This window comes from Vibrio sp. Vb2880 (assembly GCF_033337975.1).
Lineage (GTDB): Bacteria > Pseudomonadota > Gammaproteobacteria > Enterobacterales > Vibrionaceae > Vibrio > Vibrio alginolyticus.
Genome location: NZ_JAWORT010000011.1, coordinates 1 through 57,671 on the forward strand (window position 1 = coordinate 1; position 57,671 = coordinate 57,671).

Below are 57,671 nucleotides of genomic sequence, written 5' to 3' on the forward strand. Positions count from 1 at the left end.
GAATTGGTAGACGCACCAGATTTAGGTTCTGGCGCCGCAAGGTGTGAGAGTTCAAGTCTCTCCTTCCGCACCATTATCGGAAAACCCAGCATGACTTTGCTGGGTTTTTTCTTTTTTTGGTTCTGGACTCGGGAAATCATTAGATTTGCCGAATTAAAAAAGCGAGCTCATGGCTCGCTTTTTTTCTATCTGTGATTTGAGTAGCTTACTACATACCTAACGCGTATTTCAGTACTTGAGCCTTAATTGGCCCTGAGTTTTCAGCAAGCTTCAATGCAGCATTACGTACGAACTTCAATGGCCCAAGATCGTTGCTAAAACCTTTATAGAAAAAGTCCATGCCCGTCTGCATGAGTAAGTTGTCAGGTTGACGTGCGCGTTCGTATTTCGCGAGTAAGGTATCTTCCAGCTTTTCTTGGTGTTCTGTTACCGAAAGGAGAACGTCTACATCTTTGAAGCCTAAGTTTACCCCTTGCCCTGCAAGCGGGTTGATCGTATGAGCAGAGTCACCCACTAACACGCAATTTTTGCTTGAGTAGCTTTGCGCATGACGACGAGTGAGTGGGAATGAGCCAAACTGTAAAACTTCAATATCGCCTAATTCAGCAGGGAAATGACGTAAGATTTCTTCCCTTAGTTGAGGTTTACCCATCGCACACAGTTGTTTAATACGTATAGGCGAGTCATACCAAACCAAAGAACCTTGGCCTACTACTTGACCATCGTCGTTACTCAAAGAGCACAGAGGTAAAAATGAACGTGGGCCTGAAGGTGTAAATTGTTGCCAAGTAATATCTTGCTGAGGCAATTCTGTTTTCACGTTAATCAACATGCAGTGTTGTCGGTAATCCCACGCAGTTACACCAATTCCAGCCAATTGACGAACTTTAGAGTTTGCACCATCAGCACCAATCACCCAGTTAGCTTCAAACTGCTCCCCACTTTCGAGTGTCACAAGATTTACATCTGCAAACTCAATGGCTTTTAATCGCTCAGGACACATCACGGTTAGATTTTCATACTGAGAGAAGACTTGCCAAAGACCTAATTGGATTAGGCGATTTTCAACGATGTAACCTAGCTGATCCAATGACAATTCATCAGAGTGAAAACGAGTACGGCACTCTGGGTGCTCCCAAGTTTCTAACCGCCGATAAGGACAAACTCGCATGCTCTTGATCTCTGACCATGCTCCGAGTGAATCAAGTAACTCCACCGACTGGTGCGAGATTGCAGATACACGAATATCCATCGCCTGAGCGGCATCAAAAACTTTAGGTTTTGTACCTTCAACCAAGACAACGCTTCTGCCCTGCTTGGCAAATCCAACAGCGACGGCTGCCCCGACCATACCGCCACCGATCACGGCGATGTCATACTTGTTCATTTTTCACTCTTCATCGTGCTGATTAATTGGCGTTTTTTATTGTACTTTCCATGGCTATTTTTACAAAATTGTTTAACAAAAAACCTTGTTCTGCATAGGGCGAAAAACTAGATTTCATCAGGCTTTGCAGAGAATTAGCTAGATCACTAGTCAGGTGCTTTTTAAAGCAGTACAATACGCCGCTTACCGCCGTGATGGCGGCTATAATTTGAGCAATAGCTCTCCGATTTAAGTACAACTGAACGAGCGAAAGTGAGATGAGTAAGAAACTGCTAATTAAAACCTGGGGCTGCCAGATGAACGAATACGATTCATCAAAAATGGCCGACCTGCTTAATGCTGCAAACGGCTACGAGCTGACGGAAGAGCCAGAGGAAGCAGACGTACTTCTACTTAACACCTGTTCGATCCGTGAAAAAGCGCAAGAGAAAGTTTTCCACCAGCTAGGCCGCTGGAAAACACTAAAAGATAAAAAACCTGGCGTAGTTATCGGTGTAGGTGGTTGTGTAGCAACGCAAGAAGGTGACCATATTCGTGAACGTGCACCATACGTTGACGTTATTTTTGGCCCACAAACTTTGCACCGCCTACCTGAGATGATCAAACAATCTCAGTCCGATGATGCACCAGTTATGGACATTTCGTTCCCAGAGATCGAAAAATTCGACCGCCTACCTGAACCTCGCGCTGAAGGTGCGACAGCATTCGTTTCTATTATGGAAGGCTGCTCTAAGTACTGTACTTACTGTGTCGTACCGTACACTCGTGGTGAAGAAGTAAGCCGTCCAATGGATGACGTACTGTTCGAAATCGCCCAACTTGCTGAACAAGGCGTACGTGAAGTAAACCTTCTGGGTCAAAACGTAAACGCGTACCGTGGTCCTATGCACGATGGTGAGATCTGTTCATTTGCAGAACTGCTTCGTTTGGTTGCGTCTATCGATGGTATCGACCGTATTCGTTTCACGACGAGCCACCCGTTAGAATTCACAGACGACATCATCGCAGTATACGAAGATACGCCAGAACTTGTGAGCTTCCTGCACTTACCTGTGCAAAGTGGTAGTGACCGTATCCTAACGATGATGAAACGCCCTCACACCGCTATCGAATACAAATCGATCATCCGTAAACTGCGTAAAGCTCGTCCTGATATCCAAATCAGTTCAGACTTTATTGTTGGTTTCCCTGGTGAGACAGACAAAGACTTCCAAGACACCATGAAGCTAATCAAAGATGTAGACTTTGACATGAGCTTCAGCTTTATTTTCTCTCCACGTCCAGGTACGCCAGCAGCGGATTACCCTTGTGATGTGTCAGAACAAGTGAAGAAAGAGCGCCTTTACGAACTACAGCAAACTATCAATGCTCAAGCGATGCGTTACTCTCGCTTAATGCTTGGCACAGAACAACGTGTTCTAGTTGAAGGTCCTTCGAAGAAAAACCTAATGGAACTACGCGCTCGTACAGAAAACAACCGTGTAGTAAACTTTGAAGGTAGTGCAGACCTAATTGGTCAGTTCGTTGATGTGAAGATCGTAGACGTATTTGCAAACTCACTGCGTGGTGAGCTAGTACGTACTGAAAAAGACATGGATCTTCGTAGTGTGATTTCCCCAACGCAGATGATGGCGAAAACACGTCGCGAAGATGAGCTGGGTGTAGCTACTTTTACGCCGTAAGCTCGTATAAATAGCCATAGAGAGCCTGGTCGTTATCAGGCTCTCACTAAGTGGCAAAAAATGAGAGGCAACATTGAGCAATAAAATCGTAACTCTAGAAATTAACCTAGAACCTTCAGACAACCGCCGACTAGCTAGCCTGTGCGGTCCATTCGATGACAACATCAAGCATTTAGAACGTCGTCTAGGCGTTGAAATTAACCACCGTAGTGACCACTTTACGATTGTCGGTAAACCTCATACCGCATCAGCTGCGCTGGATATCCTGAAAACTCTATATGTTGATACCGCACCTGTACGAGGTGAGATCCCAGATATTGAGCCTGAGCAAATCCATCTAGCGATCAAAGAGTCTGGTGTTCTTGAGCAGAATACTGAGTCTAACATCGAGCATGGTAAAGAAGTCTTCGTCAAAACCAAGAAAGGTGTGATCAAACCACGTACGCCAAACCAAGCGCAGTACTTGGTTAACATGGTCACGCATGATATTTCTTTTGGTATTGGCCCGGCTGGTACAGGTAAAACCTACCTTGCTGTAGCAGCAGCTGTTGACGCACTAGAGCGCCAAGAGATCCGCCGTATTCTACTTACTCGTCCAGCGGTTGAAGCTGGTGAGAAATTGGGCTTCCTGCCTGGTGATTTAAGCCAGAAAGTCGACCCATACCTACGTCCGCTATACGACGCCCTATTTGAAATGCTGGGCTTTGAGCGCGTAGAGAAGCTGATTGAACGTAACGTGATTGAGGTTGCTCCTCTTGCTTACATGCGTGGTCGTACTCTAAACGACGCCTTCATCATTCTTGATGAGAGTCAGAACACCACTGTTGAGCAGATGAAGATGTTCCTAACGCGTATTGGTTTTAACTCTCGCGCGGTTATCACTGGTGATGTCACGCAGATTGACTTACCTCGTGGTGCGAAATCGGGTCTTCGTCATGCTATTGAAGTACTAAGCGAAGTTGACGACATCAGCTTTAACTTCTTCTTAGCCGACGACGTTGTACGTCACCCTGTGGTTGCTCGTATCGTTAACGCGTACGAGAAGTGGGAAGCACAAGACCAGAAAGAGCGTAAAGAGTTCGAGAAACGCCGTCGTGAAGAACGCGATGCGAAGTTACTAGAAGCAGCAAAAGCCGAACTGAATGCACAAGTTGCTTCAACTAAGGAATAATCATGGCGATTGAACTTGATCTGCAACTGGCAGTCGAAAATGAAGAAGGTCTGCCTTCGCAGCAAGATTTCCAATTGTGGCTAGATAAGACAATTCCTCTCTTCCAGCCACAAGCCGAAGTCACCATTCGTATTGTTGATGAACAAGAAAGTCATACGCTCAACCATGAGTATCGCGGCAAAGATAAACCAACTAATGTGTTGTCGTTTCCATTTGAAGCACCTCCTGGTATGGAAATAGATTTACTTGGTGATTTGATTATTTGCCGCCAAGTTGTTGAAAAAGAGGCGGTTGAACAGAGCAAGCCTCTGCTAGCACATTGGGCGCATATGGTTGTACATGGCAGCTTGCATCTGCTAGGTTATGATCATATAGAGGATGACGAAGCCGAAGAGATGGAGTCCCTCGAAACCGAAATCATGCAAGGTATGGGTTATGAAGATCCTTACATTGCTGAAAAAGAGTAGCTATTGGCCACTCGACAGGGAAAGGCGAACCACCTAAATGACTCTCGTGTTCGCCTCTCTATGTGTGCTATCACACTTCTGATAGCGTTACTTAATTGAGAAACAATGAACGAAGATAATTCTCCCTCTTCTAACGAAGATAAGAAAGAAAAGGCAGAAGGTCCGAGTAGAAAGTCCTTCTTTGAACGTCTAGGTCAACTATTTCAGGGCGAACCAAAAGATCGCCAAGAGCTTGTGGATGTTATCCGCGACTCTGAAGTTAACGACCTGATTGACCATGACACTCGCGATATGCTTGAAGGTGTTATGGAAATCTCCGAAATGCGTGTGCGTGACATTATGATCCCGCGTTCGCAAATGGTTACCGTTGAGCGTACTCACGACCTTGATACCTTGGTTGCTTTGATTACCGATGCTCAACACTCTCGCTACCCTGTGATCAGCGAAGATAAAGACCATGTGGAAGGCATACTTCTAGCGAAGGACTTACTTAAATACTTAGGCTCAGGCAGTAATCCATTTGATATCGAAGAAGTCATTCGACCAGCGGTTGTGGTACCGGAAAGTAAACGCGTTGATCGACTGCTGAAAGAATTCCGTGAAGAACGTTATCATATGGCCATTGTTGTCGATGAATTCGGTGGTGTTTCTGGTCTTGTGACCATTGAAGATATCCTTGAGGAAATCGTCGGGGATATTGAAGATGAATTCGATGAAAGTGAAGAGACGGACATTCGTAAGCTGAGCAAGCATACGTTTGCTGTCAGAGCGCTGACAACCATCGAAGAGTTTAATGAGACATTCGGAACCAACTTCAGCGATGAGGAAGTTGATACCGTTGGTGGTATGGTCATGACTGCCTTTGGTCACTTACCTTCTCGTGGTGAACTGGTTGAAATTGAAGGCTACAACTTCAAAGTCACCGCTGCCGATAACCGTCGTGTCATTCAACTCCAAGTGACGATCCCAGACGAAGAAACCCTGGTTGAAGCCACTCAAGAGTAACGCGATACCCATTGGGAATCTCAGAAATTACAATGATGAATGAACTCTTTCATCGCCTTAAGCGGCCCTTAGTGGCCGCTTTTGTTGGCGCCTCTACTACACTCGCTTTCGCTCCTTACAAGCTGTGGCCTATTGCCATTCTTAGCCCAGCAATTCTACTGATTCTTCTTGCTAACCAAACTCCGAAACGCGCACTATGGATTGGTTATGCTTGGGGGTTAGGTCAATTTGCAACTGGCGTTAGCTGGGTTTACGTCAGTATCTCCGGTTTTGGCGGTATGCCGCTCATTGCCAATTTATTTTTAATGGGCTTGCTTGTTGCCTACTTGGCTGTTTATTCAGGCTTATTTGCTTGGCTCAACAACAAGCTGTTTCCTCAATTTACGCTCACAAAAGCACTTCTCGCTGCACCTGCTTTATGGCTGATCAGTGATTGGTTACGTGGTTGGGTGATGACTGGCTTCCCTTGGTTATGGCTAGGCTATAGCCAGATAGATGCTCCACTCGCAAGCTTTGCACCAGTTGGCGGCGTAGAACTGCTTACTCTATTTATCCTTATCAGCGCAGGGGCGTTAGCCTATGCATGGATTCATAAGCAGTGGCTGATGGTGATTATCCCTGCGGTGCTACTCAGTACTGGCTTTGGGATTCGCAACTACGATTGGGTAACACCCCGACCAGAAGACACGACTAAGCTCGCGCTGATTCAAGGTAACGTAGACCAAAACCTAAAGTGGCTACCAAGTCAACGCTGGCCAACCATCATGAAGTACGCTGACTTAACTCGTGAAAACTGGGACGCTGACATTATCGTTTGGCCAGAAGCAGCAATTCCCGCTTTTGAAATTGAAGTGCCTTCATTTTTGAGCAATATCGACAGCGCTGCAAAAATGAATAACAGCGCAATCATCACCGGTGTCGTCAACCAAGCTGAAGATCGACAGTTCTACAACAGTATTCTGTCCCTCGGCATCACACCATACGGTGACTACAGCTTCGATTTAAGCGAACGTTACCATAAGCATCACCTACTACCGTTTGGTGAGTTTGTACCATTTGAAGATATTTTGCGCCCATTAGCGCCATTCTTTAACCTACCGATGTCGTCGTTTAGCCGTGGGGCTTTTGTGCAGCCAAACATCGTTGCGAATGGCATGCACATGGCACCAGCGCTTTGCTATGAGATCATCTTTAATGAGCAAGTGCGTCAAAATGTGACTGACGAAACAGACTTCATTCTAACGCTTTCAAATGATGCATGGTTTGGTCACTCTATCGGTCCTCTTCAGCATATGGAGATCGCCCGTATGCGTGCCTTAGAGTTAGGTAAACCGCTCATCCGCTCGACTAACAACGGATTAACAGCGGTAACCGATCACAAAGGTAAAATCGTTGAGCAAGTACCGCAGTTTGAAACTGCAGTACTGCGCGCAGAGCTCACCCCAACCAATGGACAAACGCCATATCGAATCGTTGGTACTTGGCCATTGTATATTTGGGTTGGGTTAAGTTTAGCGCTGGCGCTCGGCTTAAGAAGAAAACAGAGCTGATAACAGCTTGAAAGTAGAAAAGACAAAAAAGAGGCGACTAAGCCTCTTTTTTATTCATAGCATTATACTGTCGTTACGCGCCATTTATGGCTTTAATGACTGACGAGTAAAGCCTTTGTGACCACATTTAATACACGGAATGATTACAGTTGGGTGGTTATACGTTGTCTTGTGACCACATTCATCACAGACTAAAGTGCCTAAGCCTATCACCTCTCCTGCTTCATATAGCCCTTGATGCTCTAAGTCATCGAACAACTCAACCCACTCAACTTTAGTTCGGTCAGTAATCTCTAACAGCCCTTGCCATATCGAGTCCGCAATCGTTAAGTAAAACGGGCCGCTTTTGCTATCCTCGTAACTCTCTGAAAACTCTTTTAAGTCTGCTTTAAGGTACGCTTTGATTAAAGCCAATTCATCTTTGGTCAAGTCATTAGCAGCATCCACCACTTTGCCCGACGTCTCAATCGCTTTGTTAACTTCTTCCGGACTGTGCTTCAAGGTTTCAATCACATCCTCGAGCATTTCCTCATAACCTGTTTTACGTTTAGGCATAACTGACCTCCATCTTTCTCCTACCTGCGTCACTTAAGGGCGCATGGGTACAGATTGGCTATTGTTGTGATCCCTAGCTTTAGGTATTCTATGACGATCTATTTAAGTCTGTTCTAACCGAACTCACAAATTCCAAGATAACGGATACCATCGATGCAAGAACAATACAACCCACAAGATATTGAACAAAAAGTTCAAAAGCACTGGGATGACAACAAAACCTTTGTTGTAAGTGAAGACCCAAATAAAGAAAAATTCTACTGTCTGTCCATGTTCCCATACCCAAGTGGTCGACTGCACATGGGTCACGTGCGCAACTACACTATCGGTGATGTAGTATCTCGTTTCCAACGCCTACAAGGCAAAAACGTGATGCAACCAATCGGTTGGGACGCATTCGGTCTACCTGCAGAAAACGCAGCAGTAAAAAACAAAACTGCGCCAGCACCTTGGACTTACGAAAACATCGAATACATGAAGAACCAACTTAAGCTTCTAGGCTTTGGTTACGATTGGAACCGTGAATTCGCAACATGTACACCGGAGTACTACCGCTGGGAACAAGAGTTCTTCACTAAACTTTACGAGAAAGGTTTAGTTTACAAAAAGACTTCTTCTGTTAACTGGTGTCCTAACGACCAAACTGTTCTTGCAAACGAGCAGGTTGAAGACGGTTGTTGCTGGCGTTGTGATACGCCTGTAGAGCAAAAAGAAATCCCTCAATGGTTCATCAAAATCACTGAATACGCTCAAGAGCTACTAGACGACCTAGATAAGCTTGAAGGTTGGCCTGAAATGGTAAAAACCATGCAGCGCAACTGGATTGGTCGTTCTGAAGGTGTTGAACTGAAGTTTGAAGTTAAGGGGCAACAAGACCTAGAAGTTTACACAACACGTCCAGATACGCTAATGGGTGTGACTTACGTGGGTATCGCAGCTGGTCACCCTCTTGCAGCTCTTGCAGCAGAGAACAATCCAGAGCTTGCAGCGTTTATCGACGAATGTAAGAACAACAAGGTTGCAGAAGCTGAGCTAGCGACAATGGAGAAGAAAGGTATGGCAACTGGCCTTACTGCTATTCATCCATTGAACGGCCGCGAAGTACCAGTATACGTAGCAAACTTCGTACTGATGGACTACGGTACAGGCGCGGTAATGGCTGTACCTGCGCACGACCAACGTGACTACGAGTTCGCAACGAAGTACGGTCTAGACATCGTGCCAGTTATCAAGCCTGCTGATGGCAGCGAGCTAGACATCTCTGAAGCAGCATACACTGAGAAAGGTGTACTGTTCGATTCAGGTGAATTCGACGGCCTAGAATTCCAAGCGGCGTTCGATGCAATTGCAGCGAAGCTAGAAGCAGAGGGCAAAGGCACTAAGACTGTAAACTTCCGTCTACGCGACTGGGGTGTATCTCGTCAACGTTACTGGGGCGCACCAATCCCAATGGTAACGACTGAAGACGGTGAAGTTCACCCAGTACCTGCTGACCAACTACCAGTGATTCTTCCAGAAGACGTGGTAATGGACGGCGTAACTAGCCCAATCAAAGCAGACAAAGAGTGGGCGAAGACAACCTTTAACGGCGAACCTGCTCTACGTGAGACAGATACGTTCGATACGTTCATGGAATCTTCTTGGTACTACGCGCGTTACTGTTCACCGCAAGCAGACGACATCCTAGACCCAGAAAAAGCAAACTATTGGCTACCAGTAGACCAGTACATCGGTGGTATCGAGCATGCTTGTATGCACCTACTGTACTCACGCTTCTTCCACAAACTACTGCGCGATGCGGGTTACGTAACTTCTGACGAACCGTTCAAGCAACTACTGTGTCAAGGCATGGTACTGGCTGATGCGTTCTACTTCGAGAACGAGAAAGGCGGCAAAGAGTGGGTAGCTCCAACAGACGTAGCCGTTGAACGTGATGGTAAAGGCCGCATTACTTCTGCTAAAGACACTGAAGGTCGCGATGTAACGCACTCAGGCATGATCAAGATGTCTAAGTCTAAGAACAACGGTATCGACCCTCAAGAAATGGTAGATAAGTACGGCGCTGACACAGTACGTCTATTCATGATGTTCGCGTCTCCAGCGGACATGACACTTGAATGGCAAGAGTCTGGCGTAGAAGGTGCGAACCGCTTCCTAAAACGTGTTTGGAAACTAGTGAAAGAGCACACAGCGAAAGGCGCAGCAGAAGCAGTAGATACCTCAGCGCTTTCTGGTGATCAAAAAGCACTTCGCCGCGACGTTCACAAAACTATCGCGAAAGTGACGGACGATATCGCTCGTCGTCAAACATTCAACACCGCGATCGCAGCGATCATGGAGCTGATGAACAAACTAGCGAAAGCGCCTCAAGAATCTGCGCAAGATCGTGCAATCCTTGACGAAGCACTGAAAGCTATTGTTGTCATGCTTTACCCTATCACTCCGCATATCTCATACGAGCTATGGGCAGCACTAGGTGAAACAGACATTGATAACGCGGCATGGCCGACGTTTGACGAAAAAGCGCTAGTTGAAGACGAAAAAACTATCGTTGTTCAAGTTAACGGTAAGCTACGTGCGAAGCTAACAGTCCCAGCTGATATCTCTAAAGACGATATCGAACAGCTTGGTCTAAACGACGAAAACGTGGTTAAGTTCACTGATGGCCTGACTATTCGTAAAGTTATTTACGTTCCAGGTAAACTGCTGAACATCGTTGCAAACTAATCGCAGCTGTCAATTTGTCTCTGTTTAGCGAACTTATTTGTTAACCAAGAGTCATTAAACAGGGTAGTTTTCTACCCTGTTTATTTACCTCAAACCATTCACATGAGTGGTTTAAGGTAAATAACCCCTTCAATTTAGGATGAATACAATCAATGCGCTTTTTCTCTTTGATTAAACTACCAGTGGTATTGGTATTAGCGGGGCTTCTTTCTGCCTGTGGTTTTCACCTTCGCGGCGAGTATTCCGTACCGGAAGAGCTGCACACTATGTCTTTCTCCAGCTACGATGAATACAGTGAATTAACTCGCTATGTTCGCTCTCAACTCGAACTGAACAAAGTTGAACTTGTTCAACCATCATCGACGGTACCCAACCTTCATTTGACGGAAGCGACAATCGATGAGCGTACACTATCGCTTTATCAAAATAGCCGTGCAGCAGAAAAAGAGCTGACATACGTAGTAAAATACCGTGTGACAATTCCTGGCTATGGTTCTAAAAACTTTACGACAACAGTAAACCGCAACTACCTAGACAACCCGTTGACCGCACTTGCAAAATCTGTTGAGCGTGACGTAATTGAAGACGAGATGCGCTTGCAAGCTGCAAAACAGATGATGCGCCAGTTGGGCCGTATTCGTGCCGAATATGAAGCAGGACAAATCTCTGAGCCAGCGAACAAAAACTCTTAGTCACTATGCGAATTTATGCCGATAAGCTAACGGATCATTTAACTAAACAAATTAAACAGGTTTACTTAATCTTTGGTAATGAGCCGTTACTGATTCAAGAAAGCCGCCAAGCAATCCAAAAGGCAGCGTTTCAGCAAGGTTTTGAGGAAAAACACCGTTTTTCGGTGGATGCTAGCATCGACTGGAACCAAGTTTACGACTGTTTCCAAGCGATGAGCCTGTTTTCAAACCGTCAATTGATTGAGCTTGAAATTCCTGAAAGTGGCGTAACAACCGCCGTCAGCAAAGAGCTGCAAACACTGTGTGATATGCTTCATGATGACATCATGCTCGTCATTGTTGGTAGCAAACTGACCAAAGCCCAAGAAAATGCGAAATGGTTCAAAGCATTAAGCTCAAAAGGCGATTGGGTAAGCTGCTTGTCGCCAGACCTTCAACGCCTACCTATGTTCATTCAGACACGTTGCCGCACGTTGGGACTAAAACCCGATCAGCAATCACTGCAAATGTTGGCTCAATGGCATGAAGGTAACCTATTTGCATTGACACAAAGCTTAGAGAAATTGGCCCTACTCTATCCGGATGGTGAGCTGACCATCATACGTTTAGAGGAAGCCCTAAGTCGCCATAATCACTTCACTACCTTTAACTGGATCGACGCCTTACTGGCAGGTAAAGCAAACCGTGCACAACGCATTCTTCGCCAACTTGAGGCGGAAGGGGTTGAGACCGTGATCTTGATTCGAAGTGTACAAAAAGAGTTGAGCCAACTTTTAAATATGCATCAAGACTTAACTCAAATGGGAATGAACCAGGTATTTGAGAAATATCGAGTTTGGCAAAACAAGCGTCCACTCTATAACGCAGCACTGACCCGCTTATCGGCGAGTCGTATTTGTGCATTGCTCTCCTTGTTGGCTCAAGCAGAGATAAAAGCCAAAACTCAATATGACGAGTCTGTATGGCCAACTATTCATCAGTTGAGCTTAGAAACCTGCTCTCCTGATATTAAGCTGGCAATTTAAAAATCAAAGCGTGATATAGTGCGCGACCTGTTTTGCAAGCAAGAATGTAAAACACTGTAGAGATAAGAGACAAACCGAGGAAAACCGAGTGCTTCGCGAAGAACTGAAAGACTTTTTAGCTGATAAAGCCGACGACATGAAAGCGGAAGACATTATCGTCCTAAATGTGGAAGATAAATCAAGCGTGACAGATTACATGATCATCTGTACTGGTACATCCAAACGCCACGTTTCATCCATCGCTGACCATGTTGCAACAGAAGTGAAAAAAGCCGGTCTTGAGCCACTAGGAATGGAAGGTGAAAACGAAGGTGAATGGGTAGTCCTAGATATGGGCGACGCCATGCTTCACGTGATGCAAGAAGAGCACCGCGAACTCTACCAGCTAGAAAAACTCTGGGGTTAATCTTTTGAAAATTCAACTAATTGCTGTTGGCACAAAAATGCCAAAATGGGTTGAGGAAGGCTTTCAAGAATATCGTCGCCGTTTCCCGCATGATATGCCGTTGGAGTTGATTGAAATCTCTGCTGGCAAGCGTGGTAAGAATGCCGATATCGCTCGCATCCTGCAAAAAGAAGGAGAAGCGATGCTCGCGGCGGTACCAAAAGGCAACCGTATCGTCACGTTAGATATCCCAGGTAAAAAATGGGACACTCCTCAACTCGCTGAGCAGTTAGAAGCTTGGAAATTAGATGGCCGTGATGTATCAATATTAATCGGCGGTCCCGAAGGACTCGCTCCTGCATGCAAAGCTGCAGCAGACCAAAGCTGGTCATTATCTGCCTTAACGCTACCCCACCCTCTAGTGCGTATCGTAATGGCAGAAAGCTTATACCGAGCGTGGAGCATCACCGCTAACCACCCTTATCATCGCGAATAATCGTTGTTTAACTTTAGAGCCAAGCGTTAATGATTCGTAAACGCCGCAGTCAAATCCGAGATTATCAAGCCGAAGCGCGTCTGTTTGCCAGCCGCGCTATTGTTGCTTTTATCGGCATTGTTGTCTTGATGGGAGCTCTGGTTGCCAACATGTACAACATTCAGGTGAACCAGTTTCAAGACTATCAAACCCGCTCGAACGATAACCGCATCAAAGTAGTGCCTATCGCGCCTAACCGAGGTCTAATTTATGACCGAAATGGCGTTTTACTGGCAGAGAACCGTCCCGTCTTTAACTTAGAACTAACCCCAGAAAAAATTAAAGACATTGATGCAACCATCCAAGAATTACAAACTATTCTGGAAATTACACCAGACCAGATTGAACGTTTCCACCACGAGCGTAAACGGACTCGTCGATTTAAATCGGTCCCACTGCTTACCCAACTGAACGAAAAACAAGTAGCGGTATTCTCCGTCAATCAATACCGCTTTCCGGGTGTGGAAATAAGTGCGACCTTAAAGCGCTACTACCCTTTCAGCGAAGTCTTAACCCACGTGATTGGGTATGTTTCTCGAATCAATGATCGCGACATGCAGCGCCTGATCCGAGAAGAAAAAGACGCAAACTATCAAGCCACTCGCGACATTGGTAAGCTGGGTATTGAAAAATACTACGAAGACCTCTTACACGGTACGGCCGGATATCAAGAAGTCGAGGTAAACAGCCGCGGCCGAGTAATTCGTACGTTAAAGTACGTTCCACCTGTACCCGGAAAAGACATCGTTTTAAACCTTGATATCAACTTGCAGTTGTACGTACACCAATTGTTGGACGGCCGCCGAGGCAGTGCTGTAGTAATCGATCCTAGAGACAACGGCGTACTGGCTATGGTTTCGAGCCCTAGCTACGATCCTAACTCGTTCGTGCACGGAATCTCAGGTAAAGACTATCGCGCCCTTTTGAACGATAAAAACCGTCCTTTGGTCAACCGCACTACACTTGGCATTTACCCTCCTGCCTCTACCATCAAACCATTTATGGCGGTAGCCGCGTTGCAAGAAGGTGTCGTCACACCTAACACTACACGAAATGATCCTGGTTATTGGCGCATACCAAACTCTAACACACGTCCGTTCCGGGACTGGTTGCGTTGGGGACACGGACGCGTCGATATCATTAAGTCGATCGAAGAGTCTGTTGATACCTTCTACTATCAAATCGCTTATGACATGGGTATTGACCGTATTTCGAATTGGATGATGATGTTCGGTTTTGGTGATTACACTGGCATTGATATCTACGAAGAAAGTAAGGCGAATATGCCGACTCGTGACTGGAAAATGTCTCGCCATAAAACCCCATGGTATAAAGGTGATACGATCCCTGTGGGTATCGGCCAAGGATATTGGACAGCAACACCAATGCAAATCGCCAAAGCAACCTCCGTATTAGTAAACGAGGGAGAAGTGATCGCACCTCACTTGCTCAAAGCGACGATAGAAAATGGTAACGACTTCGAAGAGCAAAAAACGACAGAATACGTGACTTACCCACCAATCAAGAATGTGCCTAAAAAGTACTGGGATATGGCGAAAGAAGGCATGCGTCGGGTAAACCATGGCACGCGCGGAACAGCTCGCCGCTCATTCTACAAAATGAATTATGAAACAGCGGGTAAATCAGGTACTGCACAGGTCTTCGGTCTGGGTGAAAACGAAGAGTACAACGCCGATGAGATCGCCGAGCACTTACGTGACCATGCGTTATTTACTGGCTTTGCACCATTTGATGATCCTAAAGTGGTCGTCACTGTAGTACTAGAAAATGCCGGTGGTGGTTCTAGTAACGGTGCCCCAGTAGTAAGGAAAATTTTTGACCGAGTCGTTCTTGGTCCAGAAGAAATTGAGCCTGAAAACAATGCGAAGAAAGAGGTAAAACAGTAATGAAGATGGATCCCTCTACAGGTAAAAATCGCGCCCTGTTTGAACGCTTCCATATCGACTTACCACTCCTACTTGGCATACTGGCCCTGATGGGGTTTGGCCTGGTGATCATGTACAGCGCCAGTGGCCAAAGTTTACTGATGATGGATCGCCAAGCCATGCGAATGGTGCTTTCACTCGTTGTGATGCTCGTCCTTGCACAGCTTTCTCCACGAACTTACGAAAGCTTGGCACCTTTGATGTTCGTTGGTGGCGTTATACTGCTTTTCGGCGTGCTGTTTTTCGGTGAAGCATCGAAAGGCGCGCAGCGTTGGCTTAACCTCGGTTTTGTGCGCTTTCAACCGTCAGAGCTATTAAAGCTCGCGGTGCCATTAATGGTGGCTCGCTATGTCGGTAGACAGCCCCTTCCACCAACGCTAAAAACACTCATTGTTGCACTGATTATGGTCTGCTTACCAACCATTCTCATTGCAAAGCAGCCTGACTTAGGTACCTCGATCCTGATCGCCGCTTCCGGTATTTTTGTTATCTTCCTCGCCGGCATTAGCTGGAAAATCATCGCTGGTGCTGCGATTGCATTAGGTGGTTTCATTCCAATTCTGTGGTTTTTCTTGATGCGAGAGTATCAAAAAGTGCGAGTTCGTACTCTATTTAACCCGGAATCTGATCCGCTAGGAGCGGGCTACCACATTATTCAGAGTAAAATTGCGATTGGCTCCGGTGGTATTTCCGGCAAAGGTTGGTTGCAAGGTACGCAGTCACAACTAGAATTTCTTCCAGAACGACACACTGACTTTATCTTTGCAGTAATTGCTGAAGAATGGGGTATGATTGGCTTCCTTTGCCTTTTAGCCATCTATCTATTTATTATTGGACGAGGTTTATATCTCGCCAGCCAAGCGCAAACCGCATTTGGACGAATGATGGCAGGCAGTATTGTACTCAGCTTCTTCGTGTATATTTTTGTAAATATTGGCATGGTAAGTGGCATCCTACCTGTAGTAGGTGTACCGTTGCCACTCATCAGTTATGGCGGCACATCAATGGTAACCTTGATGGCTGGTTTTGGTATTCTGATGTCGATTCATACGCACCGAAAAGCATTCTCTAAGGCGACCTAGACATGCAAAAACGCGCTTTATATTCCTTGGTTTTCTCTGCTCTTATTTTGGCAGGCTGTTCATCAACTAGCCAAAAAGAACAAGAAGGCCGTTACGAACTCGAATCCGATGTTGCACCGGATACACCGCTTTCAGTCGAACACATCGAGGATGCGCATCCTAAATATGAACCGTACAGCCTAGGTGGGAACAAAGATTACCACTTGCGTGGCAAAGACTACAAAATAGTTCGCAATGCGAAAGGCTTTAAAGAAAAAGGCCGCGCATCTTGGTATGGGAAAAAATTCCAAGGTCATTTGACTTCTAATGGCGAAATCTATGACATGTACTCAATGACGGCAGCGCATAAAACGCTACCGTTACCAAGTTACGTAAAAGTTACCAATACTGACAACGGCAAAACCACCATAGTACGAGTTAATGACCGAGGTCCTTTTCACGATGGCCGTATCATTGATTTAAGCTATGCCGCCGCGCACAAGTTAGATGTCATAAAAACAGGCACCGCGAACGTGGAAATTGAAGTGATCAGTATCAATCAGCCCACGGACAAAAAATCATTAGAAGCGCACCCTAGGTACGTTATTCAAGTGGCATCATCAAAAAATGAAGAACGCGCACGAACTTTAGGTACCGAGCTTGGTCAAAAATTGGATACAGAAACTTTCCTAGAGAGTGCGAAAGAGTCTTATCGCTTGTTGTTAGGGCCATTTACTGACTATTCCCTGACGCAAGCCACATTAGATAAAGTAAAGTTGCTCGGCTATTCGTCTGCATTTATTAAAAAACACAACACTGCCAAATGACCTCGTGTCATGAATTTCTCTTTGATCCCCCTCTTACATAACTAGGGATTCTGATAAGATGTCTGCAGTTAACCCAAAAATTTGAATTACCATGAATAAAAATAAGTTTGTGAAATCTATTCTCGTTTCTTCGGTTGCCCTTTCTGCAACTTTCGCTCAATCTGCTCTTGCATCACCTATCGTTGTTCCAGATGCCCCTCAAATCGCGGCGAAGGGCTACGTGCTGATGGATTACCATTCAGGTAAAGTACTGGCAGAGAAAGAGATGAACACAAAATTGTCTCCAGCTAGTCTGACTAAGATGATGACCAGCTATGTAATCGGCCAAGAGCTAGCGCGTGGTAATATCTCAGAAGATGATGATGTCACCATCAGTAAAAATGCGTGGGCGAAAAACTTCCCTGATTCATCAAAGATGTTCATTGAAGTAGGCACAACAGTTAAAGTACGTGACCTGAACCGAGGTATCATCGTCCAGTCAGGTAACGATGCCTGTGTTGCGATGGCAGAACATATTGCAGGTTCAGAAGATGCATTTGTTGACCTAATGAACGCTTGGGCCAACACATTGGGTATGACTAACTCGCACTTTGCCAACGTTCATGGCTTAGATAACGCAGAATTGTACTCAACACCATACGACATGGCACTGCTAGGTAAAGCACTTATCCGTGACGTACCAAATGAGTACCGAGTGTATTCAGAGAAGAAATTTACTTACAACGGCATCACCCAATACAACCGTAACGGTCTACTTTGGGATAAGAGCATGAACGTTGACGGCATCAAAACGGGTCACACAAGTAATGCGGGTTACAGCCTAGTAAGTTCAGCAACTGAAGGTCAAATGCGCTTGGTTGCGGTCGTTATGGGTACTAAAGATGCCAATGCTCGTAAGTCAGAAAGCAAAAAGCTGCTAAGCTACGGCTTCCGTTTCTTCGAAACAGTGGCACCGCACAAAGCAGGTGAAACGTTCGTAGAAGAAAAAGTGTGGATGGGTAACAAAGACACCGTAGCACTGGGTCTTGACCAAGATACTTACGTAACACTACCGCGTGGTGAAGCGAAAAACTTAAAAGCAAGCTTCGTCCTTGAAAAAGAGCTAGAAGCCCCAATTAATAAAGGTGATGTAGTTGGTAAGCTATACTATCAGATCGATGGTGAAGATATTGCCGAGTACCCACTAATGGCACTAGAAACCGTAGAGCAAGGTAGTCTATTTAGCCGCATGTGGGATTACATCGTATTGTTATTCAAGAGCTTCTTCTAAAAAGAACGTTAGAGTAGCAAACTTATTCGCAAAGCCGCCTGAATGGGCGGCTTTTTAAGTTTGAGCTCCTCGTCTTGAGTTCCCCCTAATTTGACTGTACTATTTCGCACCGCAACGAATATCTACTGGAGTTATCGATATGCTAACCATCAACTCTGATGCAAAATTAAAAGACCTGCTTGAGTTCCCTTGTTCATTTACTTACAAGGTAATGGGTCATGCAAAGCCTGAACTTCCAGAGCTTGTTCTTGAAGTTATTCAGCGCCATGCTCCAGGTGACTACAGCCCGACCGTTAAACCAAGTGCTAAGGGCAACTACCACTCTGTGTCAATCAACATTACTGCAACCTCTATCGAGCAGGTTGAGACACTGTACAAAGAGTTAGGTGAAATTGACATCGTACGCATGGTTCTATAATTTTTTGATAGATTAAATTTTTTTTGAAAGCAGCTTTGGCTGCTTTCTTTTTATTTATCAAAGAGATAACGAGGCTTTACATCGCTTTCAGTTAAAAATCTGTTACGCAGCGGTAGAGCATCAGGGTTATCCGGTTTATAATCCAAAAACTTTATATATTAGCAACAGGAATTCCCATGCAACACCAACTTGTTGTAAAACGACTTGGCCGCCAAGACTATGAGCCTGTATGGAAGGCGATGCATGAGTTCACCGACCAACGCACAGAAGAAACCCGTGATGAAGTCTGGTTGGTAGAACATAACCCAGTATTTACGCAAGGACAGGCAGGTAAAGCTGAGCACTTGATTAACACTGGCGATATTCCTGTTGTACAAAGTGATCGCGGAGGCCAGGTTACGTATCATGGCCCTGGTCAGTTGGTCGCCTACTTCTTGATCAACCTACGCCGTAAAAAATTAGGTGTACGAGATCTCGTTACCACAATCGAGAACCTCGTGATCAACACGCTAAAAGCATACAATATTGACTCAGCCGCACGACCTGACGCACCAGGTGTCTACGTTGCCGGTAAGAAAATATGCTCTCTCGGTTTACGCATTCGTAAAGGATGCTCGTTTCATGGTTTAGCCTTGAACGTAAATATGGATTTAACACCGTTTCTGCGTATTAACCCTTGTGGTTATGAAGGTATGGAAATGGTTCAGGTCAGCCAATTTGGCGGCCCAGACAATGTAGAAGCCGTAGAAAAACAATTAATAGAAGAACTCGTTACTTTGCTCGATTATGAGCAAGTAGAATTCAGCACAGAAGCACCTTCTCAAGGTAATAAAGCATGAGCAAACCAATCCAGATGGAAAAAGGCGTTAAATATCGTGACGCCGATAAAATGGCATTGATTCCCGTAAAGAACATGCCTACAGAGCAGAAAGAAGTGCTACGTAAGCCTGATTGGATGAAGATCAAGCTACCAGCCGACAGCCAACGAATTCAAGACATCAAAGCGGCGATGCGTAAGAATAAACTTCACTCCGTATGTGAAGAAGCATCTTGCCCGAACCTAGCGGAATGTTTTAACCACGGTACAGCAACCTTCATGATCTTAGGTGCTATTTGTACTCGTCGTTGTCCTTTCTGTGACGTTGCTCATGGCCGCCCATTACCACCGGAAGCAGAAGAGCCTCAAAAACTGGCGAAAACCATTGCCGATATGAAGCTGAAATACGTAGTAATCACTTCTGTTGACCGTGACGATCTGCGTGACGGCGGTGCACAACACTTTGCCGATTGTAACCGCGAGATCCGTGCGTTAAACCCGCATATTAAGATTGAAACACTGGTTCCTGACTTCCGTGGTCGCATGGATGTAGCGCTTGATCTAATGAAAGACAATCCGCCAGATGTCTTCAACCACAACTTAGAAACCGCGCCACGTCTTTACCGTAAAGCTCGCCCAGGTGCGAACTACAAATGGTCACTTGAGCTCCTTAAGAAGTTCAAAGAGCAGCATCCAGATGTACCGACCAAGTCTGGTTTGATGATGGGCCTTGGTGAAACCAAAGAAGAAATCATCGAAGTACTGAAAGATCTACGCGCACACGGCGTAACGATGCTGACTCTAGGCCAGTATTTAGCGCCAAGCCGTCACCACTTGCCAGTAGAACGTTACGTTCCACCATCAGAGTTTGACGAGCTAAAAGAAGTTGCACTAGAACTTGGCTTCACGCATGCAGCGTGTGGTCCATTTGTGCGCTCTTCTTACCATGCCGATATGCAAGCTCAAGGTATCGAGATTAAATAAGCTCTCGCTTGTTTTGAAAAGCTTGTTTTGAAGAGAAAAGGTTGGCTCAGTGCCAACCTTTTTTGTATCTGGCAAATGATGATAAAAAGCCACTCTACCACCGTCATTCTGAACAGCGAGGTACGAACGTGATTCAGAATCTGTTTTCAGAATACTGAGGATTTTTAGGGAAACTCTGAGTAAAAGAGTGTGCCTCAACAAGATTCCTGATCTCGCCTCGGCTCGTCGGAATGACGTGGTTTGGGTATATTGAAAAGGGACAGTGTTGGTAGCCATCCCCTTATCACACACTCTCGCTATATCTCATTCCAAACGCCAGACAAACAAAAAGGCCCTCAAATGAGGACCTTTCATCAATCAAATAATCAAACCGAATCGCAGAAATAGAACGAGTTCGCCTGAGTTATTTTCAAAAAATGTTAGGCGTAAACTGGTAGACGCTTACAAATTTCTAGCACTTTCTGTTTTGTCGCTTCGATAACTTCTTCGTTGCCGATGTTATCTAGAACGTCACACATCCAGTTTGCTAGCTCTTTTGCATCTTCTTCAGTGAAGCCACGGCGAGTGATCGCTGGCGTACCTACACGAATACCAGACGTTACGAATGGGCTGCGTGGGTCATTTGGTACTGAGTTCTTGTTTACAGTGATGTTTGCTGCACCTAGTGCCGCGTCTGCGTCTTTACCAGTGATATCTTTGTCGATTAGGTCAACAAGGAACAAGTGGTTTTCTGTACCGTTAGATACGATTTTGTAGCCACGCTCTTGGAACTGACCAACCATTGCTTTTGCGTTTTTCACTACGCGAGCTTGATAAGCTTTGAACTCTGGCTCCATCGCTTCTTTGAACGCTACTGCTTTACCAGCGATAACGTGCATTAGAGGGCCACCTTGACCACCAGGGAACACTGCTGAGTTCAATTTCTTGTACATATCTTCGCCAGCATTTGACAAGATAAGACCACCGCGAGGACCTGCTAGTGTTTTGTGCGTCGTTGTTGTTACCACGTGAGCATGCGGTACTGGTGTTGGGTATTCACCGGCGGCGATAAGACCAGCTACGTGCGCCATATCAACAAATAAGTAAGCACCTGCTTTGTCAGCGATTTCACGCATGCGTTTCCAATCAACGATTTGCGAGTAAGCAGAGAAACCACCGATGATCATCTTAGGTTTGTGTTCAAGTGCTAGCTGTTCCATCTCGTCGTAGTTGATTTGACCAGCTTCATCGATACCGTAAGGGATAACGTTGTAGTGCTTACCCGAGAAGTTTACTGGTGAACCGTGAGTTAGGTGACCACCGTGCGCTAGGCTCATGCCTAAAACTGTATCGCCAGGGTTAAGAAGCGCCATGTAAACTGCGCTGTTTGCTTGAGAACCTGAGTGAGGCTGTACGTTAGCGTACTCACAACCAAATAGTTGGCATGCACGCTCAATTGCTAGTGCTTCAGCTTTATCTACGTACTCACAACCGCCGTAGTAACGCTTACCTGGGTAGCCTTCAGCGTATTTGTTCGTTAGCTGAGAACCTTGCGCTTCCATTACACGTGGGCTTGTGTAGTTTTCAGAAGCGATAAGTTCAATGTGTTCTTCCTGGCGAAGAGTTTCTTCCTGGATAGCTGCGAACAGTTCCGCATCGTAATCTGCGATGTTCATATCACGCTTAAGCATCTGTATCTCCTGACTCAGATTAGTACTGAAAGTTGCAAAAAAACTGTTGAATGACCCGACGCAAACGTTTTCGTCACCCTAATGGCGCGCATTCTACATAATTTGATTTAGGTCATAAAGAGAAATTTACAATTTTTCTCATGCAGTTTTTTCATGATGACAAGCAATGTTTATCATGCCAGCATTGCAATCGCATAACGACAATCTATTGCCTGTCAAATTTGTGCTTTACACCCTGTAAAACAGCAATTACATAGGTTTACCGTAAATTTTACCCTCTAGCTACCGAAAAGATCATCTTTTTACTACTATGCACGCCTTATTTATCACTAATGACTGCAACATTGATGGAAAAACACTCATTAAAAGAAGACTGGATAGCGATTCTCACGGGTACCTTTTTAGTAGCTCAAGGCGTTTTCTTTCTCCAATCCGCGAACCTTCTAACGGGAGGCACGACTGGATTGGCTCTGCTTATTAGCCAATTTACACCTTTTACCTTTGGTGTGCTGTACTTTTTAGCAAACAGTCCTTTTTACTTACTAGCATGGAAACGCTTCGGCCGTCATTTCGCCATTAATAGTGCCATTTCTGGCGCGTTGGTTTCTATCTTTGCAGATCATCTTTATTTGCTAATCTCGCTCGAATCGGTAAATGAAGTTTATTGCGCCGTCGCAGGCGGACTTTTAATGGGGCTCGGTATGCTGATCCTATTCCGACATCGCTCCAGCTTGGGTGGCTTTAACGTGCTGTGTTTGTTTATCCAAGACAAATTTGGCATTTCAGTTGGCAAAAGCCAAATGGCAATCGATGCATGTATCCTGTTTGCTTCATTCTTCTTTGTCACACCAGAAGTGATTGGCCTTTCAATTTTGGGGGCGTTTGCACTCAATCTCGTGTTAGCGATGAACCACAAACCGCACCGCTATTCCGTGACCTACGGTTCATAAATTTTTGATAATGATTGAAGCGCGATTTATAAGATTTCGCGCTCCAATCGCTATATAATACTTCGCGATTTCCAAATAGATCGGTACGGTATGCGCGACTTTCTGCAACAAGCTAAACAGACTCACAGTTGTATTGCGATTGGAGAGCTGATCTATAACCCGAAGACACAGACCCTTCATCAAGATGTTATCGCGATTGATCTTGAACCTCGCACCATTGAATTATTAGAACTGCTGTTAACAAGCGTTGGCCACCCACTCTCTGCTGACACCATTATTGAAACCATTTGGCAGAGCAAGTTCATCTCTAAGAATGTGCTCACGAACCGCATTAGCACCTTACGTGCCCTGCTACAGCAGTACTTACCCGAATACGATGCCGCTAAGCTTTTAGTCACTTACCCCCGCAAAGGCTACTTTCTTAACCCTGCCAATATTCGTTTGGTGCCACCAGCGAAAAGCCATCGACGCGTTATCCCAACTCAGGTTGCGAGGAATAAGAACTTCAAGCTGATTTTTGCTTATAGCTTGTGTGCCATACTTGCAGTTTGTAGCGTGACGCTCGCAAGCTTGTTATGGCAACGCCAAGAAATCTCAACACAACAAACACGTCATCAACTACTGATTCCCAAAGTCGAGCTACTACTCAACCGTGTCGATTCAATCGGCTCTCAGGCGCGAAAATACCGCATACTGGTCAAAGCCATCTTGCTGCAACAACAGGTCGAATATCCATACACCGACATCGCCAACCAAGATGCTCCCAGTTACTTTCTTGATCCTATCGGTCATACGCCATATTTCCCTGGCGCACGAAACATGCAGACCAGCGACTACGAGCTCAATATCGAGTTAAAAGACGGCGCAGAGCAAGGCATCTTGAAAGCGCAGATGAACCTTATTTATCCTGCGACGGGCAAGCTGGCGTTTCGCAATGAGTACACACTGCGTTTATCTGACCTACAATCGGATATTTTCCAAATGCACTCGGATGTCGCGCAATACTTCAATCTGCCTGCACCTTCGGCAAGTACGTGGCAGCTTTCGGATCTTCACAAAAAAATGTTATTCGAGAATGCCTTTTCTAGCCAACCTCTCCGACAATCTGATGAGTTTGCGGCTATAACAACGGCAAGACATCTCGCCTTATACGAGCACGAACATCAAAAGCTGGAAGCGTATTTAACTCAAGTACAATCGTCGTTTGATGTTTTGCCAGATGAGCTGAGCCTCTGGTTAGGTCTATTGCATTTCAAATTAGGTAACTTAGACAGGGCAAAAGCCCTGTTAACGACACCAGATGGCGACTCACGTATCCAAAACGCACTGATTTATACCTTTGTGTCTCACATTGCTTACAAGCAGAACAAACTTGAACAGTTCCGTCTCAACTACATGGAATCACTGGTTGCGCTGCTGCGCGTTTTACCTTCCGAAACCTTGTTTGAGCGTCTTTCTCAATCTGAATCCAAAGAGACTTGCCTCCAACCGTGGAAAACGTTGCATGTTAGTGTGACCGATCAAGAAATCATAAGCCGATGGAAAGCGCTCATTAACGAGTATTGCACTAATGTGGCCAACGAAATAACCACCAATAAAACAAAGACCTAAATATAAAATTAAGCTTTCGTTAACCCCTGTTAGCTTTTGTTTTTTGCCCTTTTTCTCTCGCTGAACTTAGCATGCTCGCATTCAAGCAACGGCCCAACATGAAGCGGCCTTATCAATCAGGAATGTAAACCATGCTAAACAAAATGACGCTTATCGCAGCAGCAACTCTGGCTCTTTACGGCTGTGGCGGAGGTTCGTCTTCTGACAGTGCGAATCCAAACAAAGTGCCTCAAGAAAGTTTCGACGTCTCGATTCACAACTCAATCTTCGCTCCCACGCCAAGCACACAGCTAAACTACGCATTTAGCTTGGATGGCCAACCAGAAGGCGACATGAAACTGAGCTTCCAAGCGATGGATCGCGAGCAAATATTGGCAGCATTGGCACAAATCCCAAACAGCGAGGCAATGGTCCAGTTGGTTAATGACTTGGTGAACTACGGCGCCGAACAGTTCTACTATTCAGACGAGCAGTACAACGACGACGAAGAGAGCAATACGCTTTACTTTGTAGGATCAGATGGTGCACTCCATGAAATCACTGACGCTTATTTCATTGGTCATCAGTTTATTGCCATGCTTATGCACAGCAGTCCGATTTTCCGCCTAAACGGTGACGACGTAAAAGAGAAAAGCCCGAATATTGACATCGGTGAAGAAACTATGTCTCTGCAAACCACTCTTACAGGCTACGCAGTTCACAACCTTCTAGACCGTTTTGAAGATCATGAGTGGGTACAAAACCTTCCTATGACAGCATCTTGCCAAGTGGTTTGGCAACAGCAAATCCGAGAGACTGGTGTGCGTAAAGCGTTCTCGATCTCAGGCAAGAAAATTGAAGCGGCATACCTGATGGAAGAGAACATCTACAACCTAAACTGTGATGATATGGACTCAATGGAGTTCGCCACTTCGGCAGAACGTTGGTTTAATCCGAGCTTAGGTCTGATTGAACAAATTGAACTGCTGAAAGTACAACAAGTACAAATCAACGAAGAGAAAGTGCAGCTAACAGCGATTGAAACAAAATAAGCTCGCATTTTTTAGAGATATCTCAATAAAAGAAGGCTTTGGGGAGCACACCAAAGCCTTCATCTCGAACATCAATCTTAGGGGTGATGACACCCGAGTTTATTCTTCTATCAATAAAATACGAGTTTCGTAAGGTCGTAACACTTGATGGTTTGACGCGACTGCGCTCGCTGAGTTTTGATAGTTAGATAGCAAGTTTTTCGCTTTACTCATATCAAAACGTTCTGGCAGAACGCATTCCACCTCTTCAGCATAGTAGTTATTGATACACAGCAGCGTTTGCTTATCGTTCTGACGAGCGTAAGCGAAAATACGTTTGTGCTCTGGCAGCAGGTCCTCGTAACGACCATCGGTGATCACTGGAACCTGTTTACGCAGTTCAATCAGACGCTTGTAAAAGTAGAACACCGAGTTTAAATCGGCAACCGCAGCTTCAGCATTGATTTCAGTGTAATTCTTCGCCACTTCAAGCCAAGGCGTGCCCTCAGTAAAGCCCGCGTGTTTTGCACTGTTCCATTGCATTGGTGTACGTGAGTTATCACGCGACTTCTGTGCCAAGATCGCCATCATATCGTCATGAGATACACCATCACGGTTGACCATGATGTCGTACATGTTAGTACTTTCAACATCACGATATTGGCTGATTTCGGTATAACCCGGGTTGGTCATGCCGATCTCTTCCCCCTGGTAAACATAAGGTGTGCCTTGCATCATGTGCACTGATGCCGCAAGCATCTTGGCAGATTCAACACGGTATTGCTCTTCGTTACCTAATCGGCTGACAACGCGTGGCTGGTCGTGGTTACACCAGAACAACGCCCCCCACCCTTTGCCATTTAAGCCCGTTTGCCAATGATTGAAGATCTGTTTTAACTGAATGAAATCAAACGGCGCTTTGGTCCATTTTTCACCATTTGGATAATCGACTTTCAGATGATGGAAGTTGAACACCATGGATAGCTCTTTGCCGTCTAGCGAAGAATATTGCTGGCAGTGCTCTAGCGTAGTGGAAGACATTTCACCCACCGTCACGCTGCCGTATTTTTGAAACACAGATTCGCTAATCTCTTGAAGGTATTCGTGCACACGTGGACCATCCGTGTAGAAACGACGACCATCACCAATATCGTCACTTGGAAAATCTTGCTGCTTGGAAATCAGGTTGATAACGTCGAGACGGAAACCATCCACTCCTTTTTCTGCCCAGAAGCTGATGACTTCTTTCACTTCTTCACGCACTACTGGGTTTTCCCAGTTTAAGTCCGCTTGCTCTTTAGCAAAAAGGTGCAAATAGTACTGGCCTGTTTTTTCATCCAGCGCCCAAGCGTTGCCACCAAACTTTGATTGCCAGTTGTTTGGTTCAACACCATCTACCGGATCTTTCCAAATGTAGTAATCACGGTATGGGCTGTTTGTATCACCCAGTGCGGATTGGAACCACTTGTGTTCTGTCGACGTGTGGTTCACTACAATGTCCATGATGATACGAATACCCAACTGATGCGCTTCTGCTAGCAAAGTATCAAAGTCTTGCATCGTGCCGAACTCAGGGTTGATCGAGTAGTAATCGGAGATGTCATAACCGTTGTCGATCATTGGCGATTGGTAAACCGGCGTCAGCCAAATCGCATCCACACCAAGATGCTTAAGATAATCCAGCTTAGAAATGATCCCTTTGATGTCGCCCGTGCCTTTACTGCCACTGTCACAAAAGCTTTTTGGGTAAATTTGATAGATGGTTGCGGTTTTCCACCAGCTCTCATCATGCTTGGTCATAGCCATTTCTAACACTCACTTACCAGTAATCGGAAACTTAAAATTTGAAAAGAAAAATAGGAGGAGGCAGCCAAGTCACTGCCTCAAATAGAATTACGCGTTTGCAGGCTCAAGCTCACCTTTGGCTTGTGCACGCTTATAAAGAATTAACGTTAATGCAGCAGGTACCAGCATTGCGACTAACATAGCCAAAGCAAAAATGCCCCAGAACTGCGGTTGGATAGACAAGATGCCCGGCAAACCGCCCACACCGATACCGTTCGCCATTACGCCCGCACTACCACAAATAGCAGCAGCACACGCACTACCGATCATCGCGCTCAGCATTGGGAACTTGTATTTCAAGTTGATGCCGTACATCGCCGGTTCAGTCACGCCAAGGTAAGCAGAGATAGCCGCAGGCACTGAGATATCACGCTCGCCGTGTTTTTTACTGATGATAATGATGCCGACGACCGCAGACGCTTGAGCAATGTTTGAAAGTGCAATCAGAGGCCAAATTGGCGTACCGCCTAGCTCTTGCATCAGTTGAAGGTCTACCGCGTTGGTAGTGTGGTGAATACCAGTAATGACCAATGGCGCGTATAGGAAGCCGAAGATGGTTGAGCCAATCATAGCGAAGTCACCCGTCATGGCTGCTTTTGCTGCGAAAGCAACGCCGTCACCCAACATACGACCGAATGGACCAATGATAGAGTGCGCAAGAATCACAGACACAATGATTGAGACAAACGGCACGACCACTAGGTAAAGGTAAGACGGAATGATGCGTTTTAAGTTGGTTTCAATAAACGCCAGTGCCATACCAGCAAGCATTGCTGGAATCACTTGCGCCTGATAGCCCACTTTCTCGATGGCGAATAAGCCAAAGTCCCACACTTCGGGTACTTGCTTACCAATCAGGTAGGCGTTCATCAACTGCGGAGAAACCAATGTCACACCAAGCGTGATACCCAGAATCGGAGTACCGCCGAGCTTTTTCACTGTCGACCAACACACGCCAACCGGTAGGAAGAAGAAGATCGCCTCACCAATCAGCCATAAGAAAGAGTGTACCGTTGCCCAAAACTGGCTGATTTCCGTTAGCGTTTGACCATCAAACATCTTGATGTCGCCAATCACGTTACGGAAACCAAGGATCAGACCACCGGTGATGATCGCTGGTAGCAGTGGTACAAAGATTTCTGCAAGGTGGGAAATACCACGCTCAACGATATTCATGTTTTGACGAGCAGCGTTCTTCGCTTCGTCTTTGCTGGCTTCACTTTTACCCGTCAGTCCGATCAGTACCTTGTAAACTTCATCCACTTCAGTACCGATAACCACTTGGAACTGGCCTGCGTTGGTAAAACAGCCCTTCACCATCGGTAATGCTTCTAACTGTTTCGTATCTGCTTTGTCCGTATCATTTAGAACAAAACGCAAGCGAGTTAAACAGTGACTTACACTGGCAATATTGTCCGGCCCCCCGACCAGCTCAATAAGACGCTCCACGTCTTTACGCGCAATCTTACTCATAACTTTGTCCACCCTGTATTGGATACATTCGATTCATCATTTTGTTTTTATAAATGGGAACATTCCCATTTCTTGATTTTAATATTGCCATCCGAAGGCAAAAAACAAAATGGGAACAGTCCCATTAATTGAGAGTGATCACAGTATAATTTTAGAGCAGATCGTTTTAGTGTGGGTCAATAAACGATAGGCTGTTGAGTAAAGTGAACCACTTCCTCATCGCCATTTAATTGATTGATCAGCATGTTAGCGGACTTCTCACCTGCAAGGGTATAACCTGGGTCGACACTAAATACTTTAGGGAAAAGGAAAGAGAGCAATTCATTACCTCCAACACCTGTCACAACCACGTCTTCACGTCCTAACTCTTGAAGACGCTTAATCACGCCCAACGCGATGGTGTCACTGGCGCACACGATGGCCTGAGTGTCAGATTGAAGGACTTTGTCTACCAACTGATAAGCACTTTCATGGCTCAACTTACCCGTCTGGAAACAAGGTGTAATTTGTTTGCGTTGACACCAAGCTTTATAAGCATTTAGACGAGCTAAGCCAGTGGTTTTGTCTTCAGGGTCAACACCAATATAAGCAATGCGAGATAAAGATTGCTGCTCAAGATGAGACAAAGCCATGTCTATCACACCTTGGTTGTCGTAGTTGATCGAAGAAACCATTTGCGTGTCCATCGCGATCACGACGATACGATTACCCCACTCCGCCAATGCTCGCTCATCACATCCAGTAAAACCAAACACGATCACCCCATCGACGTTGCGACGTTTAAGCACATCCAAATGCTCATTGGTTTTATCGCGATCGAATTGGCTTTCCATGATCACCGCATCATAACCAGCGGAATACAAAGCATTGAGCATGGTACCAACGGCGCGATTTTCTGATGGTGAATCTAAACGGGAGATGATAACCCCAATAACTTTTTGGCTGCCGCCACGCATTGATTGCGCAGATTTGGACGGCACATAACCAGATTCACGAATAATTTGCTCAACCTTCTCTCGCGTTTGGGGTTTCACTTTTGGATCGTTAGTAAGCACACGGCTTACTGTCGATTTGCCCACGCCTGCCAATTTTGCGATATCAAGAATGGTGAGTTTTTTGCTCATAAGTGTTCAGACTAAAAGAAGGAATCAAACAAAAGGGAAGCAGTGGCTTCCCTTATCTCAGTCAGTAATGAAGATTACTTGTTTAAGTACGCAGGCACATCTGCAATGCTATCTAATACTACCGTTGCAATGGCTTCGCCCTGTTCCGTTACTGGCTTACCAGTGCGAACCAAAATCTTAGTGCCAACGCCTGCCGCTTCTGCTGCCATCATGTCTTCAGCTTTATCGCCGATCATCACAGATTTCTCCATGTCGATCTTCAAGAAGTCACGCGCAGAAATGAACATGCCTGGTTTTGGCTTACGGCACGCACAATCTTGCTTGTACTCGCCAATGCCATGTTCTGGATGATGTGGACAGTAATAGATACCATCGAACTCAACACCATTATCAGCAAAGTTCCAATCCATCCATTGAGTCAGAGACAAGAAACGGTCTTCACTGAATTTACCGCGTGCGATGCCCGATTGATTCGTCACTAACACTAGAAGGTAGCCTTTATCTTTTAGCGCTTTCGTCGCTTCAAATACACCATCAATGTACTCAAAATCATGTTCGTCATGAACGTAGCCGTGGTCAACGTTTATCACGCCATCACGATCGATAAAAACAGCAGGTTTTGCCAAAACGTATTTCTCTATTAACTCGGTTTAATCAGATTATTACATACCTTATAAACTTCAACACTATCTAATTCATTCTAGGCCTCGACAAAACGGTTGATTTGTTGGGCAAGAATCGGTAAATCTGAGGGTGCCCCGCCGTCTACCTCCTGCTTGTTATCTATACATCTTCGTTTCAAAACAGAACATCCATACATTTAGACGTCTAGACGTAAAAATATCTATTGACTTCATTCTGCTTAACCCATAGCATCAACTGAAAATTGAGATAAAGCTCAACATTAAGTTCTGTCAAAGGTCGTTTTTGACAGCGAAGTTCCCCGTATCTTTGGGCAGGTTGAAACATGATAGAAATAAAAAACGTCAATAAAGTGTTCTACCAAGGCAGTAAGGAAATCCTTGCCCTGAAAGACATTAACTTACACATCGACAAAGGCACCATCTTTGGTGTTATCGGTTCATCAGGTGCTGGTAAAAGTACGCTGATCCGCTGTGTCAACATGTTAGAAGCGCCGACCTCTGGTTCCATCATCGTTGATGGTGTGGATCTAACCAAACTCAGCAAAAAACAACTAGTCGAAACACGCCGTAACATTGGCATGATCTTCCAGCACTTTAACCTGCTTTCGTCTCGTACTGTGTTTGATAATGTAGCACTGCCACTAGAACTGGCAGGTAAAGACAAATCGCAAATCACAACAAAAGTAACTGAGTTGCTAAAGCTTGTGGGCTTAGCCGACAAACACGAGAGCTACCCATCTAACTTAAGTGGCGGACAAAAACAGCGTGTGGCAATTGCTCGTGCATTGGCATCCGATCCTAGCGTGCTGCTTTGTGATGAGGCCACTAGTGCGCTCGACCCGGCAACAACTCAATCTATCCTTGAGTTATTGAAAGAGATCAACCGCAAACTCAACATCACGATTTTACTTATCACTCACGAAATGGAAGTCGTAAAAAGTATCTGTCACGAAGTAGCAATCATCGGTGGTGGTGAGCTGGTGGAAAAAGGCACCGTTGGCGATATTTTTGCGCACCCTAAGACAGAGCTAGCGCACCAATTCATTCGCTCAACGCTGGATCTTTCCATTCCTGAAGATTACCAAGCTCGTCTGCAAGCAGAGCGTGTTGATGGCAGCTACCCGTTGGTTCGCTTAGAGTTTACTGGCGCAACCGTCGATGCACCGTTAATGTCGCAAATTTCTCGTAAATACAATATTGATGTGAGTATTTTGAGTTCCGACCTTGATTACGCTGGTGGCGTGAAATTCGGCATGATGGTCGCAGAGCTATTTGGTAACGAAGAAGATGACAACGCAGCTCTTGAATACCTGCGTAAGCACAACGTAAAAGTAGAGGTACTTGGTTATGTCCTTTAATACGATTTCTGAATGGCTGAGTTTAAACAGCAAACTACTTTTAGGTGCAACGTGGGAAACGCTTTACATGGTTGCGGTTGCCGGATTAGTCGGCTTTGCTGTGGGTATTCCATTAGGCGTAATCCTCCATATTACTAAGAAAGGCGGCCTACTTGAAAACACCAAACTAAATAGCGGCTTAGGCGCTATCGTTAACATTGGTCGCTCAGTGCCATTCCTCGTACTGATGGTTGCGATTATTCCAGTGACAAAAATGCTAGTTGGAACCTTTATCGGCACAACCGCAGCAATCGTCCCACTGACTATTGGCGCCATTCCTTTTGTCGCTCGTCTTATTGAAGGTGCTTTATTAGAAGTACCGACAGGCTTGGTGGAAGCAGCGCAGTCAATGGGGGCGACACCAACACAGATCATCACAAAAGTTCTACTACCTGAAGCAATGCCGACTATTGTTAACTCAGTAACGATTACCTTGGTCACTCTCGTTAGCTACTCAGCTATGGCGGGTACGGTAGGCGGCGGCGGCCTAGGCGACGTAGCCATTCGTTACGGTTTCCACCGCTACGATGTAACTATCATGGCCGTGACTGTCGTGATGTTGATTGTTCTAGTACAGATTATTCAGTCTATCGGCGACGCAGTGGTGCGCCGTGTAGACCACAGATAAGCATCAAAAATACAAATTATAAGGAGATAAAGATGAAATTTAGCCTTAAAGGTCTTTTGACTGTAGCAACGGCCGCCTCTGCTCTTGCTCTAGCGGGTTGCGGCGACAAAGAAGTAGACGTAAACAAAGTAAAAGTTGGCGTTATTGCTGGTGCTGAAGCACAAGTAGCCGAAGTTGCCGCTAAAGTAGCAAAAGAGAAATACAACCTAGACGTTGAGCTAGTAACATTTACCGATTACGTAACACCAAACGCCGCTCTGGATGATGGTTCAGTAGACGCGAATGCGTTCCAGCACAAACCATACCTAGACCAACAAGTGAAAGACCGCGGCTACAAACTGGCTATCGCGGGTAACTCATTCGTTTACCCTATTGCTGGTTACTCAAAGCAAGTAAAATCAATTGATGAAATTCAAGATGGCGCACGCATCGCAGTACCAAACGACCCAACTAACCTAGGTCGCTCACTACTGCTTCTTGAGCAGCAAGGTTTAATTACGCTACGTGATGGCGTTGGTCTACTCGCTACAGTACGTGACATCGTAGGCAACCCTAAAAATATCGAAATCATTGAACTAGAAGCCCCACAGCTTCCACGTTCATTGGATGACGTAACGCTATCAATCATCAACACCACTTACGCAAGCTCTATCGACCTATCGCCAGAGCGTGACGGCGTGTTCGTTGAAGATAAAGACTCACCATACGTAAACCTAATTGTCGCTCGCGAAGAAAATGTTAATGCGCAAAACGTACAAAACTTCGTAAAAGCTTACCAGACGGAAGAAGTTTACGAAGCGGCAAAAGAGCTGTTCAAAGGCGGTGTTGTGAAAGGTTGGTAATCCCACTTTTCAAAACATGACTGAAAACAACGTTCTAAACATAAACGTTCTAAACACAAAAGGGCTGATGTGAAAACATCAGCCCTTTCTATTTGTCTATCTACCCATTTAAGTAGCTTCAATTCGCTACTTAAGATGGTCCCAAGAGATATTCGACACGATTCGGCAGTCATCACACTTAAAATGAAATATGTCATGTAGTGGCTCATCGAGTAGCCACTCGCCATCGCATTTTGGACACTTGCGCGCTTTCTCGCTCTCCAGCGACTGACCACCGACACGATACTGGTAATAGTACGTAGGGATCTTCGTGATGTATTCGATACGGCCACGTAAGTCCCAACCTCGGCGAAACAGCACACTATCCACATCGCAAATTTCGTGCAGCGCCGCATGTTCCGCTCGGCAGCCCCCTGCCATTTGGATTTCATCACACGCTTGCCACTCAGTCTGCCACTTAATGACGGCTTTATGGTCTCCATTAAGTGTTGGCTCATTACGATACAAAGGAATTGGCAACAGGGTTTCACCACTTCGCAAAGGCGAACACGTATGAACATAAGTCGTGTACAACACTTGCCAGCTAGGTGTCTCTTCTTCGGCTGCTTGTTCTGAATTCAAATCACGCCCCAGCATACGCATTTTCGGTGCAAGCAAAGACGCATCCGACAAACGGTTCATGCACACTTTGACGAAATCTGAGTGATAACGTGGATGCAAGCTGTCTTGTTCTGGGCAAACAACACGAACGAAAAATTCACCTTCTCCCATCACTATCGGAAATTCACGACCTAATACTTGGCCGTTGTAACGCAGAGCATCCATCAAGCCATTAATGGCTTTGTCTACCGCGCTGACGGTGGTGTTATCAAAACACTCAAACTGCAACTCAACAACATACATACTTAGACGGCAGCCTCTAACTTATTCAAGAACTCAACCAATGAATCTGCCAATACATCACGTTTAGAGGTGCCCAAACGCTCTAGAATCACATTGCCAGTGAGGTTACAAATAGAAATCACATCCATTTCCTCATCTGTCGCTGCGATAAATACTGTTGGTTTAAGTTTCAAGCGGCGCTGCGTCACCAAATGACCAAGAATATTTTCTTGTAGACGCACGAAATCGTCATCGCTCCAGACTTGCAGCAGCGTCAACGAATTACCTTGCCAAGTTGCCTCCATATCGGCGCAGTATTGAGAACCATAAAAGGCTTTAACATCATCTTGCAGTGACAACTCAATCGCATTTTCCACATTGGTGAAATCGGCCATTTCATCACGTGCGACCGCTTTCCAAAGCACCTTTCCATCACGCTTCTCTTCGACACAAGGAGAAACAAGCTCTGCAAGCTCTTCACTGCTTGGCAACTCATTGTGCTTAGCTTGCCAAGCTTGTTGGTAGCGCAGGCTGAACTCTTGTAGCGCCTGAGTAACGTTTTGGGTCATGAAGGTCTCCTCATTCCTTATTTATCAGATAGCCGTACTTGCCGGATGGCAATTGACCAGCGGATTCAGTAAAATTCTCGCCATTCTAATCGAAAACGACCACAAAGTATGAGCAAATATTCTGACGCTAAAGAGCTTGCTGGCCTAACACTAGGTAAAACGACCGAGTATGCGAACCAGTATGACCCAAGCTTGCTGCAACCAGTCCCTCGCAGCCTGAACCGAGATGACCTTCAGTTAGGCGATACTCTGCCTTTCATGGGGCACGACATTTGGACGCTGTATGAACTGTCTTGGTTAAATAGTAAAGGTTTACCACAAGTGGCCGTTGGCGAAGTATACATTCCAGCCACCAGCGCAAACTTGATTGAATCGAAGTCTTTCAAACTGTACTTAAACAGCTACAACCAAACCCGCTTTGCAAGCTGGGAAGAAGTGACTGAGCGTTTAACACAAGACCTGTCTGAATGCGCAGGTGAAAAGGTGCTGGTTGAGGTGAATCCAGTGACCCACTATACCAATCAACCTATCGTGACAATGGACGGTGAATGTGTAGATGACCAAGACATTGACATCACCAGTTACGATTTTGATGCCGATTTGCTTGAAGGTGCGGCAGGTAAAATACAAGTTGAAGAGGTGCTACATAGCCACCTATTGAAATCAAACTGTTTGATCACTAACCAACCCGACTGGGGCAGTGTAGAAATTCGCTACCAAGGCGCAAAAATAGATCGTGAGAAGCTGTTACGTTACTTAGTGTCTTTCCGCGAGCACAATGAGTTCCACGAACAGTGTGTAGAGCGTATTTTTACGGATCTAATGAAATACTGCCAACCAAGCAAACTGACCGTATTTGCCCGCTATACGCGCCGTGGAGGCTTGGATATCAACCCTTACCGCTCAACGGAACAAGATAAGCCAGCTCACAATCACCGTATGGCTCGTCAGTAAGCGCATAGGCAACAGAAATAAGTTCGGCAATCTAAAGGGTTGCCGGACGTTTTTATTGTCCAAGCATGTTACTATATCAAATGGCTTCAACCCGCATTTAAACGGCTAATTGAGGCTTTTCGCCGTTATCGCCATATCTAAAAACAGTTCGAGGGAACGAAAGGATGTTTTGGGACAGTTCGCGTCTATTCAAGTTGATTGGCTTTCTTTGCTTGCTGTTTGTACAGCCACTTCATGCAACCATTTTATCGTCCGCGTTACTCAACGAAGCACAACAATTGGCGGAAATAGAGCCATCACAAGCAAAACAAGCGGCAACCAACTATTTGTCACAGCGTGAGCTAACAGAACGCAAAGAAAGTGACAGCCCTTCAGCCATGTCTCGCGACGAAACAGATCGTAGCGTTCGCACACCAAGCAGCACCATCGAAGCGCACAAGATTATCGCTCAGGCAGATTACGCCATGGGTAATGTTCGTTCGGCTATCGAGCACCTAAATAAAGCGGAACGCTTAGCGCAAGAATATCAATTGCCGTACATGGACTTAGATCTCCAGCTGATGCGCAACCAAATGATTTGGATGTACGACGAAAACTACTCAAAAGCGGAAGACACGCTTAACCAAATTGAACAACAGCTCGATGAAGCCGATGCCGTATTACAACGCACCGACAGCGTTCGCTACCGACTAGTGATGCAAAGAGCACTCCTCGCTTCACATAGTGGCGATATCATTAAAGCGGAAAACTTTTACTCTGAAGCAAAGACCATGCTTGACGATAGCCGCTCTGAGTTAGCCTTGATCGACTACTACACTGCCGTCGGCGAGTTTTACCTCAATAGCAAGAAGTACAATTTGGCTTTGTCAGAACTGCTATACGGTTATTGGCAATCTATTGAAAGTAACAGTGGTGCAAGATTAGCAAAAGTGAATCGCCTTTTGGCTAGGCTCTTCCAGGAGCGACGAGTGTACGACAAAGCGATCGAATACTTATCTCAAGCCGCAGATTTTTATGACTCTTACCCTAGCTCTCCGATCCTAGCGGACGTCCTAGAGCAAATGGGCGACATCTACTTTTATCAGGGTAAGTTTAACCTTGCATTAGTGCATTACTTCAACGTGCTTGACCATGAAAGTACCAGTAAGAACATCAATAGAATCATTAAAATTCGCTTAAGCTTGGCGGCTACCTACCTACAACTCTATAACTACGCGCTAGCAGAGCAGTACTTAGACCGCTCTAAAGAGCTTTTAGAATACACCAATATTCCTAAGCTTGAAGCAAAGGCTGCCCTGCTTCAGTCAGGTCTGGCTTATCATCAAAATGACAGTAAAGACGTCATTACTAATGCAAAGCTGGCGTTAGCGCTTGCTGAAAAGTCACCTGAAAATAACAACTTCATTAAACAGCAGTCATACCGTTTACTTGGGTTGGGTTACGAGCAGGCAGGCGAATACAAACTTTCTCTGCAAGCTTATAAAAAATACACCAACCTCGTTCGTCTAGAACAAAAGCAGCTTAACCAAATCAGTGAAGATGCGTTCCGTCAGCAAAAAGAATTTGCCGAACAAACCATCCATTACATCGGTCAATCAGAACGCTTAGAGCAAGTGGAAAGAGAGCATCGTAAATTCCAGAAAATCTCATTTGCATTGTTTATTACTGTATTGGTCATGTTTTTGTTCATTATGCGACGCGGTGTCATTATGCAGCGCCAAGCAAGTGAAATCGAAAAACTGCGTAACGACCTCTTCACCCACTCTCGCTCTCGTTTACGTAACTTGCGTATGCTGAACGTTAAGCTGTCTCGCTCATTGAAAAAGTCGAGCGAAACTTTCGAGCAATGGCAAATGGGTGAATTGATCCATGAACCACTTAATGATCGCCTACGCTTTGTTATGATCGATTTGCCATTCTTGCGAAGCATGTACGTCCATAACGGCTATAAGGCAGGTCTAGAACTAGAACGTGCATTTGGCGACTTCCTTGCGGAAAAAATAGAAAAACCGTCGCGTCTTTACCATTTCTCAGATGCCAACTTACTCTACATTGAACCGAACGCTGACCGTGATGCTTCTGCCGAAGTCATGTTCGAAAAATTCCAGACTTGGGTGGATGAGTTCGCTCAGCAGCACAACGTCAATCGTATTATTCGTATGGGCATCAGCGATTATCCGTTCTTACCCCGAGCCTACACTGCAATTAACGATGAGGAATTACTCGATCTGTTGTTGCTTGCGACTCACATCGCACGAGAAGTCAGCTTGAAGGATAAGCAAAGCCACTGGGTGTTCTTAAAAGCCATCGATAATGCGCCTGCTGCTAGCTTTGCAACAGGTAACATAAGAACTGCCTGTCAACATGCCATTAGCCAAGGCCTGATCAAGATCCATTCGTCCTACAAGAATGAGGACGACATCAAGAAAATATTAAAAAATGGATAATTAAACGCCTGTTGAACGTAATAACTAATGACGCTATAAAGTTTTTTGTTATTATCAGATAATTGTCAGTAGTACATGGACTTAACCGTAGTCACTTCATGGGAATCTTGGAATCCGATATTCAGTCGCAGCTGCATCAGCTGAGTTGTCAACTTGACCAACTCAGACTGACTCATCGTGATACTTCACTCAAATTCAAACGTGAACAACAAGTTCTTAAACGCGTTGTGGCATCATTGTCTTCAGCTTGCCAGGGTTCGAACACTCAGGTATCCAACTACCTATTTGAAATCCAACAAGAGCTGCAACATCAAAAAGATATCAGCACTCTTATCCCGCGTTTAGCGGTATTAGAGAGGATGCTCAAACAGCAGTCGAAGACGATGGATAAACAGAACGGTTACCTTGACGAACAAATCAAGCACAGTGGTGAAACACTGCAACGTGTCACGGGCTTACCCGCGCAGTTAAAACGTGAACTACGGAACCTGATGAGTTTCTCTGAAGTTCACGCCAGCAATAAAGCTGATCAAGCCACTAAGCTACTGAGTATTTACGAACGCGCTCTGAAAATCATTACGTCTAATTCACGTCTACATCTTAGTGAATTTGAAAACAATCCTGACAGATCTCAACTTGAATGCTTGGCCAGCGACCTTCAACATACTATTACAGAGCTGGATTTCGAGGGAGAATCAGGCGATAGATTGCTGGATATTCGCGCTAAGTTGCTCCTTGGCGTGAGTGCCGAGTCTCTCATTGAGCTTACGCTCTCAACGCTGAAATTGGTTGTCGAAGCAACAAAGTTCGAGCGCGAGGCGTCTAGCCAATTCCTTGATCAGCTGAACACTTCTCTCGCAAGTAACCTAAAAACCGTTCATCAGAACGTCGACCAGCATCATACCAACTTTGAACACCGCCAAGAGCTCAACACAGAAATGAACAGCTTGGTTGAATTAAGCCAAAAGTCACTTAATCAAGCTCAAGATATCGCGGTTGTGAAAAAAGAAATCACGCCTCTTCTCGAAAAAATGGCGTCGCTGACAGAGCGACTGAAAATGACGGAAGAGCGAGAGCAAGCGCTGCAAGAGCGGTTAAGTTACAGTAAGAACCAACTCGAAGCGGTATTTGAAACTACGCAAGATTATCGTCGACGCTTAGATGACCAAGCTCAGCGTATGTTGCTCGACCCGCTGACTAAAGTTTATAACCGCACTGCATTTAACGATCGACTAGAGCTAGAGTATCGCCGTTGGATTCGCTCTCAGCAAAACCTTCGTGTTGTGCTGTTTGATGTAGACAATTTCAAAGCGGTGAATGATAGCTATGGTTATACGGCTGGCGATAAAGCGCTGAAGATCATCGCTCGTACTATTAACAAGCGCGTATCAGAAACGGAAACAGTGGCTCGCTTTGGTGGCGAGGAGTTCATTCTACTCGTCCCGGAACAATCTGAAGAATACACACTGGATCTTATTAAGCATATCCAGCGTGATATTAGCCAATTACCCTTTAAGTTCCGTGAGCAAAATATCATGATTACCTTAGCTGCTGTATCGACGTCTTTCAAAGAGTCCGATACGCCAGAGTATGTGCTCGATCGTCTTGGCAAGATGCTTGCGGACGCTAAAAAACGTGGAACAAACCAGCTTAACTGGAGCTAAGATTCGTACAAAAAGCGAGCAAAAAAACCAAATTTAGTGCAATCTTCGCTTTATAACCACCCATTTTCAACGAGTTATCACATTTCTTCCCTTTTAGTCTGCTAAGCTGTAAAAACCCAAGTCACTTCAAGATGATGTATTTATAAAAGGCAAATGTATCATCTTGAGGTTGCTTGGGAGTTGATAACCATAAAACCAAATCGGCCAACTACCTTTCATCAAACCATACGTATAACACCAAAAAGGTAAGTTGGTACTTTCCCTCAAATTAATGCAACACAAGGAGGCGTTATGATTACCCATATAAGCCCCGCTGGTAGCATGGACTTGCTATCTCAACTAGAAGTAGAGCGCTTAAAGAACACAGCCTCGAGTGAACTTTATCAGCTGTACCGTAATTGCACATTAGCGGTGTTGAACTCCGGTAGCCATACCGATAACTCGAAAGAACTGCTCGATAAATACCAATCGTTTGATGTCAACGTCGTGCGTCGTGAGCGTGGTATTAAGCTTGAGCTGACTAATCCGCCAGAGCACGCTTTTGTTGACGGCGAAATAATTAAAGGTATCCAAGAGCATCTGTTCTCCGTATTGCGTGATATCGTTTACGTAAACATGCATTTGGCAGACGCCCAGCGGCTCAACCTTACTAACCCAATTCACATTACGAACCTCGTGTTCGGCATTCTTCGTAATGCCAGAGCATTAACTCCAGGTATCGCACCTAATCTTGTCGTATGTTGGGGTGGTCACTCTATCAATGGAGTGGAGTATCAGTACACACGTGAAGTGGGTAACGAACTGGGCCTGCGTGAACTTAACATCTGCACAGGTTGCGGCCCTGGTGCAATGGAAGGGCCGATGAAAGGTGCAGCAATTGGGCACGCAAAGCAACGTTATACTCAGCAACGTTATCTTGGTTTAACCGAACCCTCGATTATTGCTGCCGAGCCACCAAACCCAATAGTAAATGAACTGGTCATCATGCCCGACATCGAAAAGCGCTTGGAAGCTTTCGTCCGTATGGCTCATGGTATCGTTATTTTCCCAGGAGGCCCGGGCACAGCGGAAGAGCTACTGTACATTCTTGGCATCATGATGCACCCGGATAACGCCGATCAACCAATGCCTATCGTATTAACAGGACCAAAAGAGAGTGAAGAGTACTTCCGCTCTATTGATGAGTTCATTCGCGACACACTTGGTGAGGAAGGGCAAAAGCACTACGAGATCATCATTGACGACCCGGCAGAAGTCGCTCGTATTATGAAACGCTCCATGGACTCGGTACGCCTTCACCGAAAAGAGAAAGGCGATGCGTACAGCTTTAACTGGTCATTGAAAATTGAGCCAAACTTCCAACTGCCATTCGAGCCTACTCATGAGTCGATGGAACAATTGGATTTAAGCCTAGATCAAGAACCGCAAGTTTTAGCGGCCAACTTGCGTCAAGCCTTCTCTGGCATAGTGGCAGGTAACGTAAAGGCTGAAGGCATTCGAGAAATAGAACGTAGAGGGCCTTTCACCATTCATGGCGACGCAGTCCTCATGAAAAAACTCGATAAGTTGCTAAAAGACTTTGTCGAACAGCACCGAATGAAATTACCTGGCGGTTCAGACTACGAACCGTGTTATCGAATCGCTCACCCGGAAATTGGTGGTCGATAGTCAGGCTAGCATTCGTTACACTAGGGGCATTACGCCCCTTTTTTATTGCTAAGTCATTATGTCTATTCATCTTGTTATCATTGATGCCCTAAACCTGATCCGCCGAGTGCACTCAGCACAACCAGATCCAACCGACATAGCAAGAACCATAAGCACAACGCAAAGAACCCTCACTCGCATTCTGTCAGAGGCCAACCCGACACACATCATCGCAGTTTTTGATCACCACGAACAAGACAGAGGTTGGCGCGCTGAAATTCTCCCTGACTATAAGCAAAACCGAAAACCAATGCCTCTGCCACTACTGCAAGGGTTAGATGCGATTCAACAAGCGTGGTGGGAGCAAGGTATTGATTCATTGCTGTCTGAAGGCGATGAAGCAGATGATTTGGTTGCTACACTCGCAACGAAAGTGGCCAGCCATGGTGAAAAAGTCACCATCGTTTCGACTGACAAAGGTTACTGCCAGCTACTTTCCCCTACCCTACAAATCCGTGATTATTTCCAACATCGTTGGTTAGATGAACCATTTATCGAAAAAGAGTTCGGCGTAAAACCAAGTCAACTAGCGGATTACTGGGGATTGACAGGGATAAGCTCTAGCCAGGTTCCGGGCGTACCTGGAATTGGCCCGAAAGCAGCGAAAGAGATTCTCACTCAGTTTGAGAGTATTGAAGCTGCCTACGCTAGTGAAGATCTCGTACCGAAATACCGTAAAAAATTGGATGAGCACATTGAGTCTGCTCGTTTATGTAAACGCGTCGCCGCTTTAAAGTGCGATATCGAACTAGGCTTTAACTTGCAAGATATTCGCTTTTTAGGGCCAAACAAAGCGGAGTAGTGCCCGATGGTAGTTTCACACCATGAAACCCTCAGATATTAAAAAAGCGCCATTTGAAGGCGCTTTTTCTATTCTAATCACTATCCCCAAAAGACTCAGGGAATAAAGTTAGTAAGGTGAAATATTCGACAGACATTGGATATGAATCGTGATTTCTTCACGATCATGATACAAATGTTTAGCTTGTAGCTTGAACTTTACCTTATTATCAATGAGGAACTGCTTCAGATTTTCAAGGTCTTGCAGCACTTCGTCATAACGCCCTTTCATTGGCAGCTTAAGGTTAAAGATAGCCTCTTTTGCCCAACCTTTTAACAGCCACTGTCCCATCAGGTGAGCAACACGAGCTGGCTTTTCCACCATGTCACAAACAATCCATGTTACGTTCTTGCGGTCTGGTTCGAACTTAAAGCCATCCACCATATGGTGTTTGATCTGGCCAGTTTCCATCAAACTGTCTGCCATCATGCCGTTATCAACGCAGTGAACGAACATTGAGCGCTTCACTAATTGGTACGTCCAACCGCCTGGACATGCACCTAAATCCACACCCCACATACCTGGTGCTAAACGCTCATCCCACTCTTCACGTGGAATAAAGACATGAAATGCTTCTTCCAGTTTAAGTGTTGAACGACTTGGAGCGTCTGCTGGGAATTTAAGGCGAGGGATACCCATGAAGAACTGTGAGTTGTTGTCAGTGTAAGAGTAACCAACGTAACAGTGGCCAGGCTCAACAAAGCAAATGTGCAGTACTGGTTTTTTCGCGTTATCTTTGTTCAGCATTAAGCCTTTGCCGCGCAACGCTTGACGCATTGGGACGGTAAACTTACGGCAGAATTTCAGTAGCTCTTTCGCTTCATTTGTATCTGGCGTTTCAATTCTCAAATCACCACAACGAGGGAATGCTTCAATGTCTGCTAGTTCATTCAAAATTGGACTAATGCGGTCATCACTTGGCAACGATTGAAACTCAGCTGCTACCGCAAACATTTGTCGAGCAAAAATTAAAGACTTAAAGTCTAAACCTCTCGCAAGTTTGTCGGCATCTCCATCTTGGTAACACTCGAAGACAACATAACCTGAGTTTCTCTTCACACGAGGGAAGCCATACACTTCCAACTGTGTCGCTTTGTCCTGAATTTCACCAGCACACTCTTTCTCAAAGCCAGAACGGCAATAGAGCATTAGTTGTTTCACTTGGAGACCTCTTTGATATTGAACGCAGCAAAAAAGAACAGACACCAACCAATCATGAACAGTAATCCTCCCACAGGAGTAATTGGCCCAAACCACTTAATGCCCGTCAGCGCCAGCGCGTAAAGACTGCCGCTAAAACAAAAGATGCCGATAATAAAGCAAATCGCCGCAATGAAAAAATATTTTTGTGCTTTTTGTCCCAAATTGAGCAGAAGCAGAATGGCACAAAACACAATCGCCAACGTGTGAATAAATTGATACAGAACTCCGGTCTCAAATACACCGAGCAAATAAGGGGCCAGTGTCGCTTTTAGCCCATGAGCAGCAAATGCTCCAAGAGCGACCGAAAGCAGCCCAGAAAAACCAGAGAATGAGAGTAACCACTTACTTTTCACTGTACACCTCTTTTATAAACGCCGCTAACTGCTCTATCACGAGTGCAATGTTACCCACTTCAGTATGACCTGAGATCTTGCGCGGTTTGAAGCTGTGGTCACCATCAGGTAAAAAGCTCACCGTTACTTGTGACGAAAGGACGAAATCATCGAATTCCTCACGCTTACCAAAGGTGTCTCGTTCCCCTTGCAGAATCAGCGTAGGTTTCTCAATGGTTGCTAAGTGCTCGCCTTTGTATTTCTCTGGCTTTCCCGGCGGGTGAAATGGAAACCCTAAACAGGCAATGCCCGCCACCAGCTCATTTTCAGCCAACAAGCTCGACATACGACCGCCCATTGACTTACCACCAATAACCACGGGAGAAGAAGTAAAGTGAGCGATCACTTCGCTGTATGCTTCGAGCAACTTTGGCGCTCGATCGGGCGGACGCTTTTTGCCATCTTCCGAACGTTTCACCATGTAAGGGAAATTAAAACGCACTACACGAATACCTTGCTCCACTAATCCTTTGGCGACCGCTGTCATGAAGTCATGCTCCATCCCCGCACCTGCGCCGTGAGCAAAAATAAACAGCGGTCCGTTTTCAGGTCCCTCAGCTATCCAGTGATTCATCCAATACTTCCTCTTGTTCTTTTCTCGCGGTTGCTAACATCCAATCTCTAAACGTTGCGATTCGGCCCATATCTGCCTGCTGTTCATGACACACCACATAGAATGCATTCTTAGATATCAACACCTCGTCGAATGGTGCAATGAGTCGCCCGGCTTCCATTTCAGGTTTGGCGAGTACGTTGTTACCGAGCGCGACCCCCTGACCGTGCGCAGCAGCCTGTAGCACCATCGTTGAGTGACTAAAAATAGGACCGTGGTTTACGTTGATGCCTTCAATGTTGTAATGACGAGCAAACTGCTTCCAGTCTTTACGCGAAGTATCGTGTAACAAAGTATGTAATTTGAGGTCACTTAAAGATTCTAATGGTTTGTTACCCAAAAGTAATGAAGGTGAACAAAGTGGGATCAAAAACTCTTGGTACAATTTATCTGCTCGCAAACCTGGCCAGTTCCCACGGCCATAGTAGATCGCCACATCAACATCATCAGTCAGTGAGCCTTCATCCATATCTACGGCTTTAATACGTACATCGATATCGGGCTCTTGAGCATTAAAATCGGCCAAACGAGGTACAAGCCATTGGATAGCAAAACTCGGCGGTAGGCTAATCGTCAATGCCCCTTTTTCGCTACGTTCCAACACCTTATCTGTCGCTTCCGCAATCGAGGTGAAAATATCTTTGATATCGAGAAAGTAACTTTGGCCTTCTTCTGTTAACAACAAAGAACGATTACGTCGACGGAAGAGCTTCAATGATAAGAACTCTTCAAGCGCTTTAATCTGGTGACTGACCGCGGCTTGAGTAACAAATAACTCTTCTGCTGCTCGTGTAAAACTGAGATGACGAGCAGCCGCTTCGAAGACTCGAAGCGAATTTAATGGAGGCAATCTGCGAGACATATGGGACCTCTAATAGGATTAGTTTTTTTAATCTGAAACATTATAAAATGTCCGTTGTCGAACAGCCAGATAAATTCTATATTTCACCCCGCAACACGGGCCTGAACGGCTTGATTTCTTTGGAAATCAATTGGCTTCGTTGTTGCGATGTTGTGTTTGCAAACTCGTATTTCGAGTTAGGTAGATTTCTACCATAATGTTTTGTCCACACTCCCTGTGACAAAACATATACTTCCTGTATTTATTTTTGACCTGTCTGTCAAATTTGTTACACCGCCTAAATTAGGCGGTGTTTTTTTATCTATCAAAAATCTCATCCGCATATCTGGCAGCAATATCACTTTATTACTCTTCTTTCGGATTAATTATCGTTATATCAACACAAAGTGTATGGCTTTGCGATGAGCCTCAACATTATGCTAAGTAATGGTTGTCTGTAACGCGATCAAAAACAAAAAAGGCGCAAATTGATGTCTCAATTTGCGCCTTTTAACGTATTTTAACAGTCAGCTATGGACGGTAAACTTTTACGTTGCTGAAGCCTTGCTCTTGCAAGTAAAGCGCTTGCAGACGGCTCATCACACCGCGGTCACAGTAAAGTAGGTATGTCTTAGACTGGTCTAAGTCACCAAACTGTGTACCCAGCTTGTAGAAAGGGATATGTTTCACATCCACACCTTCGATTTCAAGTGGGTTATCGTCTTCCTCTTCAGGACTACGAATATCTAGCACAACCGCGTGCTCTTCTACCGCTTGAACTTGCTCTACTTCTGGTGCGGCTTGCTCAGACTCTTTCGCGATATCACGAATGTCCATCATGCGAGCTTCTTGAACCACTTGCTCAAGGATACTGAAGTCGAATTTCTCTTCTTCAGCTTCTAGCTTGCCTTTCACCGCTTTCACGGTTGGCTTCTTAGAGATAACACCACAGTATTCTGGCATTGTCTTTGCGAAATCTTCTGTGCCGATTTCACGTGCTAGATTGATGATGTCTTCTTTATCCCAGTTGATAAGTGGACGCAGAATCAGCGTGTCAGTTACGTTATCGATGTGGCGTAGATTGGTTAGCGTTTGGCTCGATACTTGACCTAGTGCTTCACCTGTTACCAATGCTTCGATCTTCATCTTCTGAGCGATCATGCCTGCTGCACGCATAAACATACGCTTCAAGATCACGCCCATTTGGCCGTCATCGACTTTCTCTAGGATTTCCGCAACCACAGGCTCGAAATCAACTGAGATAAAACGTACTTTTGCTGAAGAACCGTATTTGTTCCATAGGTAGTGAGAAACCTGCTTAACGCCGATTTCGTGTGCTGGACCACCTAAGTTAAAGAAGCAGTAATGTACTTTTGAACCACGCTTGATATGAAGATAGCTTGAAACACCAGAATCGAAACCACCCGAGATCAGGCTTAACACGTCTTCTTGCGTACCCAGAGGGAAACCACCTAGGCCTTTATGACGAGACAATACTTGGTTTAGCTTGTCGTTCGAGACTTCTACCTTGATCGTCACGTCTGGGTTTCGTAGCTTAACACTAGCGCTTTCAATCGCTTGATTTAAACCACCGCCTACATAACGCTCTAGTTCAATGGAGGTAAAGTCATGCTTGCCGCGACGCTTCGCACGTACAACAAAGGTTTTATTTTCGAGTGCAGCACGGTTGAGTTCTAGTACTTGCTCGAAGATATCGTGCAAGTCTTTAAATTCAGTTTGCTTCACTTCCAGTACGTGGTGAATACCTGGTGTATGAGTCAAAACCTCAAGAACTTCAGCGTGGAATTCGTTACTCTCAGAGGTCACTTCAATGTGATCACGACGGTTAAATACCGCGACAGACTCCGTGCGGCTCTTAATGATGTTACGAATGTTGCACTCTAAAATCTTTGTGAAGCGCTTACGCACAGATTCACTTTTTACAAAAATTTCTGGATGGGGCTTTACAATAAATTTCATAGTCTAATTCGCAGGTTAGTTTCGCAATCAACAAAGAGTGACACTCAACTTCAATACTTCATACGCAGTAAAACCGCGTTTCAGTCACAAAAAGTAGTCTGAGCTCACTTTTAAGGCGCAAGATTATACACCCAAGCGGATTGGAAAAACAAAAAAAGCGAGCAATCTGCTCGCTTTCTTATCTCTTTACTGACTTAAAACTAAAGCCTAGTTATTGAATTACTGGCACTTCTTCACTGTAGAGAGGCTCGCCTTGCATAATGCTGATTTCAACCCGTCGGTTAAGCGCACGATTTTCATCAGAATCATTCGGTAACAAGGGCTCCGTATCCGCCATACCCCGCACTCTCAAACGTTGATGAGAGAAGCCTCTCACTTTCTCCATCTCTTGCGCGACTGATACTGCACGCTGAGAAGAGAGATCCCAGTTAGAACGATAAAGTTCCGAGTCTAGCGGTCGATTGTCTGTATGGCCAGATACCCGAACAATGCCTGGCACGTCTTTTACTAGCTCTGCAATCTGACGAACTAAAGGACGAAACTTAGGCTGCAAGAAGGCCGAACCTTCTGGGAATGCACCTTTTTCACGCATACGTATAACAATCTGCTGACCGAGGTTTTCAACTTCAATGGCGCCTTGTTCAATCTCTCGCTCTAAGGCTTTCTTGATGCTTTCCATCAAGGTTTCCATCTCTTGCGACATCTCTTTAGATTGCTGTTGTTGCATGTCCGCTTCGGCAGACTCATTGTTTTGAGTTGACGTTTCTGGCGATTGCCCACCCGTTAACTTGCCTTCATCACGTTTTGTGCCACCAGCTCGATCAGACTCTCCTTCATGGAATTCGAGCGTCTGCTGAGTGATGTCCATGGTTTGCTGCATGATAACATCAATCGGAGTAGGTTCCGGCCTACCCGGTCGAAACTCTTGGGCAATAATGCTGGTGCCTTTGGGAATGTCTTTCACTTCAAGCTGATTTTGCACACCGAAGGCAAATTTCATTGATCCTGCAATTTGTTTGAACTTCAGTACATCCATCTCAGAAAACGAGAGCAGAAGAACAAAGAAACACATCAGCAGCGACATCAAATCTGCGAATGTCCCCATCCATAACGGGAGGCCAGGTGGCGGACAATCGCATTTGTTATCTTCATCATCCATCACGACTCTCCAAGTTACTCGTCAATCTCAAGGGCACGTTTACCTTCATTGAGGTAGTTCTTCAAGTAACTATCGATCACTCGCGGGTTTTGGCCATCTTGAATCGCTAATACGCCATCCATGATCAAACGGCGATTTAGCGTTTCTTGGTCACGGCGAAGAGAAAGCTTATCCGCAATAGGGAAAAACACCATATTGGACAGGATCGCGCCATACAATGTGGTCAAGAGTGCAACGGCCATTGCTGGTCCAATCGCTTTAGGGTCATCCATGTTTGAAAGCATCGCAACAAGACCAACCAAGGTGCCAATCATTCCCATCGCAGGAGCAACGTCGCCAAAGGCGCGAAATACACCAGTACCTTGCGTATGTCGTTCATCCGTAAGCGCGATGTCTTTTTTGAGTGCCGCTCTCACAACGTCGGCATCATGGCCATCAACCAGTAGATCAATGCCTTTCTGCATGAATGTGTTGTTTATTTCCATCTCTTCAAGAGCAAGAAAACCACCTTTACGTGCCGCGTCGGCCATTTCCACAATTTTTGCGATCAGGTCTTCGGGTTCATCCGCTTTAAACATGAAGGCTTTGCCAGCAATCTTTGTCGCACCAAAAAACTGTCCCATTGTGAACTTCATCAACACGACGAATATTGAGCCACCAACGACAATAAGGATCGACGTGACATCGACAAACATGCCGATGCTGCCACCAAGCACCATCGCCATAATGACGAATGCAAAACCACCAATCAAACCTAATAGGGTTGCTAAATCCACAAAGCACTCCTCACGCTATACTCAAATACTGCCATTGGGCGGATTATTACCTGTATCGACAACTCGCGCAGAATTTTTAGAAAAATCTTAGCTAATGGATCACAAATTACACTTAACAACCTCAACCAAAATATGGGGTTTCACCGCTTAGACTCGTTGAACGCTAATTTTGTGACAATTATATAAGGTTAAATTTGACCAAGTTACTAGGCTAAGGTAACTTTCGTGCATCTTACCCGAGGCTTGATTAAGGCAGAAAAAAGATGGCGGTCAAGAAACCAGAAAACATGACCTTTGAAGCAACCATTGAAGAGCTTGATAGCTTGGTTGATCAATTAGAAAATGGCGATCTTGCTCTAGATGATGCCCTGCGTAAGTTTGAACGAGGCATTGCCTTAGCTCGTGCAGGCCAAACTAAATTAAGCGACGCCGAACAGCGCGTGAGTATTCTTCTTAGTGAAGATGATGAAGCACCACTGAGTGACTTCAAACCAGATTCAGAATAACAATCAGTAGTGAGCAATGTGATGCAACAGACATTGACGTCTTTTCAACAAAGAAACAATCAGCAATTGAATTTGTGGCTCGATCAGCTTCCATATCAAGAGCAGCCATTGATTCAAGCAATGAAATACGGCCTTTTGCTAGGTGGAAAACGCGTTCGCCCTTTTCTTGTTTACATCACAGGTCAAATGCTCGGCTGTAAACCTGAAGACTTAGACACCCCCGCCGCTGCTATCGAATGTATACATGCCTACTCACTCATTCATGATGATCTGCCAGCCATGGACGATGATGAACTGCGTCGAGGTCAACCAACTTGTCATATTAAGTTTGATGAAGCAACCGCAATACTGACAGGTGACGCACTACAAACTCTTGCCTTCACTATTATTGCTGATGGTCAATTAAGCCCGGCGGCAGAAGCTCAACGCATCAACATGATCAAAGCATTAGCGCATTCCTCTGGTGCCAGCGGCATGTGTGTAGGGCAAGCCTTAGATTTAGGCGCGGAAAATCGCCAAGTTTCTCTTGAAGAAATGGAAGAGATACACCGTAAAAAAACCGGAGCTCTGATTGATTGTGCGGTAAAATTAGGTGCATTAGCTGCTGGTGAGAAAGGTATCGAGGTTCTACCTCACTTGGAGCGCTACTCAAAAGCAATTGGTTTGGCGTTTCAGGTTCAAGACGATATTCTTGATATCATCAGTGACACAGAAACACTGGGTAAGCCTCAAGGTTCCGACCAAGGTCTGAATAAGAGCACTTATCCTTCCCTGCTGGGTTTAGAGGGAGCCATAGAGAAAGCTCACACTCTGTTACAGGAAGCACTTCAAGCATTGGAAGCTATCCCATACAATACTCAGTTACTCGAAGAGTTCGCCCGATATGTCATCGAGCGCAAAAATTAACACTATAAGCGCGCATTTATATGACTCTTGATATTTCAAAGTACCCAACACTGGCGTTAGCAAATACACCGGAAGAATTACGTCTTCTTCCGAAAGAAACATTACCAAATCTGTGTGATGAACTGCGAACGTATCTGCTAAATTCAGTGAGCCAATCTAGCGGACACTTAGCGTCTGGCTTAGGCACCGTAGAGCTAACTGTCGCTCTGCATTATGTTTACAACACCCCTATCGACAAATTGATCTGGGATGTTGGTCATCAGGCTTACCCGCACAAAATCCTCACCGGACGTCGCGATAAAATGCCAACAATTCGCCAAAAGGATGGTCTACACCCTTTCCCTTGGCGTGAAGAAAGTGAATATGACACGTTGTCTGTCGGTCACTCTTCGACATCTATCAGTGCAGGCCTTGGCATGGCCATCAGCGCACAAAAAGAAGGCAAAGGCCGTAAAATTGTCAGTGTGATTGGTGATGGCGCAATTACAGCAGGCATGGCATTCGAAGCCATGAACCACGCTGGCGACGTTCATCCTGATATGTTGGTGATTTTGAACGACAACGAAATGTCGATTTCAGAAAACGTCGGCGCCCTGAATAACCACCTTGCAAAAGTACTTTCTGGTAGCTTGTATACTTCTATCCGTGAAGGCGGTAAGAAAGTGCTGTCTGGTGTTCCACCTATTAAAGAGTTGGTTCGCCGTACGGAAGAGCACCTAAAAGGCATGGTAGTGCCTGGTACTCTATTCGAAGAATTCGGCTTTAATTACATTGGCCCGATTGATGGGCACGACGTCAATGAACTCGTCAAAACGCTAAAAAACATGCGTGAGCTCAAAGGTCCTCAGTTCTTACACATCATGACCAAGAAAGGCAAAGGTTATGAGCCTGCCGAAAAAGATCCTATCGGCTACCATGGTGTTCCTAAATTCGATCCAACGCATAACTGTCTACCGAAAAGCAGTGGCGGTAAGCCAACTTACTCAAAGATCTTTGGTGACTTTTTATGTGACATGGCGGCCCAAGATCCTAAGCTAATGGCAATTACGCCAGCAATGCGCGAAGGATCAGGTATGGTGCGTTTCTCAAAAGAGTACCCAGACCAATACTTTGATGTGGCGATTGCTGAGCAGCACGCAGTGACACTGGCAACAGGCATGGCAATTGCGGGCGATCATCCAATCGTTGCTATCTATTCGACTTTCTTGCAACGTGGTTATGACCAATTGATCCACGACATCGCGATCATGGACTTACCAGTGATGTTTGCGATCGACCGCGCAGGTCTCGTTGGCGCAGATGGTCAAACTCACCAAGGTGCGTTCGATTTGAGCTTTATGCGCTGTATTCCGAACATGGTGATCATGGCGCCAAGTGACGAAAACGAGTGCCGACAAATGCTTTACACTGGCCATAAGCATTCTGGCCCGAGTGCGGTTCGATACCCTCGTGGTAGCGGCATGGGCGTAGAAATCGAAACTGAGTTTACGGCGTTAGAAATCGGTAAAGGGCGCATGGTTCGCCAAGGTGAAAAAGTTGCTATTCTGAACTTTGGTACTTTCCTGGGCAACGCGCTAGAAGCGGCAGAATACCTTAACGCCACTGTTGCTGATATGCGCTTTGTGAAGCCGCTCGATGAGGCATTGATTCGTCAACTAGCCGCAGATCATGACGTGCTCGTGACGTTAGAAGAAAATGTTATCGCGGGTGGTGCTGGTGCTGGTGTCGTTGAGTTCATGATGAAAGATAAAATCATTAAACCTGTGTTGAACCTAGGTTTACCAGATGAGTTTATTCATCAGGGAACACAAGATGAACTGCATGAAGAGCTTGGTCTCGATGCAAAAGGAATTGAAAAATCCATCTTGGATTATTTAGCAAAATAGAATGTAAAAAGGGATGCTCATAGCATCCCTTTTTTTACGGTCAACGTTTAATTCATCCAGCCCGCATATTTTGCGACTAGAAACAGGGCAACACCAGCCATAATTCCCGCCACGATATCATCAACCATAATACCCAGCCCACCGTGAACTCGCTTATCTAGCCACCCAATTGGCCAAGGTTTTACCATATCGAAAAAACGAAATAAGATGAAGCCAGTGATCAACCACTTCCATTCAGTGAGTGGAATATTCAGTGCAGGTACAATGCTCATCGTAATCCAAAAGCCTGCAAACTCATCCCATACGATTGAACCATGATCATGAACTTTCATGTCTGCAGAGGTCACTTGGCATATTTGAATGCCGATCACACACGAAATCAGAACAACAATGACATACGCCGTAAATGGTAATTGTGCCAACAACAAAAAGAAAGGCACGGCCGCCAGTGTGCCCATTGTTCCAGGGATAAACGGGGATAATCCACTGCCAAAACCCGTCGCCAATAGATGCCACGGGTTCTTTAATGAAATCAGAGAAAGAGGGTTGGTCATATCCTTAAACCTATACTGCTAGTTTGGTTTCAATCGTCATGCCTGTGAGTTGCTCAATAGTAACAGGCTCTTGGCTAGAGCTTAGCTTAGATCATTTAAAGTGGTCGAAGCCACTTAAGTCCCAATCAAGTGGTTGATTGTTATCATGCAGCTCGAAGGTTCCATTTGGTCGGATTTGACCAATACATGTGACCTTACAGCCAGTATGAGATAAAGCGCTTTGTAACGAGCCTCGATTTTGCTCCGGCACGGTAAAACACAACTCGTATTCTTCGCCACTTGCTAAAGCATACTGCTGCGCGCTGATCTTATCATCTAAAAACTGAACTAATTCTGAAGAGATCGGTAGCTGAGAGACATCAATACTCACCCCAACCTGAGATCGCTGTAAAATGTGCTTAATATCAGAGATTAAACCATCTGAAATATCTATCGCCGACGAGGCTAAGCCAACAAGAGCTTGTCCAGCAAGCACACGCGGAGAGCTAAGGTAATGAGCCCGCTCTAGTGCTTCCGCGCCGGCTCTGCTGCGCAGAGAGTCATCTAGAATCACATCCAAGCCAGCTTTTGCATCGCCAAGGTTTCCCGTTACATATACCCAATCCCCAGACTTGGCTCCGGATCGCGTGAGCGCTTTGTCTTCAGGTACAAAACCTTGCACCGTGAGTGTCAGACACAATGGCCCTTTGGTGGTATCACCGCCTATTAACTGAATACCATAGTAATCAGCCAGTTCGAAAAATGCATCACAGAAAGGAGCAAGCCATTCTTCATCTGGCTCAGGCATCGTTAATGCAAAGCTCACCCACGCAGGCGTTGCGCCCATCGCCGCCAAATCACTGATGTTAGAAGCCAATGCTTTGTGTGCGACCCATGCTGGGTTCGCGTCGGCTAAGAAATGCGTTCCAGCTACCAATGTATCCGTGCTAATCGCAATCTGAACATTAGCTGGCGCTTTGACCAAAGCACAATCATCACCAGCGGCTAGATGGACATCTTTACGTTGGCTCTGACGACCGACGAAGTACTTGTCTATCAGATTAAATTCACCAGACATAATTCACTTACTTTTTGATGTAAAAGCTTTTGATACAAAAAAGGTCAGCATGTGCTGACCTTTTCATTGAAGAAATCGTTATTTCTTACGAATGTGAGGTGCTGCTTTATCAAGTACACCATTCACAAACTTGTGGCTATCTTCTGCTGCGAAAACTTTTGCAAGTTCAATCGCTTCATTGATAACAACTTTGTAAGGAACATCTTCGCGACGAGTCATCTCGTACATAGCAAGGCGAAGAAGAGCAAGTTCCATCATATCTAAATCCTGCATAGGACGAGAGATGTATGGACGAATTTTGCTATCTAGCTCAGCGTGGCTAAGTACAACACCGCTTAATAGTTCACGGAAGTAAGCTACGTCTGTCTCTGGAGCAGCAAGCGCTGGCTCAGATGCATGAAGTTCTTCTTCATCGTATTTGTCGCCAGACAAAAACTGTTCTTCAATCTTGGCAACATTCTCTTTAGTAATTTGCCATGAGTAGATCGCCTGTAGAGCGAATTGACGTGCGTTACGACGTGCGGCTGGTTTCACACTGGCCCCCATTAGGAATCAATTTCAGATAGTACATTAATCATTTCAAGTGCGCTTAGTGCAGCCTCTGCACCTTTATTACCAGCCTTGGTTCCTGCGCGTTCAATCGCTTGATCGATCGTATCAACAGTCAAAACACCAAATGCTACTGGAATGCTGAATTCCATAGACACTTGTGCTAGACCTTTGTTCATTTCACTACAAACATAGTCAAAGTGAGGCGTTCCACCGCGAATAACAGACCCTAGAGAAACAATAGCGTCGAATTTGCCAGTTTTAGCAACACGCTGAGCTACTAGAGGTAGTTCTACGGCACCTGGACAACGCACAACCGTGATGTTGTCTTCGCTTACTTGTCCGTGACGCTTTAGTGTATCGATCGCACCAGAAAGTAGGCTTTCGTTAATAAAACTGTTGAAACGAGAAATAACGATAGCAATTTTTGCATTTGGCGCTGGGAAGCCACCCTCGATCACTTTCATAAGCTTTCCTTTAACTCTATTTATAAGTGAAATATGTTCATCAAGTGAGAATCGCCGGATTCTAGCACAAATTTGTGAGCAATATCTAATGGAAATTGGAGGCAAATCACCGGTTCCTAGCCATTGACGAGTTAAGCACGTCAAAGACTAGGAACTTATTGTTCGGTTGTTACTCGCAGACGTACTCAACAACGTTCAGACCAAAACCACCTAACGCGTGGTACTTTTTGTTGGTCGATGACAGAAGACGCATATCATGTACACCGAGATCCGCAAGAATCTGTGAACCAACGCCAACACGGCGAGACGTGCCTTGTTTTTTAGCAAGCGTTGGTGCTTCACCTTTGTCTTGCGCTTCGAACATCTTCACGCGATGAATAAGTAGATCAGTCGATTCTTCATGGCCAAGAACAACCAACACACCGCCCTCTTCACCAATGCGTTTCATTGCCTTATCTAGTGTCCAGCTGCGCTCTGCATTACGATCGCTACGTAGTAAGTCGGTAAAAACGTCTTGAAGATGTACGCGAACCAGTGGCGCTTTTTCTTTCAAATCGCCCTTGCACATTGCGTAGTGCACTTGGTTATCAATGGTGTCTTTGTAAGTGACTAACGTGAACTCACCAAACTCTGTCGGTAACTTGCACTCTGCCACACGTTCAATCGTTGTCTCAGTGTTATTGCGGTACTCAATTAGGTCGGCAATAGTGCCCAATTTAATACCGTGCTTCTCTGCAAAGATCTCTAGATCTGGGCGACGAGCCATCGTGCCGTCGTCATTTAAGATCTCAACAATCACCGATGCTGGCTCTAAACCAGCAAGACGAGCCAAATCACAGCCAGCTTCAGTGTGACCTGCGCGAGTCAGTACACCGCCGTCTTGAGCTGCGAGAGGGAAGATGTGACCAGGCTGCACCAAATCCGCAGCTTTAGCGTTTGGCGCGACTGCTGCTTGAACGGTACGTGCGCGATCTGCGGCTGAAATACCAGTCGTTACCCCTTCTGCTGCCTCAATCGAAACAGTAAAGTTGGTGGTGTATTGCGCATTATTGTCTTGCACCATTGGTGGCAGACCTAGACTTTCGCAACGATCTTTGGTCATGGTTAAACAAATCAGGCCACGGCCATAGGTTGCCATAAAGTTGATGGCTTCCGGCGTAATATGCTCGGCAGCCATGATCAAGTCACCTTCATTCTCGCGGTCTTCATCATCCATTAGGATGACCATTTTGCCTGCGCGAATATCATCAATAATTTCTTGTGGCGTACTGATTGGCATAGTCTGTTATCCCGTTATTCTAAATTTGTTATTGCGACAGCAATGAAAAATTACGTTGCAGTGAATGCTAGTTAGGTCAATAGTTTGAGCTTTGCATTAAGCAAGTCAATGAATCTCGCGGTGTTCTGTGAGTCTGCTCTTTATCGCATGCCTCACGCAGCCACTCCCAAGACTTATGCAAAACCGTTTTGCTGTAAAAAGTCCATCGTGATACGAGACTCGGCCTTATCTTCTTGTTGTCCTTGCAGTAAACGCTCCATATAACGCGCAAGTACATCAACTTCTAAGTTGACTTTGCGCCCCACTTGAAACTGGTCAATCGTAGTTTCTTCACTCGTATGAGGAACGATCGTCAGCTTAAAAGCATTTTTACGTAAGTCGTTGACGGTTAGGCTAATACCATCAACAGTAATCGAGCCTTTCTCTGCAACGTACTTGCTAATTTCCGCAGGCATTGCAACCCAAAACTCTATCGCACGGCCAACTGAATTGCGTTCGACAATTTCACCAACCCCATCGACATGGCCAGAAACGATATGTCCACCCAATCGCGTTGTTGGCAACATGGCTTTTTCTAGATTCACCTTATCGCCTACTTGGTAATCAGCAAACCCAGTTTTCTTCAAGGTTTCTAATGACAGATCAGCACTGTAATAGTGGCTTCCGAAGTCAACTACCGTTAAGCAAACACCATTGGTCGCAATGCTATCGCCTAACTTAACGTCTGACATATCAAGCGTA

General features: G+C 45.4%; 54 protein-coding genes (1 of these 54 running past the window's edge). 32 read left to right on the forward strand and 22 right to left on the reverse strand.

Going from position 1 to position 57,671, the window contains the following annotated elements:
* Positions 1–195: hypothetical protein (locus tag R7M92_RS13335; RefSeq protein ID WP_206949545.1), on the forward strand; the 195-nt coding region annotated here is incomplete at its 5' end.
* 13 nt (positions 196–208) lie between these two features.
* Here R7M92_RS13335 and R7M92_RS13340 read toward each other — a convergent pair.
* Positions 209–1,387 (reverse strand): 2-octaprenyl-3-methyl-6-methoxy-1,4-benzoquinol hydroxylase, encoded by a 1,179-nt coding sequence (locus tag R7M92_RS13340; RefSeq protein WP_318133621.1) that lies wholly within the window; start codon positions 1,385–1,387, stop codon positions 209–211.
* Positions 1,388–1,644: 257 nt separating this feature from the next.
* Here R7M92_RS13340 and miaB point away from each other — a divergent pair, with 257 nt between their 5' ends.
* The 5 genes from miaB to lnt all read left to right on the forward strand — a co-directional run bounded on the left by miaB (position 1,645) and on the right by lnt (position 7,262).
* Complete coding sequence (miaB, locus tag R7M92_RS13345; protein WP_005373038.1) at positions 1,645–3,069, forward strand: tRNA (N6-isopentenyl adenosine(37)-C2)-methylthiotransferase MiaB; 1,425 nt, start codon at positions 1,645–1,647, stop codon at positions 3,067–3,069.
* Positions 3,070–3,142: 73 nt separating this feature from the next.
* Entirely contained in the window at positions 3,143–4,240 is a 1,098-nt protein-coding gene (locus tag R7M92_RS13350) for a PhoH family protein (protein WP_005373033.1), read from the forward strand.
* Between the two features lie 2 nt (positions 4,241–4,242).
* Positions 4,243–4,707: an rRNA maturation RNase YbeY gene (gene ybeY / locus R7M92_RS13355; RefSeq protein ID WP_005373030.1), complete on the forward strand. Its 465-nt coding sequence runs from the start codon at positions 4,243–4,245 to the stop codon at positions 4,705–4,707.
* Between the two features lie 105 nt (positions 4,708–4,812).
* Entirely contained in the window at positions 4,813–5,712 is a 900-nt protein-coding gene (corC, locus tag R7M92_RS13360) for a CNNM family magnesium/cobalt transport protein CorC (protein WP_005384118.1), read from the forward strand.
* A gap of 32 nt (positions 5,713–5,744) precedes the next feature.
* Positions 5,745–7,262, forward strand: a complete 1,518-nt coding sequence (gene lnt / locus R7M92_RS13365) for an apolipoprotein N-acyltransferase (protein ID WP_042521236.1) — start codon at positions 5,745–5,747, stop codon at positions 7,260–7,262.
* Between the two features lie 84 nt (positions 7,263–7,346).
* On the opposite strand, the gene R7M92_RS13370 is transcribed toward lnt, so the two are convergent.
* On the reverse strand, positions 7,347–7,817 hold the full coding sequence (locus tag R7M92_RS13370; protein ID WP_005373024.1) for a zinc ribbon-containing protein: 471 nt from the start codon (positions 7,815–7,817) through the stop codon (positions 7,347–7,349).
* 153 nt (positions 7,818–7,970) lie between these two features.
* Between R7M92_RS13370 and leuS the strand changes: the two genes are divergently transcribed.
* From leuS to lipA, 12 genes are all read left to right on the forward strand, one after another.
* The gene (leuS, locus tag R7M92_RS13375; RefSeq protein ID WP_005384121.1) at positions 7,971–10,544 is read left to right on the forward strand and encodes a leucine--tRNA ligase; all 2,574 of its coding nucleotides are present in this window, start codon (positions 7,971–7,973) and stop codon (positions 10,542–10,544) included.
* Between the two features lie 152 nt (positions 10,545–10,696).
* Complete coding sequence (gene lptE, locus R7M92_RS13380; RefSeq protein ID WP_005384122.1) at positions 10,697–11,236, forward strand: LPS assembly lipoprotein LptE; 540 nt, start codon at positions 10,697–10,699, stop codon at positions 11,234–11,236.
* A 5-nt stretch (positions 11,237–11,241) separates the two neighbouring features.
* A complete protein-coding gene (gene holA / locus R7M92_RS13385; protein ID WP_238843501.1) occupies positions 11,242–12,261 on the forward strand; it encodes a DNA polymerase III subunit delta in 1,020 nt (339 codons plus the stop codon).
* 88 nt (positions 12,262–12,349) lie between these two features.
* Positions 12,350–12,667 carry a ribosome silencing factor gene (gene rsfS / locus R7M92_RS13390; protein WP_005373015.1) on the forward strand — a complete coding sequence of 106 codons (318 nt, stop codon included), beginning with the start codon at positions 12,350–12,352 and terminating at the stop codon, positions 12,665–12,667.
* A gap of 4 nt (positions 12,668–12,671) precedes the next feature.
* A complete protein-coding gene (gene rlmH, locus R7M92_RS13395; RefSeq protein WP_017821762.1) occupies positions 12,672–13,142 on the forward strand; it encodes a 23S rRNA (pseudouridine(1915)-N(3))-methyltransferase RlmH in 471 nt (156 codons plus the stop codon).
* A 29-nt stretch (positions 13,143–13,171) separates the two neighbouring features.
* On the forward strand, positions 13,172–15,088 hold the full coding sequence (gene mrdA, locus R7M92_RS13400) for a penicillin-binding protein 2 (protein ID WP_042521231.1): 1,917 nt from the start codon (positions 13,172–13,174) through the stop codon (positions 15,086–15,088).
* Positions 15,088–16,209, forward strand: coding sequence for a rod shape-determining protein RodA (gene rodA, locus R7M92_RS13405; protein WP_005373004.1), 1,122 nt, complete (start codon positions 15,088–15,090; stop codon positions 16,207–16,209). Before mrdA ends, rodA begins: the two co-directional genes overlap by 1 nt.
* Positions 16,210–16,211: 2 nt before the next feature.
* Entirely contained in the window at positions 16,212–17,015 is an 804-nt protein-coding gene (locus tag R7M92_RS13410) for a septal ring lytic transglycosylase RlpA family protein (RefSeq protein ID WP_017635670.1), read from the forward strand.
* 91 nt (positions 17,016–17,106) lie between these two features.
* A complete protein-coding gene (locus R7M92_RS13415) occupies positions 17,107–18,285 on the forward strand; it encodes a serine hydrolase (RefSeq protein ID WP_005384132.1) in 1,179 nt (392 codons plus the stop codon).
* Positions 18,286–18,424: 139 nt separating this feature from the next.
* Positions 18,425–18,703, forward strand: coding sequence for a DUF493 family protein YbeD (gene ybeD / locus R7M92_RS13420; protein WP_005384135.1), 279 nt, complete (start codon positions 18,425–18,427; stop codon positions 18,701–18,703).
* Between the two features lie 176 nt (positions 18,704–18,879).
* Positions 18,880–19,542: a lipoyl(octanoyl) transferase LipB gene (gene lipB / locus R7M92_RS13425; RefSeq protein WP_005384137.1), complete on the forward strand. Its 663-nt coding sequence runs from the start codon at positions 18,880–18,882 to the stop codon at positions 19,540–19,542.
* On the forward strand, positions 19,539–20,504 hold the full coding sequence (gene lipA / locus R7M92_RS13430) for a lipoyl synthase (protein WP_005391329.1): 966 nt from the start codon (positions 19,539–19,541) through the stop codon (positions 20,502–20,504). The genes lipB and lipA overlap by 4 nt, the downstream gene beginning before the upstream one ends.
* A gap of 419 nt (positions 20,505–20,923) precedes the next feature.
* On the opposite strand, the gene glyA is transcribed toward lipA, so the two are convergent.
* Positions 20,924–22,174 (reverse strand): serine hydroxymethyltransferase, encoded by a 1,251-nt coding sequence (glyA, locus tag R7M92_RS13435; protein ID WP_005381985.1) that lies wholly within the window; start codon positions 22,172–22,174, stop codon positions 20,924–20,926.
* 347 nt (positions 22,175–22,521) lie between these two features.
* On the opposite strand from glyA, the gene R7M92_RS13440 reads away from it, so the two are divergent.
* The 3 genes from R7M92_RS13440 to R7M92_RS13450 all read left to right on the forward strand — a co-directional run bounded on the left by R7M92_RS13440 (position 22,522) and on the right by R7M92_RS13450 (position 25,766).
* Positions 22,522–23,124, forward strand: coding sequence for a YitT family protein (locus R7M92_RS13440; protein ID WP_017635671.1), 603 nt, complete (start codon positions 22,522–22,524; stop codon positions 23,122–23,124).
* Positions 23,125–23,214: 90 nt separating this feature from the next.
* On the forward strand, positions 23,215–24,735 hold the full coding sequence (locus tag R7M92_RS13445) for a winged helix-turn-helix domain-containing protein (protein WP_017635672.1): 1,521 nt from the start codon (positions 23,215–23,217) through the stop codon (positions 24,733–24,735).
* Positions 24,736–24,866: 131 nt separating this feature from the next.
* Positions 24,867–25,766, forward strand: a complete 900-nt coding sequence (locus tag R7M92_RS13450) for a hypothetical protein (protein WP_318133624.1) — start codon at positions 24,867–24,869, stop codon at positions 25,764–25,766.
* A gap of 99 nt (positions 25,767–25,865) precedes the next feature.
* Here R7M92_RS13450 and treC read toward each other — a convergent pair whose 3' ends face one another.
* The 4 genes from treC to gmhB form a co-directional block, all read right to left on the reverse strand.
* The gene (gene treC, locus R7M92_RS13455) at positions 25,866–27,551 is read right to left on the reverse strand and encodes an alpha,alpha-phosphotrehalase (RefSeq protein ID WP_318133626.1); all 1,686 of its coding nucleotides are present in this window, start codon (positions 27,549–27,551) and stop codon (positions 25,866–25,868) included.
* An 87-nt stretch (positions 27,552–27,638) separates the two neighbouring features.
* Positions 27,639–29,063: a PTS trehalose transporter subunit IIBC gene (gene treB / locus R7M92_RS13460; RefSeq protein ID WP_005381959.1), complete on the reverse strand. Its 1,425-nt coding sequence runs from the start codon at positions 29,061–29,063 to the stop codon at positions 27,639–27,641.
* A 176-nt stretch (positions 29,064–29,239) separates the two neighbouring features.
* A complete protein-coding gene (treR, locus tag R7M92_RS13465) occupies positions 29,240–30,187 on the reverse strand; it encodes a trehalose operon repressor TreR (protein WP_033905853.1) in 948 nt (315 codons plus the stop codon).
* Between the two features lie 74 nt (positions 30,188–30,261).
* Positions 30,262–30,813 (reverse strand): D-glycero-beta-D-manno-heptose 1,7-bisphosphate 7-phosphatase, encoded by a 552-nt coding sequence (gene gmhB, locus R7M92_RS13470; protein WP_005383603.1) that lies wholly within the window; start codon positions 30,811–30,813, stop codon positions 30,262–30,264.
* Between the two features lie 341 nt (positions 30,814–31,154).
* Between gmhB and metN the strand changes: the two genes are divergently transcribed.
* The 3 genes from metN to R7M92_RS13485 are packed head-to-tail and all read left to right on the forward strand — an operon-like array spanning position 31,155 to position 33,698.
* On the forward strand, positions 31,155–32,189 hold the full coding sequence (gene metN, locus R7M92_RS13475) for a methionine ABC transporter ATP-binding protein MetN (RefSeq protein WP_005381962.1): 1,035 nt from the start codon (positions 31,155–31,157) through the stop codon (positions 32,187–32,189).
* On the forward strand, positions 32,179–32,856 hold the full coding sequence (locus R7M92_RS13480; RefSeq protein ID WP_005383604.1) for a methionine ABC transporter permease: 678 nt from the start codon (positions 32,179–32,181) through the stop codon (positions 32,854–32,856). Before metN ends, R7M92_RS13480 begins: the two co-directional genes overlap by 11 nt.
* 32 nt (positions 32,857–32,888) lie before the next feature.
* Positions 32,889–33,698, forward strand: coding sequence for a MetQ/NlpA family lipoprotein (locus R7M92_RS13485; protein ID WP_005381966.1), 810 nt, complete (start codon positions 32,889–32,891; stop codon positions 33,696–33,698).
* 126 nt (positions 33,699–33,824) lie between these two features.
* Here R7M92_RS13485 and R7M92_RS13490 read toward each other — a convergent pair whose 3' ends face one another.
* Both R7M92_RS13490 and syd read right to left on the reverse strand, forming a co-directional pair.
* A complete protein-coding gene (locus tag R7M92_RS13490; RefSeq protein WP_005383605.1) occupies positions 33,825–34,601 on the reverse strand; it encodes a Zn-ribbon-containing protein in 777 nt (258 codons plus the stop codon).
* A gap of 2 nt (positions 34,602–34,603) precedes the next feature.
* Positions 34,604–35,149: a SecY-interacting protein gene (gene syd, locus R7M92_RS13495; RefSeq protein WP_005381970.1), complete on the reverse strand. Its 546-nt coding sequence runs from the start codon at positions 35,147–35,149 to the stop codon at positions 34,604–34,606.
* A gap of 108 nt (positions 35,150–35,257) precedes the next feature.
* Between syd and queF the strand changes: the two genes are divergently transcribed.
* The 5 genes from queF (at position 35,258) to xni (ending at position 42,723) form a co-directional block, all read left to right on the forward strand.
* Positions 35,258–36,103: an NADPH-dependent 7-cyano-7-deazaguanine reductase QueF gene (queF, locus tag R7M92_RS13500; protein ID WP_053306524.1), complete on the forward strand. Its 846-nt coding sequence runs from the start codon at positions 35,258–35,260 to the stop codon at positions 36,101–36,103.
* A gap of 164 nt (positions 36,104–36,267) precedes the next feature.
* Positions 36,268–38,550, forward strand: coding sequence for a tetratricopeptide repeat protein (locus R7M92_RS13505; protein ID WP_318133628.1), 2,283 nt, complete (start codon positions 36,268–36,270; stop codon positions 38,548–38,550).
* Between the two features lie 98 nt (positions 38,551–38,648).
* Entirely contained in the window at positions 38,649–40,214 is a 1,566-nt protein-coding gene (locus tag R7M92_RS13510) for a sensor domain-containing diguanylate cyclase (protein WP_171344828.1), read from the forward strand.
* Positions 40,215–40,505: 291 nt separating this feature from the next.
* On the forward strand, positions 40,506–41,882 hold the full coding sequence (ppnN, locus tag R7M92_RS13515; protein ID WP_005383611.1) for a nucleotide 5'-monophosphate nucleosidase PpnN: 1,377 nt from the start codon (positions 40,506–40,508) through the stop codon (positions 41,880–41,882).
* 58 nt (positions 41,883–41,940) lie between these two features.
* Entirely contained in the window at positions 41,941–42,723 is a 783-nt protein-coding gene (xni, locus tag R7M92_RS13520; protein ID WP_053350270.1) for a flap endonuclease Xni, read from the forward strand.
* A 108-nt stretch (positions 42,724–42,831) separates the two neighbouring features.
* On the opposite strand, the gene rlmM is transcribed toward xni, so the two are convergent.
* From rlmM to pomA, 7 genes are all read right to left on the reverse strand, one after another.
* Positions 42,832–43,923, reverse strand: coding sequence for a 23S rRNA (cytidine(2498)-2'-O)-methyltransferase RlmM (rlmM, locus tag R7M92_RS13525; RefSeq protein WP_017820611.1), 1,092 nt, complete (start codon positions 43,921–43,923; stop codon positions 42,832–42,834).
* Entirely contained in the window at positions 43,920–44,318 is a 399-nt protein-coding gene (locus tag R7M92_RS13530; RefSeq protein ID WP_154204796.1) for a DUF423 domain-containing protein, read from the reverse strand. The genes rlmM and R7M92_RS13530 overlap by 4 nt, the downstream gene beginning before the upstream one ends.
* Positions 44,308–44,931, reverse strand: coding sequence for an alpha/beta fold hydrolase (locus R7M92_RS13535; RefSeq protein ID WP_154204797.1), 624 nt, complete (start codon positions 44,929–44,931; stop codon positions 44,308–44,310). Before R7M92_RS13535 ends, R7M92_RS13530 begins: the two co-directional genes overlap by 11 nt.
* Entirely contained in the window at positions 44,912–45,832 is a 921-nt protein-coding gene (locus R7M92_RS13540) for a transcriptional regulator GcvA (RefSeq protein ID WP_005383616.1), read from the reverse strand. The genes R7M92_RS13535 and R7M92_RS13540 overlap by 20 nt, the downstream gene beginning before the upstream one ends.
* A gap of 510 nt (positions 45,833–46,342) precedes the next feature.
* Positions 46,343–47,791 (reverse strand): tRNA uracil 4-sulfurtransferase ThiI, encoded by a 1,449-nt coding sequence (gene thiI, locus R7M92_RS13545; RefSeq protein WP_005383617.1) that lies wholly within the window; start codon positions 47,789–47,791, stop codon positions 46,343–46,345.
* 211 nt (positions 47,792–48,002) lie between these two features.
* Positions 48,003–48,950, reverse strand: a complete 948-nt coding sequence (locus R7M92_RS13550) for a flagellar motor protein MotB (RefSeq protein ID WP_042521210.1) — start codon at positions 48,948–48,950, stop codon at positions 48,003–48,005.
* Positions 48,951–48,964: 14 nt separating this feature from the next.
* Positions 48,965–49,726: a flagellar motor protein PomA gene (gene pomA / locus R7M92_RS13555; RefSeq protein ID WP_005381564.1), complete on the reverse strand. Its 762-nt coding sequence runs from the start codon at positions 49,724–49,726 to the stop codon at positions 48,965–48,967.
* 263 nt (positions 49,727–49,989) lie between these two features.
* On the opposite strand from pomA, the gene xseB reads away from it, so the two are divergent.
* From xseB to dxs, 3 genes are read left to right on the forward strand one after another with little or no spacing between them, the layout of a single operon-like run.
* Positions 49,990–50,232: an exodeoxyribonuclease VII small subunit gene (gene xseB / locus R7M92_RS13560; protein WP_005381566.1), complete on the forward strand. Its 243-nt coding sequence runs from the start codon at positions 49,990–49,992 to the stop codon at positions 50,230–50,232.
* A 21-nt stretch (positions 50,233–50,253) separates the two neighbouring features.
* Positions 50,254–51,138 (forward strand): (2E,6E)-farnesyl diphosphate synthase, encoded by an 885-nt coding sequence (ispA, locus tag R7M92_RS13565; protein WP_005383621.1) that lies wholly within the window; start codon positions 50,254–50,256, stop codon positions 51,136–51,138.
* Between the two features lie 20 nt (positions 51,139–51,158).
* Positions 51,159–53,024: a 1-deoxy-D-xylulose-5-phosphate synthase gene (gene dxs / locus R7M92_RS13570; RefSeq protein WP_005383623.1), complete on the forward strand. Its 1,866-nt coding sequence runs from the start codon at positions 51,159–51,161 to the stop codon at positions 53,022–53,024.
* 47 nt (positions 53,025–53,071) lie between these two features.
* Here dxs and pgpA read toward each other — a convergent pair whose 3' ends face one another.
* From pgpA to R7M92_RS13600, 6 genes are all read right to left on the reverse strand, one after another.
* The gene (gene pgpA, locus R7M92_RS13575; RefSeq protein WP_005381569.1) at positions 53,072–53,578 is read right to left on the reverse strand and encodes a phosphatidylglycerophosphatase A; all 507 of its coding nucleotides are present in this window, start codon (positions 53,576–53,578) and stop codon (positions 53,072–53,074) included.
* Between the two features lie 91 nt (positions 53,579–53,669).
* A complete protein-coding gene (thiL, locus tag R7M92_RS13580; protein WP_213909972.1) occupies positions 53,670–54,635 on the reverse strand; it encodes a thiamine-phosphate kinase in 966 nt (321 codons plus the stop codon).
* A gap of 78 nt (positions 54,636–54,713) precedes the next feature.
* The gene (nusB, locus tag R7M92_RS13585; RefSeq protein WP_005381571.1) at positions 54,714–55,181 is read right to left on the reverse strand and encodes a transcription antitermination factor NusB; all 468 of its coding nucleotides are present in this window, start codon (positions 55,179–55,181) and stop codon (positions 54,714–54,716) included.
* Entirely contained in the window at positions 55,181–55,651 is a 471-nt protein-coding gene (gene ribE / locus R7M92_RS13590) for a 6,7-dimethyl-8-ribityllumazine synthase (protein WP_005381572.1), read from the reverse strand. Before ribE ends, nusB begins: the two co-directional genes overlap by 1 nt.
* Before the next feature lie 169 nt (positions 55,652–55,820).
* The gene (gene ribBA / locus R7M92_RS13595) at positions 55,821–56,930 is read right to left on the reverse strand and encodes a bifunctional 3,4-dihydroxy-2-butanone-4-phosphate synthase/GTP cyclohydrolase II (protein WP_005381573.1); all 1,110 of its coding nucleotides are present in this window, start codon (positions 56,928–56,930) and stop codon (positions 55,821–55,823) included.
* Between the two features lie 173 nt (positions 56,931–57,103).
* Positions 57,104–57,671, reverse strand: the 3' portion of a protein-coding gene (locus R7M92_RS13600) for a riboflavin synthase (protein ID WP_005383626.1). 86 nt of this gene lie beyond the right edge of the window; the window shows 568 of its 654 coding nt (coding positions 87–654); the start codon falls outside the window, past its right edge; it ends in the stop codon at positions 57,104–57,106.

Bases quoted from the DNA above. Each gene is read 5' to 3' on its own strand.
- ribE (WP_005381572.1), bottom strand. From the start codon at position 55,651: ATGAAAGTGATCGAGGGTGGCTTCCCAGCGCCAAATGCAAAAATTGCT.
- treC (WP_318133626.1), bottom strand. From the start codon at position 27,551: ATGGCTATGACCAAGCATGATGAGAGCTGGTGGAAAACCGCAACCATC.
- R7M92_RS13540 (WP_005383616.1), bottom strand. From the start codon at position 45,832: ATGTCTCGCAGATTGCCTCCATTAAATTCGCTTCGAGTCTTCGAAGCG.
- R7M92_RS13450 (WP_318133624.1), top strand. From the start codon at position 24,867: ATGCTAAACAAAATGACGCTTATCGCAGCAGCAACTCTGGCTCTTTAC.
- treR (WP_033905853.1), bottom strand. From the start codon at position 30,187: ATGAGCAAAAAACTCACCATTCTTGATATCGCAAAATTGGCAGGCGTG.
- ispA (WP_005383621.1), top strand. From the start codon at position 50,254: ATGCAACAGACATTGACGTCTTTTCAACAAAGAAACAATCAGCAATTG.
- thiI (WP_005383617.1), bottom strand. From the start codon at position 47,791: ATGAAATTTATTGTAAAGCCCCATCCAGAAATTTTTGTAAAAAGTGAA.
- mrdA (WP_042521231.1), top strand. From the start codon at position 13,172: ATGATTCGTAAACGCCGCAGTCAAATCCGAGATTATCAAGCCGAAGCG.
- R7M92_RS13370 (WP_005373024.1), bottom strand. From the start codon at position 7,817: ATGCCTAAACGTAAAACAGGTTATGAGGAAATGCTCGAGGATGTGATT.
- ybeD (WP_005384135.1), top strand. From the start codon at position 18,425: ATGCTAACCATCAACTCTGATGCAAAATTAAAAGACCTGCTTGAGTTC.
- dxs (WP_005383623.1), top strand. From the start codon at position 51,159: ATGACTCTTGATATTTCAAAGTACCCAACACTGGCGTTAGCAAATACA.
- miaB (WP_005373038.1), top strand. From the start codon at position 1,645: ATGAGTAAGAAACTGCTAATTAAAACCTGGGGCTGCCAGATGAACGAA.
- lptE (WP_005384122.1), top strand. From the start codon at position 10,697: ATGCGCTTTTTCTCTTTGATTAAACTACCAGTGGTATTGGTATTAGCG.
- R7M92_RS13485 (WP_005381966.1), top strand. From the start codon at position 32,889: ATGAAATTTAGCCTTAAAGGTCTTTTGACTGTAGCAACGGCCGCCTCT.
- R7M92_RS13505 (WP_318133628.1), top strand. From the start codon at position 36,268: ATGTTTTGGGACAGTTCGCGTCTATTCAAGTTGATTGGCTTTCTTTGC.
- nusB (WP_005381571.1), bottom strand. From the start codon at position 55,181: ATGGGGGCCAGTGTGAAACCAGCCGCACGTCGTAACGCACGTCAATTC.
- R7M92_RS13340 (WP_318133621.1), bottom strand. From the start codon at position 1,387: ATGAACAAGTATGACATCGCCGTGATCGGTGGCGGTATGGTCGGGGCA.
- ppnN (WP_005383611.1), top strand. From the start codon at position 40,506: ATGATTACCCATATAAGCCCCGCTGGTAGCATGGACTTGCTATCTCAA.
- R7M92_RS13550 (WP_042521210.1), bottom strand. From the start codon at position 48,950: ATGGATGATGAAGATAACAAATGCGATTGTCCGCCACCTGGCCTCCCG.
- treB (WP_005381959.1), bottom strand. From the start codon at position 29,063: ATGAGTAAGATTGCGCGTAAAGACGTGGAGCGTCTTATTGAGCTGGTC.
- R7M92_RS13410 (WP_017635670.1), top strand. From the start codon at position 16,212: ATGCAAAAACGCGCTTTATATTCCTTGGTTTTCTCTGCTCTTATTTTG.
- R7M92_RS13510 (WP_171344828.1), top strand. From the start codon at position 38,649: ATGGGAATCTTGGAATCCGATATTCAGTCGCAGCTGCATCAGCTGAGT.
- R7M92_RS13490 (WP_005383605.1), bottom strand. From the start codon at position 34,601: ATGTATGTTGTTGAGTTGCAGTTTGAGTGTTTTGATAACACCACCGTC.
- xseB (WP_005381566.1), top strand. From the start codon at position 49,990: ATGGCGGTCAAGAAACCAGAAAACATGACCTTTGAAGCAACCATTGAA.
- ribBA (WP_005381573.1), bottom strand. From the start codon at position 56,930: ATGCCAATCAGTACGCCACAAGAAATTATTGATGATATTCGCGCAGGC.
- corC (WP_005384118.1), top strand. From the start codon at position 4,813: ATGAACGAAGATAATTCTCCCTCTTCTAACGAAGATAAGAAAGAAAAG.
- metN (WP_005381962.1), top strand. From the start codon at position 31,155: ATGATAGAAATAAAAAACGTCAATAAAGTGTTCTACCAAGGCAGTAAG.
- leuS (WP_005384121.1), top strand. From the start codon at position 7,971: ATGCAAGAACAATACAACCCACAAGATATTGAACAAAAAGTTCAAAAG.
- glyA (WP_005381985.1), bottom strand. From the start codon at position 22,174: ATGCTTAAGCGTGATATGAACATCGCAGATTACGATGCGGAACTGTTC.
- pgpA (WP_005381569.1), bottom strand. From the start codon at position 53,578: ATGACCAACCCTCTTTCTCTGATTTCATTAAAGAACCCGTGGCATCTA.
- R7M92_RS13480 (WP_005383604.1), top strand. From the start codon at position 32,179: ATGTCCTTTAATACGATTTCTGAATGGCTGAGTTTAAACAGCAAACTA.
- lnt (WP_042521236.1), top strand. From the start codon at position 5,745: ATGATGAATGAACTCTTTCATCGCCTTAAGCGGCCCTTAGTGGCCGCT.
- queF (WP_053306524.1), top strand. From the start codon at position 35,258: ATGAGCAAATATTCTGACGCTAAAGAGCTTGCTGGCCTAACACTAGGT.
- R7M92_RS13440 (WP_017635671.1), top strand. From the start codon at position 22,522: ATGGAAAAACACTCATTAAAAGAAGACTGGATAGCGATTCTCACGGGT.
- xni (WP_053350270.1), top strand. From the start codon at position 41,941: ATGTCTATTCATCTTGTTATCATTGATGCCCTAAACCTGATCCGCCGA.
- lipA (WP_005391329.1), top strand. From the start codon at position 19,539: ATGAGCAAACCAATCCAGATGGAAAAAGGCGTTAAATATCGTGACGCC.
- thiL (WP_213909972.1), bottom strand. From the start codon at position 54,635: ATGTCTGGTGAATTTAATCTGATAGACAAGTACTTCGTCGGTCGTCAG.
- rodA (WP_005373004.1), top strand. From the start codon at position 15,088: ATGAAGATGGATCCCTCTACAGGTAAAAATCGCGCCCTGTTTGAACGC.
- holA (WP_238843501.1), top strand. From the start codon at position 11,242: ATGCGAATTTATGCCGATAAGCTAACGGATCATTTAACTAAACAAATT.
- R7M92_RS13535 (WP_154204797.1), bottom strand. From the start codon at position 44,931: ATGAATCACTGGATAGCTGAGGGACCTGAAAACGGACCGCTGTTTATT.
- R7M92_RS13415 (WP_005384132.1), top strand. From the start codon at position 17,107: ATGAATAAAAATAAGTTTGTGAAATCTATTCTCGTTTCTTCGGTTGCC.
- lipB (WP_005384137.1), top strand. From the start codon at position 18,880: ATGCAACACCAACTTGTTGTAAAACGACTTGGCCGCCAAGACTATGAG.
- syd (WP_005381970.1), bottom strand. From the start codon at position 35,149: ATGACCCAAAACGTTACTCAGGCGCTACAAGAGTTCAGCCTGCGCTAC.
- ybeY (WP_005373030.1), top strand. From the start codon at position 4,243: ATGGCGATTGAACTTGATCTGCAACTGGCAGTCGAAAATGAAGAAGGT.
- R7M92_RS13445 (WP_017635672.1), top strand. From the start codon at position 23,215: ATGCGCGACTTTCTGCAACAAGCTAAACAGACTCACAGTTGTATTGCG.